Annotated in this window: 46 protein-coding genes (1 of these 46 cut by a window edge); 25 read left to right on the top strand and 21 right to left on the bottom strand. The window is 69.3% G+C overall.

The genetic code is table 11. The features are described 5' to 3' along the window. Positions 1–126: 126 nt before the first annotated feature. On the bottom strand, positions 127–810 hold the full coding sequence (locus ACWGKS_RS04365; protein WP_358513218.1) for a maleylpyruvate isomerase family mycothiol-dependent enzyme: 684 nt from the start codon (positions 808–810) through the stop codon (positions 127–129). Positions 811–1,001: 191 nt separating this feature from the next. Here ACWGKS_RS04365 and ACWGKS_RS04370 point away from each other — a divergent pair, with 191 nt between their 5' ends. From ACWGKS_RS04370 to ACWGKS_RS04385, 4 genes are all read left to right on the top strand, one after another. Then, on the top strand, positions 1,002–1,631 hold the full coding sequence (locus ACWGKS_RS04370; protein WP_358513220.1) for a hypothetical protein: 630 nt from the start codon (positions 1,002–1,004) through the stop codon (positions 1,629–1,631). A gap of 1 nt (position 1,632) precedes the next feature. Beyond that, positions 1,633–2,073, top strand: coding sequence for a phage holin family protein (locus tag ACWGKS_RS04375; RefSeq protein ID WP_358513222.1), 441 nt, complete (start codon positions 1,633–1,635; stop codon positions 2,071–2,073). Beyond that, complete coding sequence (locus tag ACWGKS_RS04380; RefSeq protein ID WP_358513224.1) at positions 2,049–2,636, top strand: DUF3618 domain-containing protein; 588 nt, start codon at positions 2,049–2,051, stop codon at positions 2,634–2,636. Before ACWGKS_RS04375 ends, ACWGKS_RS04380 begins: the two co-directional genes overlap by 25 nt. Before the next feature lie 145 nt (positions 2,637–2,781). Then, positions 2,782–3,780: a YihY/virulence factor BrkB family protein gene (locus ACWGKS_RS04385; RefSeq protein WP_358513226.1), complete on the top strand. Its 999-nt coding sequence runs from the start codon at positions 2,782–2,784 to the stop codon at positions 3,778–3,780. A 70-nt stretch (positions 3,781–3,850) separates the two neighbouring features. On the opposite strand, the gene ACWGKS_RS04390 is transcribed toward ACWGKS_RS04385, so the two are convergent. After that, complete coding sequence (locus tag ACWGKS_RS04390; protein WP_358513228.1) at positions 3,851–4,468, bottom strand: FMN reductase; 618 nt, start codon at positions 4,466–4,468, stop codon at positions 3,851–3,853. Continuing rightward, a complete protein-coding gene (locus ACWGKS_RS04395) occupies positions 4,465–5,568 on the bottom strand; it encodes an LLM class flavin-dependent oxidoreductase (protein ID WP_358513229.1) in 1,104 nt (367 codons plus the stop codon). The genes ACWGKS_RS04390 and ACWGKS_RS04395 overlap by 4 nt, the downstream gene beginning before the upstream one ends. Positions 5,569–5,826: 258 nt before the next feature. Here ACWGKS_RS04395 and ACWGKS_RS04400 point away from each other — a divergent pair, with 258 nt between their 5' ends. The 10 genes from ACWGKS_RS04400 (at position 5,827) to ACWGKS_RS04445 (ending at position 18,564) form a co-directional block, all read left to right on the top strand. Beyond that, positions 5,827–6,033, top strand: coding sequence for a hypothetical protein (locus ACWGKS_RS04400; protein WP_358513231.1), 207 nt, complete (start codon positions 5,827–5,829; stop codon positions 6,031–6,033). A gap of 1,256 nt (positions 6,034–7,289) precedes the next feature. Further along, a complete protein-coding gene (locus tag ACWGKS_RS04405) occupies positions 7,290–8,273 on the top strand; it encodes a LacI family DNA-binding transcriptional regulator (protein ID WP_358513279.1) in 984 nt (327 codons plus the stop codon). Positions 8,274–8,486: 213 nt separating this feature from the next. Continuing rightward, a complete protein-coding gene (locus ACWGKS_RS04410; protein WP_358513233.1) occupies positions 8,487–9,674 on the top strand; it encodes an MFS transporter in 1,188 nt (395 codons plus the stop codon). A gap of 255 nt (positions 9,675–9,929) precedes the next feature. Then, complete coding sequence (gene araB, locus ACWGKS_RS04415; protein WP_358513281.1) at positions 9,930–11,600, top strand: ribulokinase; 1,671 nt, start codon at positions 9,930–9,932, stop codon at positions 11,598–11,600. Next, positions 11,597–12,292, top strand: a complete 696-nt coding sequence (locus ACWGKS_RS04420; RefSeq protein ID WP_358513235.1) for an L-ribulose-5-phosphate 4-epimerase — start codon at positions 11,597–11,599, stop codon at positions 12,290–12,292. The genes araB and ACWGKS_RS04420 overlap by 4 nt, the downstream gene beginning before the upstream one ends. A 9-nt stretch (positions 12,293–12,301) precedes the next feature. After that, positions 12,302–13,738, top strand: a complete 1,437-nt coding sequence (locus ACWGKS_RS04425; protein ID WP_358513237.1) for an L-fucose/L-arabinose isomerase family protein — start codon at positions 12,302–12,304, stop codon at positions 13,736–13,738. Positions 13,739–14,023: 285 nt separating this feature from the next. Continuing rightward, positions 14,024–15,115 carry a multiple monosaccharide ABC transporter substrate-binding protein gene (chvE, locus tag ACWGKS_RS04430; RefSeq protein WP_358513239.1) on the top strand — a complete coding sequence of 364 codons (1,092 nt, stop codon included), beginning with the start codon at positions 14,024–14,026 and terminating at the stop codon, positions 15,113–15,115. After that, positions 15,112–16,689 (top strand): sugar ABC transporter ATP-binding protein, encoded by a 1,578-nt coding sequence (locus ACWGKS_RS04435; protein ID WP_358513241.1) that lies wholly within the window; start codon positions 15,112–15,114, stop codon positions 16,687–16,689. Before chvE ends, ACWGKS_RS04435 begins: the two co-directional genes overlap by 4 nt. A gap of 35 nt (positions 16,690–16,724) precedes the next feature. Beyond that, positions 16,725–17,921 (top strand): multiple monosaccharide ABC transporter permease, encoded by a 1,197-nt coding sequence (gene mmsB, locus ACWGKS_RS04440; RefSeq protein ID WP_358513283.1) that lies wholly within the window; start codon positions 16,725–16,727, stop codon positions 17,919–17,921. Between the two features lie 37 nt (positions 17,922–17,958). Beyond that, positions 17,959–18,564: a response regulator transcription factor gene (locus ACWGKS_RS04445; protein WP_358513243.1), complete on the top strand. Its 606-nt coding sequence runs from the start codon at positions 17,959–17,961 to the stop codon at positions 18,562–18,564. 9 nt (positions 18,565–18,573) lie between these two features. On the opposite strand, the gene ACWGKS_RS04450 is transcribed toward ACWGKS_RS04445, so the two are convergent. Further along, positions 18,574–20,313 carry a sensor histidine kinase gene (locus ACWGKS_RS04450; protein WP_358513245.1) on the bottom strand — a complete coding sequence of 580 codons (1,740 nt, stop codon included), beginning with the start codon at positions 20,311–20,313 and terminating at the stop codon, positions 18,574–18,576. 219 nt (positions 20,314–20,532) lie between these two features. On the opposite strand from ACWGKS_RS04450, the gene ACWGKS_RS04455 reads away from it, so the two are divergent. The 4 genes from ACWGKS_RS04455 (at position 20,533) to ACWGKS_RS04470 (ending at position 26,814) form a co-directional block, all read left to right on the top strand. Beyond that, positions 20,533–21,342, top strand: coding sequence for an ABC transporter ATP-binding protein (locus ACWGKS_RS04455; RefSeq protein WP_452521711.1), 810 nt, complete (start codon positions 20,533–20,535; stop codon positions 21,340–21,342). Next, the gene (locus tag ACWGKS_RS04460; protein ID WP_358513247.1) at positions 21,342–23,609 is read left to right on the top strand and encodes an ABC transporter permease; all 2,268 of its coding nucleotides are present in this window, start codon (positions 21,342–21,344) and stop codon (positions 23,607–23,609) included. The genes ACWGKS_RS04455 and ACWGKS_RS04460 overlap by 1 nt, the downstream gene beginning before the upstream one ends. 154 nt (positions 23,610–23,763) lie before the next feature. After that, positions 23,764–24,717: a CPBP family intramembrane glutamic endopeptidase gene (locus ACWGKS_RS04465; RefSeq protein WP_358513249.1), complete on the top strand. Its 954-nt coding sequence runs from the start codon at positions 23,764–23,766 to the stop codon at positions 24,715–24,717. A 123-nt stretch (positions 24,718–24,840) separates the two neighbouring features. Further along, positions 24,841–26,814: a serine hydrolase domain-containing protein gene (locus ACWGKS_RS04470; RefSeq protein ID WP_358513251.1), complete on the top strand. Its 1,974-nt coding sequence runs from the start codon at positions 24,841–24,843 to the stop codon at positions 26,812–26,814. A gap of 70 nt (positions 26,815–26,884) precedes the next feature. Here ACWGKS_RS04470 and ACWGKS_RS04475 read toward each other — a convergent pair whose 3' ends face one another. From ACWGKS_RS04475 to ACWGKS_RS04525, 11 genes are all read right to left on the bottom strand, one after another. Further along, positions 26,885–28,939: a beta-galactosidase gene (locus ACWGKS_RS04475; protein WP_358513253.1), complete on the bottom strand. Its 2,055-nt coding sequence runs from the start codon at positions 28,937–28,939 to the stop codon at positions 26,885–26,887. A gap of 71 nt (positions 28,940–29,010) precedes the next feature. Next, entirely contained in the window at positions 29,011–30,339 is a 1,329-nt protein-coding gene (locus tag ACWGKS_RS04480; protein WP_358513255.1) for an ABC transporter substrate-binding protein, read from the bottom strand. Positions 30,340–30,369: 30 nt separating this feature from the next. Next, complete coding sequence (locus ACWGKS_RS04485) at positions 30,370–31,296, bottom strand: carbohydrate ABC transporter permease (RefSeq protein WP_358513257.1); 927 nt, start codon at positions 31,294–31,296, stop codon at positions 30,370–30,372. 3 nt (positions 31,297–31,299) lie between these two features. Further along, positions 31,300–32,223: a carbohydrate ABC transporter permease gene (locus ACWGKS_RS04490; protein WP_358513259.1), complete on the bottom strand. Its 924-nt coding sequence runs from the start codon at positions 32,221–32,223 to the stop codon at positions 31,300–31,302. A 163-nt stretch (positions 32,224–32,386) separates the two neighbouring features. Then, on the bottom strand, positions 32,387–33,430 hold the full coding sequence (locus tag ACWGKS_RS04495) for a LacI family DNA-binding transcriptional regulator (protein ID WP_358513261.1): 1,044 nt from the start codon (positions 33,428–33,430) through the stop codon (positions 32,387–32,389). Positions 33,431–33,524: 94 nt separating this feature from the next. Then, positions 33,525–34,559: a LacI family DNA-binding transcriptional regulator gene (locus ACWGKS_RS04500; protein ID WP_358513263.1), complete on the bottom strand. Its 1,035-nt coding sequence runs from the start codon at positions 34,557–34,559 to the stop codon at positions 33,525–33,527. A 167-nt stretch (positions 34,560–34,726) separates the two neighbouring features. Then, a complete protein-coding gene (locus tag ACWGKS_RS04505; RefSeq protein ID WP_358513265.1) occupies positions 34,727–35,044 on the bottom strand; it encodes an L-rhamnose mutarotase in 318 nt (105 codons plus the stop codon). A gap of 16 nt (positions 35,045–35,060) precedes the next feature. Next, on the bottom strand, positions 35,061–36,122 hold the full coding sequence (gene rhaS, locus ACWGKS_RS04510) for a rhamnose ABC transporter substrate-binding protein (RefSeq protein ID WP_358513267.1): 1,062 nt from the start codon (positions 36,120–36,122) through the stop codon (positions 35,061–35,063). Then, on the bottom strand, positions 36,119–37,153 hold the full coding sequence (locus ACWGKS_RS04515) for an ABC transporter permease (protein ID WP_358513269.1): 1,035 nt from the start codon (positions 37,151–37,153) through the stop codon (positions 36,119–36,121). Before ACWGKS_RS04515 ends, rhaS begins: the two co-directional genes overlap by 4 nt. Beyond that, positions 37,143–38,165 (bottom strand): ABC transporter permease, encoded by a 1,023-nt coding sequence (locus tag ACWGKS_RS04520; RefSeq protein ID WP_452457021.1) that lies wholly within the window; start codon positions 38,163–38,165, stop codon positions 37,143–37,145. The genes ACWGKS_RS04515 and ACWGKS_RS04520 overlap by 11 nt, the downstream gene beginning before the upstream one ends. Positions 38,166–38,167: 2 nt before the next feature. After that, positions 38,168–39,694 (bottom strand): sugar ABC transporter ATP-binding protein, encoded by a 1,527-nt coding sequence (locus ACWGKS_RS04525; protein WP_358513271.1) that lies wholly within the window; start codon positions 39,692–39,694, stop codon positions 38,168–38,170. 255 nt (positions 39,695–39,949) lie between these two features. Between ACWGKS_RS04525 and ACWGKS_RS04530 the strand changes: the two genes are divergently transcribed. Beyond that, positions 39,950–41,038: a LacI family DNA-binding transcriptional regulator gene (locus tag ACWGKS_RS04530; protein WP_358513273.1), complete on the top strand. Its 1,089-nt coding sequence runs from the start codon at positions 39,950–39,952 to the stop codon at positions 41,036–41,038. A 726-nt stretch (positions 41,039–41,764) separates the two neighbouring features. Beyond that, entirely contained in the window at positions 41,765–43,132 is a 1,368-nt protein-coding gene (locus ACWGKS_RS04535) for a DUF222 domain-containing protein (RefSeq protein WP_452521718.1), read from the top strand. 874 nt (positions 43,133–44,006) lie between these two features. Here the strand turns inward: ACWGKS_RS04535 and ACWGKS_RS04540 are convergent. Then, the gene (locus ACWGKS_RS04540) at positions 44,007–45,197 is read right to left on the bottom strand and encodes an endonuclease/exonuclease/phosphatase family protein (RefSeq protein ID WP_358510838.1); all 1,191 of its coding nucleotides are present in this window, start codon (positions 45,195–45,197) and stop codon (positions 44,007–44,009) included. Between the two features lie 205 nt (positions 45,198–45,402). Here ACWGKS_RS04540 and ACWGKS_RS04545 point away from each other — a divergent pair, with 205 nt between their 5' ends. Together ACWGKS_RS04545 and dnaE are read left to right on the top strand one after the other, a co-directional pair. After that, on the top strand, positions 45,403–46,278 hold the full coding sequence (locus ACWGKS_RS04545) for a hypothetical protein (RefSeq protein ID WP_358510824.1): 876 nt from the start codon (positions 45,403–45,405) through the stop codon (positions 46,276–46,278). A 261-nt stretch (positions 46,279–46,539) separates the two neighbouring features. Beyond that, the gene (gene dnaE / locus ACWGKS_RS04550) at positions 46,540–50,103 is read left to right on the top strand and encodes a DNA polymerase III subunit alpha (protein WP_358510822.1); all 3,564 of its coding nucleotides are present in this window, start codon (positions 46,540–46,542) and stop codon (positions 50,101–50,103) included. 60 nt (positions 50,104–50,163) lie between these two features. On the opposite strand, the gene ACWGKS_RS04555 is transcribed toward dnaE, so the two are convergent. Continuing rightward, the gene (locus ACWGKS_RS04555) at positions 50,164–50,700 is read right to left on the bottom strand and encodes a DinB family protein (protein ID WP_358510819.1); all 537 of its coding nucleotides are present in this window, start codon (positions 50,698–50,700) and stop codon (positions 50,164–50,166) included. A 77-nt stretch (positions 50,701–50,777) separates the two neighbouring features. Between ACWGKS_RS04555 and ACWGKS_RS04560 the strand changes: the two genes are divergently transcribed. Next, a complete protein-coding gene (locus ACWGKS_RS04560; protein WP_358510816.1) occupies positions 50,778–51,398 on the top strand; it encodes a hypothetical protein in 621 nt (206 codons plus the stop codon). 6 nt (positions 51,399–51,404) lie between these two features. Here ACWGKS_RS04560 and ACWGKS_RS04565 read toward each other — a convergent pair whose 3' ends face one another. The 4 genes from ACWGKS_RS04565 to ACWGKS_RS04580 all read right to left on the bottom strand — a co-directional run bounded on the left by ACWGKS_RS04565 (position 51,405) and on the right by ACWGKS_RS04580 (position 55,374). Continuing rightward, positions 51,405–53,273 carry an AMP-dependent synthetase/ligase gene (locus ACWGKS_RS04565; RefSeq protein ID WP_358510813.1) on the bottom strand — a complete coding sequence of 623 codons (1,869 nt, stop codon included), beginning with the start codon at positions 53,271–53,273 and terminating at the stop codon, positions 51,405–51,407. 110 nt (positions 53,274–53,383) lie between these two features. Continuing rightward, complete coding sequence (gene ybaK, locus ACWGKS_RS04570) at positions 53,384–53,869, bottom strand: Cys-tRNA(Pro) deacylase (protein WP_358510810.1); 486 nt, start codon at positions 53,867–53,869, stop codon at positions 53,384–53,386. A 76-nt stretch (positions 53,870–53,945) separates the two neighbouring features. After that, on the bottom strand, positions 53,946–54,728 hold the full coding sequence (locus ACWGKS_RS04575; RefSeq protein WP_358510807.1) for an LON peptidase substrate-binding domain-containing protein: 783 nt from the start codon (positions 54,726–54,728) through the stop codon (positions 53,946–53,948). 85 nt (positions 54,729–54,813) lie between these two features. After that, positions 54,814–55,374, bottom strand: a complete 561-nt coding sequence (locus ACWGKS_RS04580; RefSeq protein ID WP_358510804.1) for a ferritin — start codon at positions 55,372–55,374, stop codon at positions 54,814–54,816. 260 nt (positions 55,375–55,634) lie between these two features. Here ACWGKS_RS04580 and hisD point away from each other — a divergent pair, with 260 nt between their 5' ends. Next, positions 55,635–56,942, top strand: a complete 1,308-nt coding sequence (gene hisD / locus ACWGKS_RS04585) for a histidinol dehydrogenase (protein ID WP_452521722.1) — start codon at positions 55,635–55,637, stop codon at positions 56,940–56,942. 90 nt (positions 56,943–57,032) lie between these two features. Beyond that, positions 57,033–57,671, top strand: the 5' portion of a protein-coding gene (locus ACWGKS_RS04590) for a histidinol-phosphate transaminase (RefSeq protein WP_452521724.1). The gene runs 444 nt beyond the window's last position; the window shows 639 of its 1,083 coding nt (coding positions 1–639); the start codon lies at positions 57,033–57,035; its stop codon lies beyond the right edge, outside the window.

Raw genomic sequence — 57,671 nt, forward strand, 5'->3', positions numbered from 1 at the left:
CCAGTTGTGGACCCCGCCCATGGGGTGCAACACCAAAAACCCCCACCCCCCCCCCCCCCCGACCCGGCCCGGGGGGGGGGCCCCCCCCCCCCCCCCCCCGCCCCCCCGCCCCCCCCACGACCGTCCTCAGACCCTCAGGTCACCCTCCGGGGCGGGCAGGGTCGGCAGCAGGTGCGCCACCCCGGCGGGGTCGCCGTCCCAGTCCAGGGCGCGGATCTGGGCGAGGCTGCGCCGCCCGGTGATCGCCCTGGCCAGCTCGAAGGCGCTCGCGCTCAGGCCGAGGTCGGCCCCCTTCTCGGCGTCGCCCTCCCCCAGCCGCCACTCCTGGCCGGTGTCGGCGGCCTTCACGTGTACCGAGGGGCGGTCGGCGGGCCAGCCTCGGGCCAGGCCACCCAGTACGAAGGCGGCGAGCTGGTCGGCGCCCTCGGTCTGGGGTTCCATCCCCAGCGCGCCACGGATGTCGTTCTCGTGGTGCCAGGTGTCCAGCGCCGGTAGGGAGTAACGCAGCCGGGTCCGGGTGCGCATGAGTTCGAGCAGGGCGGGCGCGCCCTCGACCCATTCCGCGGTGAGTTCGTCGATGCGTTCGTCGGCACGGTCGGCGACCTGACGGGCGGTGACCTCGTCACTGGCCGGGGGCGTCACCAGGCCCTGCACGACCTCGACGCAGAGGCCGGCCATGTGGGCGTAGGTCTGGCGAACGTCCCAGGCGGGGCAGGCCGGGACGACGGTGGCGAGAGAGGCCTCGTCAAGGCCCGCGGCCAAGGCGACGAGACGGTCTTGGGCCTGCTGGTAGATGAGCGCGGAGTCCATCGTCCAACCCTACCTAACACTGTTAGGGGCAGGTCCGGTCCACCGTCTCCGGCAAGGCTTCCTCCGGGGAAAGGAAATGACAAAAGAAGTCCAGGAATACACATCCGCGGTCTTCTCATGCGTATCGATGCGAGCGCGAGGGTAGGCGCGCTCCCAACCGCATGACCAGCCGATCCGAGGAGGTTGTGGTGATGCACTCGCAGGATGGGTCCGGTGGACCCGACAGCGGCGGCGGCCAGAAGACCGAAGCGGCTCGCGCGGCCGCGGGCGAGGTCGCGTCCACCGCGAAGGAGCAGGCACGGTCCTTCGCCGGTGAGGCCCGCTCGGAGACAGGGCACGTCATGAACGACGTCCAGGGGCGCCTCCGGGAAGAGGCCGAGGATCAGACCAGGAAGGCTTCGGGAAACCTGCGCCAGTGGTCACAGGAACTGGAGTCCATGGCCGAACACGCGGACACGGACTCGCCCGTGGGCGACGTGGTGCGCCAGGTCGCGGAAGGCGGCCGCGGGACCGCGGACTTCCTGGACGAGCGGGGCGTGAACGGTCTGTTGGACGAGGCCCGCGACTTCGCCAGACGCAAGCCGATGGCCTTCCTCGTGGGAGCCGCGGTGGCCGGGTTCGCACTCGGACGCATCCTCAAGGTGTCCCCCGAGGGCTCCGAACAGGGAGGTTCCGAGGGATCGGGGCGGGGCTCCTCCTCGGTCCAAAGCCGGGAGCCCGCTTCGCTGCCCAGGCAGGGCAGCCCGTCCGCGGGCGAGACGATCCCTCCCGGCGTGGCCTCCGAGAGGCTGGGGCGGAATCCGGAAGGAGGGGGGATCTGACATGGCGACGGTTCCCAGGCCCACACCGGGCACACAGGACCGGATCCGGCGCGAGTGGGACCAGGACGACCGGTCCCTGTCCGAACTCGTCGGGGTGGTGACGACCGACCTCCAGACGCTGTTCCGCCAGGAGATCGCCTTGGCCAAGGCCGAGCTCCGTGAGGAGGGCGCCAAGGCGGGCAAGGCCGCGGGGCTGCTCGGTGGAGCCGGGTTCGCGGGCTACATGACGGTGATCCTGCTCAGCTTCGCCGCGGTGTTCGGCCTCGCCGAACTCATCGGGCTGGGCTGGTCCGCCCTGGTGGTGGCGGTGCTGTGGGCGATCGCGGGTGCGGTCATGTTCGTCATCGGACGTAAGCGGATGCGCGAGGTCTCACCCACACCCGAGCGCACCATCGAGACTCTGAAGGAGGACGCCCAATGGGTGAAACATCCGACCGGATAAGGCAGGACATCGAGCGCACGCGCGCGGAGCTGACCCAGGACACCGACCGGCTGGTGGACCGCGCCAACCCGCGTAAGGCGATCGACCGTCGCACCCACCGGATGCGCCGCAAGGCCGGGGAAGTGAAGGATCGCGTCATGGGATCGATTCCGTCTCAGGGGTCGGGTGGGAGCTCCACCGGGAGCTCGATCCGACAGAACGCCGAGCAGATGACCGACGCGGTCAGGTCGGCTCCCCAGCAGGCCGTCCGGCAGACCCGGGGCAACCCGCTCGCCGCAGGACTGATCGCCTTCGGCGCCGGTCTGCTGGCCGCCTCGCTCATCTCCGAGAGCAGGGCGGAGCGGCAGGCCGCCCGCCAGATCCAGGACCGTGCGGGCTCGATGATCGAGCCGGTCGAACAGGCGGTCTCCCAGTCCGTGAACCGGGTGAAGGAACAGGCCACCGATTCGGCCCGCGACGCCGGAGAGCACCTGAAGGAGAGCGCCTCGGAGAGGGCGCGCTCCACCGGTGAGCAGGCCCAACACCAGGCGAAGGGCGCGTCGGAGGAAATGCGCGGTTCCTGATCCGCGCGGAAGGCTCCGACCGCCGGTCGTGCCCGCGTCGTCTCCCCGCCCGGTTCGGCCGCGGTGGGCGAGGCGGCGGAGCGCGACCACGCCCTTCGTCGACGGCACCGGCGAGATGGCGAGGAGCGGAGAAGGGAAGTGACCGATGGTCCGGCAGAGCGATCAGACACGGGGCGGCGAGCGCGCTCCGAGGGGAGAGGCCACGGCTCCGACCCGCATGGCGAAGTCCTCGTGGTGGGGCGCCCTGCGTAGGACGTTCCGGGAATTCAGCGCGGACAACGTGAGCGACCTGGCCGCCGCGCTGACCTACTACGCGATCCTCTCGCTCTTTCCGGCACTGTTGGTACTGGTGTCACTGCTCGGTCTGGCCGGGCCGGACGCCACCCGGACACTGACCGAGAACGCCTCCGCGCTCCTGCCCCCGGATGTGGCCGGGCTGGTGAACACCGCCATCGAGAACCTCCAGGGCAGTCAGGGCGTCGCCGGCCTCGTCGGTATCGTCAGCCTGGCCGTGGCCCTGTGGTCGGCCTCGGGGTACATCGCCGCCTTCATGCGGGCGTCCAACGTCGTCTACGACGTACCGGAGGGGCGTCCCATATGGAAGACGCTGCCCATCCGCGTCGGCGTCACCCTGATGCTGGTCGTCCTGATCACCGTCACCGTGCTCGCTGTCGCGGTCTCGGGCGGGGTCGCCGAGCGCGTCGGACAGTTGGTCGGTCTGGGGCCCACCGCGGTGACGGTGTGGAACATCGCGAAGTGGCCGGTGCTGCTGCTCCTCATGGCCTTCATGATCGCTCTCCTGTACTGGGCCTCGCCCAACGCCAAGCGCGGCTTTCGCTGGGTCAGCCCGGGCAGTCTGCTCGCGGTGCTGATCTGGCTGGTCGCCTCGCTGGCGTTCGCCTTCTACGTCGCCAACTTCGCCTCCTACAGCAAGACCTACGGGAGCATGGCGACCGTGGTGATCTTCCTCGTGTGGCTCTGGATCAGCAACATCGCGATCCTGCTCGGTGAGGAGTTCAACGCCGAGATCGAGCGCGGGCGCGCGGAGGAGGCGGGGCAGCCCCCCGAGGAGGAGCCCTACGTGGAGATGCGCGACCGCCCGAAGGGGAAGAAGGGCGGGAAGCCTCGGCGAGAACACGGCTGAGGCGGACGGAGGGCACGTGTGGGCTCCTTGAGGAGCCCACACGTGTCGTGTTCTCGGGGACCGGCCCCGCTCAGGCGCCCAGACCGGACATCAGGTCCGCGAACGACGTGGGCTCCTCGTAGGGATCGGCCTTGTCCGAGGTGTGCTCGGTGGCCAGGATCGCCAGCTGTCGGGCGGCCCGCTCGACGCGCTCGGACAGCTCGCGTCCACCGCTGTCCCCCGCTCCCCAGTCCTCGGAGGCGGCGTAGACGCCCGTGGGCACCACCACCGAGCGGGTGTAGGAGAACATCGGCCGCAGCGCGTGCTCCAGCACCAGCGAGTGACGCGGGCTGCCGCCGGTGGCGGCGACCAACACCGGGGTGCCGTCCAGCGTGCCGGGTTCGATCACGTCGAAGAACGACTTGAACAGGCCGCTGTAGGAAGCGTTGAAGACCGGGGTCACCGCGATGATCCCGTCCGCGTCGGCGATGTCGGCCAGGACCCCGGGCAGCTCACCGGTGGGCACACGGGTGGTCATGGCGTTCATGATGTCGTGGGCCACCTCGCGCAGCTCCACGACGCGCACCTCGACCTTCTCGCCACGTTCGACCAGGGCCTCCTCGGCCGCGGCGGTCAGACGATCGGCCAGCAGACGGGTCGAGGAGGGGTTGCTCATCCCCGCCGTGACGGTCACCAGCTTCCGGGTCATCGGGTCTCCTCCGTCTTCGTGGCGGTCTGCTCCTTGGCGGCCAGGAGCGAGGCGTGGTCGGGCGCGTCGGGCACGTGGGCGGGCTTCATCGCGGCGAACTCCTTGCGCAGCACCGGGACGACCTCCTCGCCCAGGAGGTCCAGCTGCTCCAGGACCGTCTTGAGCGGCAGTCCGGCGTGGTCCATCAGGAAGAGCTGGCGCTGGTAGTCGCCGAACATCTCCCGGAAGCCCAGAGTACGGTCGATGACCTCCTGCGGGCTGCCCACGGTCAGCGGGGTCTCACGGGTGAAGTCCTCCAGGGAGGGGCCACCGCCGTAGACCGGCGCGTTGTCGAAGTAGGGACGGAACTCCTTGACCGCGTCCTGGGAGTTCTTGCGCATGAACACCTGACCGCCGAGTCCGACGATCGCCTGGTCCGCGCTCCCGTGGCCGTAGTGCTCGAAGCGGCGCCGGTAGAGCGAGATGAGCTTACGGGTGTGGGTGGCGGGCCAGAAGATGTTGTTGTGGAAGAAGCCGTCACCGTAGTAGGCGGCCTGCTCCGCGATCTCCGGGCTGCGGATGGAGCCGTGCCACACGAACGGCGGCACGTCGTCCAGCGGTCGCGGCGTGGAGGTGAAGCCCTGCAGCGGGGTGCGGAACTTGCCCTCCCAGTCGACGACGTCCTCGCGCCACAGGCGGTGCAGGAGGTTGTAGTTCTCCAGCGCCAGCGGGATGCCCTGTCTGATGTCCTTGCCGAACCAGGGGTAGACCGGGCCGGTGTTACCGCGACCCATCATCACGTCCACCCGACCGTCGGCCAGGTGCTGGAGCATGGAGAAGTCCTCGGCGATCTTCACCGGGTCGTTGGTGGTGATCAGCGTGGTGGAGGTGGACAGGATGAGCTTCTCGGTCCGCGCCGCCACGTAGCCGAGCATGGTCGTGGGCGAGGAGGCCACGAAGGGGCGATTGTGGTGCTCGCCGCTGGCGAAGACGTCCAAGCCCACCTCCTCGGCCTTGAGCGCGATGGCCACCATCGCCTTGATCCGCTCGTGCTCGGTCGGAGTGCGTCCCGTGGTGGGGTCGGTGGTGACGTCACTGACCGAGAAGATTCCGAACTGCATGGCGTTCCCCGATCCATCTAGCTTCCAAGGAAATTACTTACTATGAAACTATCATGTCGAACCAGCTCGTGGGGCCGGGTATTCCATCGATCTTCGAGGGCCCGCGTTCATCCACAGGCACGCTCCGTATCCACCAAATGTCACTATCGCGTGATACCCCTGGTGAGACAGGTGAAGACACCGTCACAGCGGGCCACAGACCGGCCCGACGAGTGCGGGAAAGGAGAAGGGCGCCTCCCCGAAGCGCCCGACACCCCCATGGCCACCACCCTCGACCCCCGACGGAAGCCCCATCACCCCACCACCTCACCGACCCCACACCGTGCCGTGCCCCGGCAGCGTCGCCCACTCCACCCCGGCGAGGAGACGACCGAGCGCACTCGCGAGCCGGTGGTGCTCGCCGACGCCCTGGGCGAGGTCCTGATCACCCTCAAGGAACGCGAGTCGACCGCCGAGCCACGCTGAGTTCCGCGCACACGAAGGGCCCGGCATCCGAGCCGGGCCCAGTGTTCGTACCTGACAATCCTCCGAACGCGGGCCGCAAGGCCTCGGGCGGGAAGGATCACACCGGTTCGGTCGTTCCATGGATGTGCGCTTGAACCAGGCCGATTCCGCCGCCGACACCCACAACCCCGGGACCGTGCGTGCGCCCGCCGCACCGGGTGGCGGGACAGGAACGAGGGCTCCACACGAAATCGGGTGACGCGGCCCTCACCAGCGCGTGGCGGGTTCCACTCCCGGGCGATCCGAACGGCGTGGTCCTCGTTCAGGACGGGGTGGAAGATGGGCTGCCCGGGCAGCCTTGGGGCCCACTCGCGCCGACCGGGATCCCTGACCAGAGCGAGTTCCACGGGCCCGGTGGGGCGCCACGGGGTGGTCGGCCCAACAGGTGGGTCGAAGGTCGCCGCGACCATCGTCGACCATCGTCCCCCTCTTCCCCGACCGAAATCTCGAAGAGTATGGACAACCCGTGCCCCACAATGCACACGGTTTTTACCGACGACCCCGTAAATTCGTTCGTACAGGCGGGAACACTCCACCTGTACGAAGCGTTATCACAGGTGAAGCACCCCAGACCGAACCCCGACCCCGAAAATCCCACCAGCGTCTGTGAGAAGCTTCGACATCACCTTCAGACCATGCGCGGATGCACGCGCTCGTGTCGGCAATGGGGGTTTCCGACACGAAACCATCGCTGCATCCGCCTTCCCAGCGGCCAGACCGCACTCCGTGCGTAGGCCGCGCCGGTCGGGTCTCACGTTGGGGGACGTGGGACCCGGCCCAGACCAAGCGAATACGAGTGCTCGTGTCGTAAATGGGGGTTTCCGACACGAAACCATCACCGTATTCGCCTCCCAGCGGCCCCACCGTTCTCGGTGGCGGACCGCGAGGTCGGCCCCCACGTTGGGGGACGTGGGGCCGACCAGACCCGGTGGGGGCGCGCCGCACGGCGCGCCCCCGCTTTTTCGTGTCCGGCCGGGACGTCCCACTCCCGATCGGCCGTACTCACTCGCCCGCCCATCGGTGCGTGAACCGTGACCCGGCCCCTCTCGGAGAAGGCCTCGTAGACGACGCCCGTCCCGCGCCGATCCGCACCGACCCACACCCGGTTCAGGGCATCGGTTCGCCTTGTGCGGCGGGTGTTCGTGGACGGCGGTACGATGCGCCTGCACGGGAGGAGACCGAAGGTGACGGGGAACGATAGCGGCGGTCGGCCGACGATGGCCGACGTGGCCGCGCATCTGGGCGTTTCCCGGCAGCTGGTCTCCCTGGTGCTGGGCGATCGGCCCGGACCCAGCGCCCGGACCCGGGAGCGGGTACTGCGCGCGGCCGAGGAGTTGGGCTACCGCGTCGACACCGCCGCGCAGTTGCTACGCCGGGCCCGCAGCCGCCAACTGGGGGTGCTGTTCACGATGGCGCACCCGATGGAGACCGACCTGGTGGGCGCGCTGTACGCGGCGGCCGCCCTGCAGGAGTACAGCGTGGTGCTGAGCGCCCTGATGGCCACGCGCACCGAACGCCGGGCCATCGACGACCTCGTGGGGTTGCGCTGTGAGGCGCTGGTGCTGATCGGTCTGTCGGCCCAGGCCCCCGAGGATCTGGCTCGGGTGGCGTCCCGGGTACCGGTGGTGGAGATCGGGCAGCGCAGCGGAGCGGTCGACACCGACAGCATCCGAACCGACGACGCGGCCGGGACCCGGCTGGCCGTGGATCACCTGGTCTCGTTGGGACACCGGGACATCGTGCACGTGGACGGCGGCGAATCGCCCGGGGCGCCCGAGCGCCGTGACGGTTACCTGACGGCCATGCGCGACCACGGTCTGGGCGAGTGGGCCGAGGTACTGCCCGGTGTCTATGGTGAGGCCGCCGGGGCCCGGGCCGCGAACACCCTTTTGGCCCGAAACCGGTTGCCCACCGCCGTGGTCGCCTGCAACGACCAGTGCGCGCGCGGGTTGATGGCCACGCTGGTGCGAGCCGGACACTCCGTTCCCGGTGAGGTGTCGGTGGTGGGCTACGACGACAGTCGTGTCGCGGGGTTGCCGTTCCTGGGTCTGACCTCGGTCCGCCAGGACGTGGAACGGATGGCGGAACTGGCGGTGGACGCGGCGGTCGCGCGGTTGGACGAGGGGCGTACCGACAGCGCCCATGTGGTGTTGGCGCCCACGCTGACCATGCGGGAGAGCACCGCTCCCCCATGCCGTTGAGTCCACGCGGTCCCGGCGCGAGACAGATCACGTGCCGCACGGTTGATGTGGGCCCCTCAGACCTGACACCCTGGATTTAGCACGTGCCAAACCCGTGTCGCCCCGACCCTGGCGGCAGGCACGTTCTCTCGGCCGCCACAGGCCTTCGTGCCCCTCGGCGCACACTCCACGACCCGTCGCTCGACCACCTCTGAGCAAGAGGGAGGCACTGTCATGCCTTTGGCCCTGCTCGCCCTGGCCCTCGGGGCCTTCGCCATCGGAACCACCGAGTTCGTCATCATGGGCCTGCTGCCCGAGGTCGCCGCCGACCTCGGTGTGCCCATCCCCACCGCGGGGCACCTCATCTCCGCCTACGCCTTGGGCGTGGTGGTGGGCGCGCCGCTGCTCACCGCGTTGAGCACGCGGCTGCCGCGCAAGACCGCGCTGCTGTTGTTCATGGGCGTGTTCCTGCTGGGCAACCTGCTCACCGTGTTCGCGCCCTCGCACGAGACCGTGTTGGTCTCCCGCTTCCTGGCCGGCGTTCCGCACGGTGCCTACCTGGGTGTGGCCGCGCTGGTGGCGGCTCACCTGGCCGGTCCCGGCCGGCAGGCCACCGCGGTCGCGCGAGTGATGCTCGGACTGACCATCGCCAACATCGTCGGGGTGCCCGCCGGCACCCTGCTGGGACAGCTCACCGGCTGGCGCACCGCCTTCCTCGTGGTGGCGGTCATCGCCGGCCTGACCGTTCTCGGTGTGGCCCGCTGGGTGCCGCACGTGCCGATCGGCCGCAGCGGTGGCCTGCGCGGGGAGTTCTCCGCCCTGGCCCGGCCACAGGTGGTCCTCGGCCTGCTCACCGCGGTGTTCGGGTTCGCCGGGGTCTTCGCGGTCTACAGCTACATCTCCCCGATGATGACCGAGTTGGCGGGCATGCCCACCTCCGGTGTGCCGATCGTGCTGGCCCTGTTCGGGGTGGGCATGACCTTGGGTTCGCTCCTGGTGGGCCCATTGGCCGACCGCTGGCTGCGCCCCACCATCTACGGTTCCCTCGCGAGCCTGGCGGCCGTGTTGGCGTTGTTCACCGTGGCCGTGCACAACCCCTGGACCGCCGCGATCGGCGTGGTCGTCCTGGGGGCCGTCGGCTTCGGGGTGACCGCCCCGTTGCAGGTTCTGGTGATGAGTCGGGCGGGCACCGCGCCCAGTCTGGCCTCGGCCTCCAACCACTCCGCGTTCAACCTGGCCAACGCCGGTGGCGCCTGGGTCGGGGGCGTGGGCATCGCGATGGGTCTGGGCTACGCCTCCCCCGCGGCGATCGGCGCGGTGCTGGCCGTGGCCGGCCTGGGCATCGCGGTGACGGCGGGGTTGTTGGACCGCTCCTCCGAGCCCGAGCAGGAGGCCGTCGGCGAACCCGCCCTCGGCCACTGACACCCCCGGCGCAAGCGCCCGTGTCCCGCTTCGGGGCGCGGGCGCTTCGCTGTCGGTAACCGGTTTCCCCGAGGGGTTGACTTCCTCCTTTGTTAACGCCAACAATGTTGGCCAGGTCACAGCAGCCCCCTCATGGCCTCGTCCCTCACGTGGCGTAAGGGGTTCATTCAGTGAGCGCAGCCGAGAAGGGACCTCTCCTTGGCCACGAATGTTAACGCCAACAATCCGGGTTCCGCCGAACCTCCCCCCGACCCCGTGGTGGTCGGTATCGACTTCGGGACCCTCTCCGGACGCGCAGTCGTGGTCCGGGTCCGCGACGGCGCGGAACTCGGCACCGCCGAACGCGCCTACCTCCACGGGGTCATCTCCGACCGGCTGCCCGGCCACGAGGAGCCCCTCGAACCGGAGACCGCCCTGCAACACCCCGAGGACTACCGAAGGGTCCTGAGCGAAGCCGTTCCCGCCGCTCTGCACGCGTCCGGGATCACCCCGGATCGGGTCATCGGTGTCGGTGTCGACTTCACCTCCTGCACGGTCCTGCCCACCACCGCCGACGGAACCCCCCTGTGCGAGGCCCCCGACCTCGCCGGGCGCCCCCACGCCTGGCCCAAGCTGTGGCGCCACCACTCGGCCCAACCCGAGGCCGACGAGATCAACGCCTTGGCCGCCGAACGCGGCGAACCCTGGCTGGGCCGCTACGGCGGGCGGATCTCCTCCGAATGGCAGTTCGCCAAGGCCCTTCAGGTACTGCGCGACGACCCCGAGGTCTACCGGCGCGCCGACCGCTGGATCGAGGCGACCGACTGGATCGTGTGGCGACTGTGCGGACACGAGACCCGCAACGTGGCCACAGCCGGGTACAAGGGGATCCACCAGGACGGCGCCTGGCCCACCAAGGACTTCCTGGCCGCGTTGGACCCCCGCTTCGCCGACTTCGCCGCCGAAAAGCTCGACCACCCGTTGTCCCAGCTGGGCGAACGGGCCGGTGGCCTCACCGCCGAGGCCGCCGCCTGGACCGGCCTGTTCGAGGGCACCCCCGTGGCCGTCGGCAACATCGACGCCCACGTCACCGCGGCCGCCGCGCAGACCACGGCGCCCGGTCGGATGCTCGCCATCATGGGTACCAGCACCTGCCACGTGATGAACTCCGAGGTCCTGGCCGAGGTGCCGGGGATGTGCGGCATGGCCCTGGGCGGCATCACCCCGGGCATGTGGGGCTACGAAGCCGGGCAGAGCGGCGTGGGCGACATCTTCGGTTGGTTCGTCGACACCCACGTGCCCCCGGCCTACCACCAGGAGGCCGCCGAACGCGGGGTGTCCGTCCACGACCTGTTGTCGGCCAAGGCGGCCGACGCCCCGGTGGGCGCGCACGGTCTGGTGGCCCTGGACTGGCACAGCGGCAACCGGTCGGTCCTGGTCGATCACTCCCTGACCGGCGTGCTGGTGGGCATGACACTGGCCACCCGCCCCGAGGAGGTGTACCGGGCCCTGGTGGAGGCCACCGCCTTCGGCACCCGCACCATCATCGAGGCCTTCACCACCGCGGGGGTGCCGGTCCACGACCTCACCATCGGCGGCGGCATGGTCCGCAACCCCTTCGTCCTTCAGGTCTACGCCGACGTGCTGAACCGGCCCCTGCGGGTGGTGGACACCGAGCACAGCTGCGCCGTGGGGTCGGCCATCCACGCCGCCGTCGCCGCCGGGGCCCACCCCGACGTCCACACCGCCTCCGCCGCCATGGGCCGGGTCCGCCCCGACACCGTCGACCCCGATCCGCGCCGGGCCGCGGCCTACGACGCCCTGTTCGAGGTCTACACCGAACTGCACGACCACTTCGGGCGCGGCGGCACCGACAGCCTGCACCGGTTGCGGGCCCTGCGACAGGACGCGCTCACCTCCGACGACGCCACCCAGGGAGTGCGATGACCTCCATCGACGACATCCAAGGCCTGCTGACGCGCCACCGCGCCGAGGTGGAACACGTGCGTGAACACGTGTGCGGGCTGCACGCCGAACTGACCCGGTGGGACCTGGTCACCTGGACCAGCGGCAACATCTCGGCCCGGGTGCCCCACACCGACCTGATGGTGATCAAACCCAGCGGGGTGTCCTACGACGACCTCACCCCCCAGGACATGGTCGTGTGCGACCTGCACGGCGCCCTGGTCGAGGGCCGGCACAAACCCTCCAGCGACACCGACGCCCACGCCCACGTCTACCGGGCCCGCCCCGACGTCGGCGGGGTCGTGCACACCCACAGCCCCTACGCCACGGCCTGGGCCGCCCGCGGGGAGCCCGTGCCCTGCGCCATCACCGCGATGGCCGACGAGTTCGGCGGCGACATCCCGGTAGGCCCCTTCGCGCGCATCGGTGACGACTCCATCGGACGCGGCGTCGTCCGCACCCTGGAGGGTCACCGTTCCCCCGCCGTCCTCATGCGCGGCCACGGGGTCTTCACCATCGGCGCCACCGCCAACGCCGCCGTCAAGGCCGCGGTGATGTGCGAGGACGTGGCGCGCACCGTCCACCTCGCCCGCCAGGGCGGCCCCGTCGAACGCCTACCCCAAGAGGACGTCGACGCCCTCTACCACCGCTACCAGAACGCCTACGGACAGTGAGGAAGCGACGTGCCCCTACCCACACCCCCCGCGACCGACAACCCGGCGGTGCGCGCCCACCGGCCCCGTGTCGGGTTGCTCGGCATCATGCAGCCGCTCTACGACGACATGATCCCGGGGATCACCGAGCACCAGGCCGCCTACGCCGGCCGGGTCGCCGATCGCCTGTCCGACGTCGCCGAGTGGACGGTCGCTCCACCCGTCCGTGGTCGTGAGGACGCCGAACGCGCCCTGCGTTCCTTCGAGGCCGAGGGGCTCGACGGCGTCCTGGTCGTCATGCTCACCTACGGCCCCTCGCTGCGCGTCACCCGGGCCCTGTCCGGGTTGCGGCTGCCGGTCGCCCTGGCCAACATCCAGCCCGACCCCGCCGTCAGCGCCGCCTGGGACATGGACGACATGACCTACAACCAGGGCATCCACGGGGCACAGGACACCGCCAACGCGATGGTCCGGGCCGGGGTCGACTTCGAGGTCATCACCGGTGAGTGGCAGAGCCCGGACTTCGCGGAGCGGGTGGACCGCTGGGCTCGGGCGGCCCACACCGTCAGCGCGCTGCGCCGGTTGCGGGTGGGCGTGTTCGGCTACCCCATGAACGGCATGGGCGACGCCCGCGTGGACGAGTCCGCGCTGTTGCGCAAGCTCGGACCGGAGGTGCACGTGATCGCGCCCGGCGCCCTGCACCGCGCCATGGCCGACCTGCCCGAACAGGCGGTGCGCGACCTCATCTCCTGGGAGGACGGGGTGTTCGACGTGGACACCCGGTTGTCCAAGGAGGAACGCGAGGACCACGTCCGTATGCAGTTGGGCATCGAACGACTCCTGGAGGAGTCGGAGTGCGGCGCCTACTCCACCCACTTCGACGCCATCGGTGAGGACGGGCGTTTCGCCCGGCTGCCCATGGCCGCCGCCTCCACCCTGATGGCCCAGGGGTACGGCTTCGCCGGAGAGGGGGACGTCCTGGCGGCCTCGATCGTCTACGCCGGGCACCGGCTCGCCGGGGACGGTCACTTCACCGAGATGTACGCGATGGACTTTCCCAGCGACTCCATCCTGATGAGCCACATGGGCGAGGGCAACTGGCGGCTGGCCCGCGAGGACGAACCGGTACGGCTGATCAAACGCCCGCTGGGCATCGGAGGTCTGGACGACCCGCCCACCCTGGTGTTCCGCTACCGCCCGGGGCCGGCGACACTGGCGTCCCTGGTCTCCCTGGGCGGGGAACGGTTCCGTCTGGTGGTGGCCGAGGGCGAGGTCCTGGACTCCCCCGAACTGCCCGCCCTGGAGATGCCCTACGGGCAGTTCCGTCCCGCCTCGGGCGTGCGGAGCTGCATGGACGCCTGGCTGCGCGCCGGTGGCACCCACCACATGGTCATGAACTCCGGTCACATCGCCCAGGACTGGCGTGTCCTGTGCGAGCTGGCCGGTATCGAGTACGTCCCGGTCTGAGCGGCCGGCCAGGCGCCCCCCGGCGCCCGCACCCCCTGGGGAGGGCTCCCACCGGGAGCCCTCCCACCCCCGGCGCGATCACCGACGCCAGAACCCTGGCCGACGAGGACCCCTACGCCGCCAACACCATGCACGCCCCCGACCGGGTCGTCCCTCGACCGGCCGAGGACGTGCACCTGTCCGAGGGCACGCTCACCGCGGTCCTGCCGCCCGTGTCCTGGTCCGTCATCACCCTGCCCCCGGTCAGGGTCGACCCACCCCAACCGAGTACGGAAGAAGGCCCCGATGCCCCGACCATCACTCCTGTCCGTCGCCGCCTCCCTCTCCGGCGTCGCACTGCTACTGACCGCCTGCAACGGTGTGGGCGACGCCGCCCGCCCCGACGGTGAGAACGGCGTCATCGGCATCGCCATGCCCACCCAATCCTCCGAACGCTGGATCGACGACGGCGACAACATGGTCGCCGAGTTCGAGGACCGCGGCTACGGAACCGACCTGCAGTACGCCGAGGACATCGTCGAGGACCAGGTCGCCCAGATCGAGAACATGATCACCCGAGGCGTGGACGCCCTGGTCATCGCCTCCATCGATGGTGAGGCCCTGGGCGACGTCCTCGACATGGCCGCCGACGGCGACATCCCGGTGATCGCCTACGACCGGCTCATCATGGGCAGCGAGCACGTCGACTACTACGCCACCTTCGACAACTTCGAGGTCGGCGTCCTCCAGGGGCAGTACATCGTCGACACCCTGGACCTGGAGAACGAGGACGGCCCGTTCAACATCGAGCTGTTCGGCGGCTCCCCCGACGACAACAACGCCTACTTCTTCAACGACGGCGCGATGTCGGTCCTGCAACCCCACATCGACGACGGCACGCTGGAGGTCCTGAGCGGCCAGACCTCCATGGAGCAGATCGCCACCACCCGCTGGGACGGTTCCATCGCCCAGTCCCGCATGGACAACCTGCTCAGCGCCAACTACTCCGACGAGGAGGTGCACGCGGTCCTGTCGCCCTTCGACGGCATCAGCCTGGGGGTGATCGAGTCCCTGCGCGCGGTGGGCTACGGCACCGAGGAGCAACCGCTTCCCGTCATCACGGGTCAGGACGCCGACCTGTCGTCGGTGCGCTCCATCGTCGCCGGGGAGCAGACCCAGACGGTCTTCAAGGACACCCGCGCCCTGGCCTCCCAGACCGTGGACATGACCGAGGCCCTTCTCAACGACGAGGAGGTGCCGGTCAACGACACCGAGTCCTACGACAACGGGGTCCAGGTCGTTCCGTCCTTCCTGCTGGAACCGGTCTCGGTGGACCTGGACAACTACCACGAGGTCCTGGTCGAGGGCGGCTACTACGAGGAGTCCGAGCTCGAATGAGCACCGCTTACACCATTCCCGACTCCCCGGGGCCCCTGCTGCGGATGAGCGACATCCGCAAGGAGTTCCCCGGGGTACGGGCCCTGGACGGGGTCTCCCTGGAGGTGGCCCCCGGCAGCGTCCACGCGCTGATGGGTGAGAACGGGGCGGGCAAGTCCACGTTGATGAAGGTGCTCAGCGGGGTGCACCCGGCCGGTTCCTACACCGGGTCGGTGGAGATCGACGGCGAGCAGCGGGCGTTCTCCGACGTGGTCGCCGCCGAACGCGCCGGGATCGCCATCATCCATCAGGAACTGGCGCTGATCCCCCAACTCTCCATCAGCGAGAACGTCCTGTTGGGCCATGAGGAGACCCGGTTCGGCGTCATCGACTGGGGCGCCACCCACGCCCGCGCCCGTGAACTGCTGTTGCGCGTGGGCCTGGACGAGAACCCCGCCCTGCCCGTCTCCGCGCTGAGCATCGGTGCCCAACAGTTGGTGGAGATCGCCAAGGCCCTGGCCAAACGGGTGCGGCTGCTGGTGCTGGACGAGCCGACCTCCGCGCTCAACGAGGCCGAGAGCGACCGCCTGCTGGAGCTGCTGTCGGACCTGCGCGAGCAGGGCGTGGCCTGCGTGCTGATCTCGCACAAGCTCGGTGAGGTGATGCGGGTCAGCGACGAGGTCACCATCCTGCGCGATGGCCGCACCGTGGAGACCCTGACGGTGGAACGCGACGCCCAGGGGCGGCCATCGGTCGACGAGGACCGTGTCATCCGCGGCATGGTCGGCCGCGACCTGGACCAGCGCTACCCACCGGCTGAGGGCGCCGTCGGCCCGGTCCGCTTCGAGGTGCGCGACTGGACCGTGGACCACCCCACCCAGGCCGGACGGCGCATCGTGGACGGGGCGGACCTCGACATCGGGACCGGTGAGGTCGTGGGACTGGCCGGACTGATGGGAGCCGGGCGCACCGAGTTCGCCATGAACCTGTTCGGGCGCTCCTATGGCCGCTACGTCCGAGGTTCCCTGCTGCGGGACGGCGAGGAACTGCGCATGGGCGACGTCGCCGACGCGATCGCCGCGGGGGTCGCCTACGTGCCCGAGGACCGCAAGTCCCTGGGTCTGGTCCTGGACGACGACATCCGGCACAACACCACCATGGCCGCGCTCGGGCGGATCTCCCACCGGGGCGTCATCGACCCGGGCCTGGAGACGGTGGAGGCCCAACGGATGAGCGAACGCATGCGGGTGCGCAGCCGCGGGGTCGACCAGACGGTGCGCACCCTCAGCGGCGGCAACCAGCAAAAGGTCGTGCTGGGCAAGTGGATGTTCACCCGACCTGAACTGCTGATCCTCGACGAGCCCACCCGCGGCATCGACGTCGGGGCCAAGTACGAGATCTACCTGATCGTGCGCCGCCTGGCGGCCGAGGGGGCCTGTGTGCTGCTCATCTCCTCGGAGCTGCCGGAGCTCCTCGGCATGTGCGACCGCGTCTACGCCATGTGCGAGGGGCGTATCACCGGCGAGGTGCCCGGGGCCGACGCCGACCAGGAGACCCTGATGAGACTCATGACCCGAACCGGGGAAACGAAGTGAACCGACCGACCTCCTCACTCCCCCGCCTGCGGGAGATGCTGCGGGGACGCACCCGCCAGTACGGGATGGCCATCGCCCTGGTGGCCATCATCATCCTGTTCCAGATCCTCACCGGTGGGCTGCTGCTCACCCCGCTCAACGTCACCAACCTGATCATGCAGAACTCCTACATCCTGATCCTGGCGATCGGGATGATGCTGGTGATCATCACCGGACACATCGACCTGTCGGTCGGCTCGGTGGTGGCCTTCACCGGGGCGATGGCCGCGATCATGCTCAACTCGTGGGGTCTGCCGACCGTCGTGGTGGTACCGGCCGCGCTGCTGCTCGGCGCGCTCATCGGCGCCTGGCAGGGCTTTTGGATCGCCTACGTGGGGGTTCCGGCGTTCATCGTCACCCTGGCAGGGATGCTGGTGTTCCGCGGCGCCACGCTCGCGGTGCTGGGCGGAGAGTCCATCGCCCCGTTGCCGCAATCGCTGCGGGTGATCGCCAGCGGTTTCCTGCCCGGGCGGAGCGACGGACCACACCTTCCCACCCTCCTCCTCGGGTTGGCCGGGGCCGCCGTGATCGTGTGGATCCAGTGGCGCTCGCGGGCCCGTTCACGCGCCCGGGAGCTGCCGGTCGCTCCGGTCGCGGTCACCGCCACCGGGTCGGTGCTGGTGGTCGCCGCCATCATGGCGTTCACCTACGTGGTGGCCGAGCACAACGGGCTTCCGCTGGTGGGCGTACTGCTGATCGCGCTCATCGTGGGCTACGCGTTCGTGATGCGCTCCACCACCATGGGTCGGCGCGTGTACGCCGTGGGCGGCAGCGAGCGGGCCGCCGCGCTCTCCGGGATCCGCACCAAACGGACCACGTTCTGGGTGTTCGTGAACATGGGGGTGCTCTCGGCGCTGGCCGGGCTGGTCTTCACCGGACGTCTGAACGCCGCGACCCCCGGCGCGGGCACCATGTTCGAGCTGGACGCCATCGCGGCGGCCTTCATCGGCGGTGCCTCCGCGGCCGGTGGGGTGGGCAGCGTCGTCGGCGCGGTGATCGGTGCCCTGGTCATGGGCGTGCTCAACAACGGGATGTCGCTGATCGGGCTGGGCGTGGACTGGCAGCAGCTCATCAAGGGCCTGGTGTTGTTGCTGGCCGTGGCCTTCGACATCTACAACAAGCGCCGCGTCGGAGGCGCGGCGCCGATCATGCCGAAGTTGCGGTCGCACCGCAAACCTCCACGGGACCCATAGCATGTCGGGGTTCGTGAGCGAGGTGTGAGGAAGTGGCATGATCAGAGTTCTCCTGGCCGAGGACATGCACATGATCCGGGGGGCGTTGCGGGCGCTGATCGGCATGGAGCCCGACATCGAGGTGGTCGCGGACGTGTGCGCGGGCGGCGACGTGCTGCCCGCGGCGCTCGAACACCGTCCCGACGTCGCCGTCCTGGACGTGCAGATGCCGGGGATCGACGGGGTCGACGCGGCCGCACGCCTCCTGGACCGACTGCCCGGCTGCCGGACCCTGATCCTCACCCAGCTCGCACGCCCCGAGGTCCTACGCCGGGCTCTGGCGGCCGGAGCCTCGGGGTTCATGCTCAAGGACGCGCCTTCGGCCGATCTGGCCCAGGCGATCCGGCGGGTGGCGGCCGGGGAACGGGTCGTGGACCCCGACCTCGCGGTGGCGGCCATCGGGGCCCGGGAAAGTCCCCTGACGGAGCGTGAGGTGGAGGTCCTGCGCCTGGCCGGGGAGGGGGACGAGCTCAAGGAGATCGCCGCCCGGCTCCACCTGGCCCGGGGGACCGTGCGCAACTACCTCGGGGCGATCGTCACCAAGCTCGACGCCCGCAACCGCTTGGACGCGGTGCGCATCGCGACCGAGGCGGGCTGGCTCTGAGCTCTCGGGTCACGACCGGGCCGAGGCCGGCTCGTCCTCGGTGCGCGTCCTCTGACGCAGGGGATGGGTCACGGTGAGTCGGTAGCGGCCGCCCTCGACGGCTCCGACGTCGAGGGCGCCGCCGGCCACGGTCACCCGCGCCGTGAGGTTGGTGACGCCGCTCCCCCCGAACGACGCGACCCGCGGGCCGCCGCGGGCACCGCCGGTGTCGGGTGGGACTCCATCGTTGACCACGCTCAGACACACCTGGTCCTGGGTGGTGGTCGCCCGGATGGAGACCCGGTGGGCCTTGCTGTGCCGCAGCACGTTGGTGATGGCCTCGCGGAGCACGGTGGCCAGCAGGGTGTCGACGTGGTCGTCCAGCAGTTCGGTGTCGATGTCGAGTTCCACGTCGACGTCCGCGGCGATGAGCGTCTCACGGGCCGAGGCGGCCTCGGTGTGCAGTGAGATCTCGGGGTCCTCGTAGGGGATGGCCCGAAGGTCGGTGAGGGCGTTCCGGGCCATCCTCTCGATGTCCCGGAACTCGGTGTCGGCCCGTTCGGGGTCGCGGGCGGCGAGTTCGGCCTTGACCGTGATGGCGGCCAGACCGTAGCCGAGCAGGTCGTGGACGTCGGCCGTGATGCGCCGACGTTCCTTGGTCGCGGCGATCGCCGCGAGCGCCCGCCGTGTCTCGTGCACCTGGGCGACGAGTTTGGTGAGCAACGCCAGGCCGTAGAACATCACCGCGACGGAGACGGTGGCGACCGAGGAGACCGCGATGACGCCGACGGGATCGGGTTTGACCAACACGAGTACGAGGAACTCGGTCAGGACGATGGCGGCGCCCAGGACCCACTGACTCACCCTGTGGACCACGGTGATCAGTGCCGAGGCCACCACAAGGCTGACCAGACTGTGGACCAGGTCGAACTCTTCGTGGATCAGGGGCAGGAGCGCCAGCCCCATCTGTAGGGGCAGGGTCAAGGCCAGGAACCGGGGGCGCCCTCCCCCCTTTCGCGGCAGCAGGTGATGGACGTACAGGCCCACGACGGCCAACGCGATGGCGCAGCCGATGATGGTGTCCGGGGCGGGGTCGACCACCGTGAAGGCCACGGCTCCGGCCATCCAGATGGCCAGTCCGCTGAGGATGATCGGCAGGGCGAGCCTGGGCGTCATGTCGGCGCGGGGCACGTCCCGCGGTGAGGTCGTGGGGATGCGTCGGACCTGTTCGCCCGCCCGACGGGTCACGTCGAGGATCTCCCGGGGGTTTCTCCGCGCGACCAGGCCGACCACCTTCGACAAGGCCGTGCCGAGGACGGTGTCCAGGTCACGGGAGATCCGTTCGCGTTCGGCCGCCACCGACTCCGCGGCCAGTTCCCTGCGAGCCGCGTGCAACTCGACGTACAGGTCGTTGAGTCGGGTCAGGCCGAAGATGATCAACCCCAGGATCAGGGTGTTCCCGGCGGCGCTCACACCCACGTAGAAGTCGGTGTACGAGAGCGCTCCCGCCGCGACGGCCACGGCCCCGAAGAGGAACCAGCGCACGCGCCCCGGGACGAGCAGCAACACGGAGGCGGCCAGGAAGGCCTTCGGCTCGCTCCAGGGGAACAACACCGCCTGGGCCGCGAGGGTCCACAGACCGCGCATCCGTTTGGTCTGCGGCAGGCAGTGCACGAACTGGAGCGCGAGCGTCAGCAGGGTCGCCACGGTCGGCTGGCCGAGGAAGGAGGGCAGGGCCAGGCCCAGGAGCGTGATGCTGAGGATCGCCACGGAGGGTCACTTTATCGCCCTGGGCCAACGTTGCCCCATTTCGCACTATTGCTCCCATTCGTGCAATACGCATGCTCGATCGGTGCGCCTGACACTGGGCACCACTCCGCGAAAACGGAATTCTCTTCACCGCGCCACGGAGACCCGCTTTTCCGGTCGATTCCGGCATACCGAGCGAACCCGTGCGCGCGTCCATGAACGAGAGAGCGGGGTTTTCGGGTGAGTACGGAACAGGTGCCGAACGTCGGCGCTTCGGAGCACGGCCGCATCGGTCCTCCCGGGGCGGAACCGGCCGGAAAGCCCCCATGGGCCGTACGCCTGTCCGGGGTGAGCAAGGTCCACGGCCAGGGCACCGGCGCCGTGCACGCCCTGCGCGACGTCTCGATCGACCTGCCCGTCGGTGGGTTCACCGCCGTGATGGGCCCCTCCGGCTCGGGCAAGAGCACCTTCCTGCACTGCGCGGCCGGGCTCGACACCCCCAGCTCCGGAACCGTCCACCTCGGGGACGTGGAACTGTCCGGCCTGTCCGAGGACAAGCTCGCCGAACTGCGCCGCGAGCGCGCCGGCTTCGTGTTCCAGGCCTTCAACCTCCTGTCCTCCCTGGACGTCCTGGGCAACATCACCCTGCCGCTGCGCCTGGCCGGCAAACGCGCCGACGCCGACTGGCTGCGCGAGGTGGTCGATCGGGTGGGCCTGACCGACCGGGTCGACCACCGCCCCGCCCAGCTGTCCGGCGGCCAACAGCAACGCGTCGCGCTCGCCCGGGCGCTGGTGGCCCGACCCGAGGTCGTGTTCGCCGACGAACCGACCGGGGCACTGGACAGCCGTACCGCCACGGACGTGCTGACCCTGCTGCGCCGCGTGGTCGACCAGACGCACCAGACCGTCGTCATGGTCACCCACGACCCGGTGGCCGCCTCCTACGCCGACGTCGTCCTGTTCCTGGTCGACGGACGAATCGTGGACATCCTTCCCCACCCGACCGTCGACACCATCACCCGACGCATGGCGTCGGCCGAGGAGAGCTGATGTTCGGGCTCGCACTCGCCACGCTGCGCGGCCGCGTCGTCGGCTTCGCCGCCTCCTTCCTCATCCTCTTCGCCGCCTCGGCCCTGGCGACCGCCTGCGGCATCCTGTTGGAGACCGGCGTCCGCGGCGACCAGGAACCCGAGCGCTACGCCGCGGCCCCGGTCGTGGTGGCCGGCGCCGACGCGCTGCGCCCCTCCGGGGCCGAGGACGCCTTCGAACTGTCCGAGCGGGCCCGGGTCGACGACGAGACCGTGGAGCGGGTCCAAGCCCTGCCGGGCGTCTCGGACGTCGAATGGCTGGACTCGGGTATCGCGCTCGGGGTGCACGGCGACGCAGACCCCGAGGAACTGGGCGAGCGGGTCGCCGAGGTTCTGCCCCCGAACACGCTGCGCGCCTACACCGGGGACGACCGCGCCATCGCGGAGTTCCCCGAGCAGGAGCAGGCCCGCAACATGGTCCTGGCCCTGGCCGGCAGCGCCGGCGGCACCGCCCAGCTCATCTCGATCTTCGTGGTGGCGAGCACCTTCGGTCTCCTGATCCAGCAACGGCACCGGGAGTTGGCGCTCCTGCGGGCCGTCGGCGCCACACCCCGGCAGGTACGCTCTCTGCTCCTCGGCGAGATCCTGGTGGCCGCCACCATCGCCGGCGCCCTCGGGGTGGCCCCCGGCGTCGCCCTCGCGCACCGGCTGCACGATCAACTCACCGCGAACGGCTTCCTTCCGCCCGGCTTCTCCCTGACGGTGGGCCCGATCCCGATGGTCGCGGCCGTCCTCCTCGGGGTCGGCGTCGCCCTGCTCGCGAGCTGGACGGCCTCCCGTCGGGCGACCCTCATTCGGCCGGTCGAGGCACTGGGCGAGGCCGCCGTGGAACGTCCCGAGCTCGGACGCGGACGCATCATCGCCGGAACGCTCGTGGCCGGCTTCGGCCTGGTCCCCCTGGTCATGATCGGCCAGATGGGCGGGCAGGCCGCCGCCTCGGCGCCCGCGGCCTCCTCGCTGATCCTGGTGATCGCGGCCGCGCTGTTCGGTCCCCTCATCGTCCGGTGGGCCTACCGGTCGGTCGGCTGGATCCCGGCCCGGATATCCCCCGTATCCGGGTACCTGGCCGCCGCGGCCACCCGAACGAACACCCGACGTCGCGCCGGCGCGGTCGCGCCGCTGATGCTGTTGGTGACCTTCGCCGGCACCACGATCCTCGTGGAGACCACGCAGTCGCACGCGGCGGAGGAACAGGTGAGCGCGGGCACCCTCGCCGAACACGTGCTGCTCCCCCCGGAAGGGGACGCCGGGTTGGACCCCGCCGTCGCCGAGCAGGCTCGGGGCCTTTCGGGCGACCCCGCGGTGACCGAGGTCGTGCGCACCCAGGTGCTGTCCAACGCCTCCTCACCGATGCCCTCGGGGGTCTCGGACTCCCCGATGGTGCCGGCGGAGATGGCCGCGGAGATCCCGGAGTCGCCGATGGTGCTGCTTCCTCTCCCCGCGCAGGGCGTCACCGTCGAAGGGCTGGACCGCAATCTCGATCTCGGTGTGCGCTCCGGGTCCCTGGCGGACCTGAGCGGGGACACCGTGGCGTTGAGCGAACTCACCGCCGACTCCGGAGACCTGGGTGTCGGCGACATGATGCCCCTGTGGATGGGCGACGGCACCGAGGTGGAGCTGGAGGTGGTGGCCACCTACGACCGTGGCCTGGGCTTCGGCGAGGTGATGTTGCCGTTCGACCTGGCCCGTGAGCACACCACGGGGCAGATGGCGCACCAGGTGCTCCTCAGCGGGCCCGAGACGGCGTCGGTGCGGGACCTGGCCGACTCCTCGGCCGGTGCGGTCGTCAGTGACCGGCAGGAGAGTCTGACCGCCCAGCGGTCGGAACGCGAGCTCAACGCCTGGGTCAACTACCTGCTGCTCGGTGTGATCAGCGCCTACATTGCGATCGCGGTGGTCAACACCCTGGTCATGGCGACAGGTGAGCGTCTCCGCGAGTTCGCGCTGCTGCGGGTGGTGGGCACCACCCGACGCCAACTGCTCGCCATGCTGCGGTGGGAAGCGCTCTTCATCGGTGGCCTGGCCCTCGTGGTGGGCGGTATCGGCGTGCTGATCGCGATCGTGCCGTTCAGCGCGATCATGGCCGGAACCCTGATCCCTCACGTACCGCCGCTCGTGGGCCTGGGGATCATGGCGTTCACGCTCCTGGTGACCTTGGCCGCCATGCTCGTTCCGGCGCGCATCGCGCTGCGCACACCGCCGACCGAGGCCCTCACCGGGCCCAGGTGAGCCCGCCGCGCGCGACCTCTCCGTGCTCCCCCTCACCCTCCGGTCCATGACCGGACCCGATACCAGGGGCGCCCCGCCCCACTTTCCGTCCCGGGGCGCCCCGCCCCTCATCCCCCGATGACGGAACCCTTCCATCCATGTCACAGGAGAGACCATGACCGCACCACAACCCCCCGAGCGGTTGCCCGCCTGGCGGGCCTTCATCAAGCGCCGTCCGCTGCTGAGCTTCTTCACCCTGTGCATCACCCTGAGCTGGGTCGCCTGGGTCCCCTACATCGTCGGCAACCACGGGCTGGGGATCGAGGACATCGGGGGCACCGACATGATGACGGGCCAGCTTCTGTTGATGCTGCCCGGCGCCTACCTCGGGCCGATCTTCTCCGCCTTCCTCGTCACAGCCGTGGCCGATGGACGGGAGGGGGTCCGCAAGTGGGTGGGCCGTCTGTTCAGGTGGCGGGTCGGTCTGCGCTGGTACGCGCTGGCCCTGCTCGGCGTCCCGGCCGCACTGATCGTGTGCAGCCTCGTGTTCTCCGGCGGAAGCATCCAGGCGCCGCCGAGCATGCTGTTCGTCATGTTCCTGCCCGGCCTGATCCTGCAGTTCCTGACGACCGGTATCGCCGAGGAGCCGGGCTGGCGTGACTTCGCCCTGCCCCGTATGCAGCCCATGTTCGGTCCACTGCCGGGCACCGTCATCCTCGGTCTGATCTGGGGTGTGTGGCACCTTCCGCTGTTCCTCACCCAGTGGGCCGGCTACCCGGAGGAGGTCACCTGGCTCTCCCCATTGGAGTTCACGGTCTCCTGCGTGGCCATCAGCATCGTGATGACCTGGGTGTTCAACCGCACCGGCGAGAGCCTGCCGGTCGCCATCCTGCTGCACGCCGGCGTCAACAACTTCATGTCGATGGCCTACGGCCCCATGTTCCCCTCGATCGACGCCCGCGACACGGCCGCCCACGTCATGCTCCTGGCCTTCGGTGTGGCCTCCATCGTTCTTCTCATCACCACCAAGGGCAGGCTCGGGTACGTGCCCGCGGTCCAGGACCCGGCTCCGCATGATCCGGCCTCGTCCCAGGGCGACCGGAAGCCCGGGGAGAATGTCCAGGCCTGACGACCTCGATCCCGAAAGAACCCGAGTAGGACCTCTTTGATCTTCAGCGACACGGCCTCCCGCCCCGCCCCCGGATGTTCACGGGCGGGGCGGTCGCCCTTTCTCCTCCCGTCCATCGCCGGCGTGGTCATCGCCCTCACCACCGGTTGCGGCGCCACCATGCCCGCGACCGCCCCCGCTCCCCCGGTCACCGGTCCCGCCGCCGACGGTGAACCGACCGAGGCGGACGTCAACGCCTGGCTCGACGGGCTCGTGCCCGCCGCGTTGGAGACGGAGGGCATCGCCGGCGCCGCCGTGAGCGTGGTGCACGACGGCGAGATCCTCACCAGCCGCGGTTATGGCAACTCCGACACCGGGGTGGGCTACGAGTACGAGGAGACGGCGGCCGGCGACATCGTGACCACGCCGGTCGACCCCGACCTGGACCTCTTCCGGGCGGGATCGGTCACCAAACCCTTCACCGCCACCGCGGTGATGCGGCTGGTCGAGGCCGGTGAGCTCGACCTGGACACCGACGTGAACGAGTACGTCGACTTCACCCTGAACACCTCCTTCGACGAGCCCGTCACCCTGCGCCACCTGCTCACGCACACGGCCGGGTACGAGGAGGTCATCGCGGCCCTGGTCCTGCCCGACGGGACCGAACCGGACCTGCGCGCCGCCGTCGCCGACGCTCCTCCCGAACAGGTCTACGAGCCCGGGACCGTCCCCGCCTACTCCAACTACGGGTACGCCCTGGCCGGATACGTGGTCGAACGGACCAGCGGTGTGTCCTACGAGGAGTACGTCGACGAGAACGTGCTCGCCCCACTGGGAATGGACTCCTCCACCACCAGGCAACCGCTCCCCGACGACCCGTCGTTATCGCTCTCCCACGGCTACGCGACCGACGACGGCAGACCCCAGGACTTCGAGATCGTGGCGGGTGCGCCCGCCGGCTCGCTGTCCACCACGGCCACCGACATGGCCCGCTTCATGCTCGCCCACCTGGACGCGGGCGGCGAGGACGGGCCCTCCGTGCTGTCACCGGAGACCCTCGACCTCATGCACGCCCCGGCCCTGGACGAGGACACGTTGGGAGGCCTGGCCGAGGGTCCCCGGATGACGCTGGGCTTCTTCGAGGAGGATCGAAACGGGCACCGGATCATCGGCCATGGTGGGGACACGTCCTTCTTCCACACCCACATGCAGATCTACCCGGAGGACGACACCGGGATCTTCATCAGCCTCAACAGCGGCGGGCACGAGAAGACCTCCACTCTGCAACTGCGCGAGGCCGTCATGTTCGGCTTCGCCGACCGCTACTTCCCCGAGCAGGAACAGGAGGAGCCTCTACCGGCCGGCGGCGAGGTCTCCGAGGGCCCGGAGAGGCGCGCCCACGCGGTGGCGGGTTCCTACAACGGTTCGCGGTCGACGCCCAGCACCTTCCTGAAGGCCCTCGACGTGTTCCGGGAGACCGAGGTGACGGTTCGCATGGACCTGAGCATCCTCGTCTCCCCCGGCCCCGAGACCGGGCGTCCCACCGCCTACGAGGAGATCGAACCCTGGGTATGGCGCGAGGTCGAAGGACAGCGGATCCTGACCGCCCGGGTGGCACAGGGCGAGGTCGAGGCCCTCGGCCACGGCCCGGCCGGCGCTCTGCTGCCCGTCGAACCGCAGCGGTCGGCGACGATAGCCCTGCCGGTGTTGTTCCTCTCCGTGGGAGTACTGGTCCTGGCCCTGCTGTCCTGGTCGATCGGCGCGCTGACACGGTGGCACCTGTCCCTGCCCGGGCGGGACCGAACCGGACGCCTGGCGCGTGCGGCCACACGGGTCGCGGTGGGTGCGACGATGGCCGCCTGCGCCGGCTGGGTCCTGGCCATCATGACGATCATGGACCTGCGGGACGTCTCCCCGCTGACGTTGAGGGCGATCCAGGTCGCTCAAGCGGTGGGCGTGCTCGGCGTCGTCCCCGCCGCGATGGTGGTCCTGGCCGATGTGCGTCGCCGGGCCGGGTGGCTCCGGTGCGCGGGCGGGGTGCTGGTCCTGGCCGCGCTGGCGGGCTGTGCCTGGTTCGCCGTGTCCTTCAACCTGCTCGTCCCCGACATCTCCTACTGAGTCCGCCACCTTGAAGCGCTGTCCACGGGAGCCTCTCCCGTGGACAGCGCTTTCTCAGGACAGCGCTTTCTCAGGCCGTGGGCAGGCGCCACGCGGTGATGCCGCGCGGTGCCAGGACGTGGGTCCCCGCGCCGGACGTGGTGACCCCCGTCAACGGGGCGCCCGACAGGCCGCGGAGTTCGACGGGTTCGTCGGTGCGATTGGTCAGGAAGCGGTACTCGGCGTCATCGTCGGCACGCACGGTCAGCTCCACCCGGCCGCGCAACCCCTCGGGGAGTTCGCCGTCGATCCCGGCGTCGGCCAACAGGCGGCCGAGCAGGGCGACTCGGTGGGCCTCGTCCAAACGGGTCGAGACGTAGGCGGCGCCACCACCGCCGGGCAGCGCGCGACGGGTCAACGCCGCTCCTCCCGCCAGGGGACCGTCGGCGTAACGGGCCAGGACCTCGGTCTCGGCCGAGGTGACGGTGATCCGGTCCGACCACACCGTTCCCGAGGAACCGTCGTCCAGGCCCACGCTCGCGCCCTCGGGCAGGGGCGCGAACTCCTCGATCCGAAGACCCAGCAGGTCGCGCAACGGCCCCGGATAGCCGCCCAGGTGGACGTGATCGTTCTCGTCGACGATCCCGGAGAAGTAGGTGGTGACCAGGTGCCTACCGCCCAAGGCGTACTCCTTCAGGCGTTCGGCGGTGGCCTCGGGCAGCACGTGCAGCAGGGGCGCGACCACCAGGTCGTAGGCCTCCCAGTCGGCGTCGGTGGGCAGCACGTCCACACGCACGCCCACCTCAAGGAAAGCGGTGTACCAGTCCAGGGCCTCGCGGTGCACGTCCAACAGCGAACTGGGCAGCGAGTCGCGGCTCACCGCCCACCTGGACTCCCAGTCGAAGACGATGGCGGCCCGAGCTGGCAGCCGCCGCGATCCGGCGACCTCGGCCAGGTCCTCGGCCAACACCCGCCCCAGTTCGGTCACGTCCCGAAAGACCCGGCTCTCGGCACCGGTGTGCGGCACCATCGCCGAGTGGTACTTCTCCGCACCGGCCGCCGACTGTCGCCACTGGAAGAAACACACGGCGTCGGCGCCGTGCGCCACGTGCAGCAGGGAGTCGCGTGCCATCTCACCCGGGGCCTTGGGCGGGTTGACCGAGCGCCAGTTGACCGCGCTGGTGGAGTGCTCCATCAAGTACCAGGGGCGCCCACGTGCCAGGCCGCCGGTGAGGTTGGCGCAGAAGGAGAGTTCGTCGGCGCCGCCGGGTTCGGGGCGCACGTAGTGGTCGTTGGAGACGAAGTCGACCTCGTGCGCCCAGTCGGCGTAGTTCATCTCCGAGACGTGGCCCATGACCATGAAGTTGGTGGTGATGGGGATGTCGGGAGTGATACGACGCAGGATAGCGCTTTCCGCCCGTAGGTGATCGAGCAGCGCGTCGGAGGAGAAACGCGCGAAGTCGAGCTGTTGGGTGGGGTTGACGTGCGAGGCGGCCAGCCGGGGCGGTAGGACCTGACCCCAGTCGGTGTAGCGCTGGGACCAGAAGTCGGTGGCCCAGGCGTGGTTGAGCCCGTCGACCGTGGTGTAACGCTCCCGCAGCCAGGCCCGGAAGGCGGTCGCGGCGTCCTCGGAGTAATCGTGGACGTTGTGGCAGCCCAGTTCGTTGGACACGTGCCAGGCGGCCAGGGCGGGGTGGTGACCGTAGCGTTCGGCCAGGGCGGTGGTCACCTCCAGCGCGTGGCGGCGGAACACCGGTGACGTGGGGCGCCAATGCTGGCGGGCACCGGGCCAGACGGTCTCACCGGTGCGGGTGACCGGCAGGATCTCGGGGTGAGCGGTGGCCAACCAGGCGGGCGGCGAGGCGGTGGCGGTGGCCAGATCGACGGCGACGCCGTTCTCGTGCAACCGGTCCATGATCTCGTCCAGCCAGCCGAAGTCCCAGGTGTGGGGGTCCGGTCGCAGCCGCGACCAGGAGAACACCCCGAGGGTGACGATGTTGACCCCGGCGCGGCGCATCAGACGCAGGTCCTCCTCCCACACCCGGCGGGGCCACTGTTCGGGGTTGTAGTCGGCGCCGTAGCCGAATCGGGGGCGGGCGGGCCGGTCGGGCCAACGCGGCCAGTCACGCGAACCGGCGTCGGTCATGGTGTTTCCCTTCGAAGAACATGGGTGTGGTGGGGACGGCCGGGGCCGCCCCCACCGGGGTCGTGCCCCGGTCAGTCACCGGTGTCGACGGTGAATCCCTGGTCCTCGCCGTAACGGGCCGAGACGTCCTGCCAGTCGGCCAGCCCCTCGGCGAGGGTGGTGTCGGAGACGTAGGCCTGGCCCACGGTGTCGTTGAACAGCGAGTTGGCGTGGGCCTGGTAGGGCAGGTAGGCCCAGCCCTCGCGCACATTGGCCGCGGAGTCAGCGTAGACCTGGTTGACCTGCTGGCCACCGAAGTACTCGGACTCGATCGCCAGGAACTCCTCCGATTCCAGGTCGGCGACGGTCGCCGGGAAGGCGCCCTGGTCGATTCGGGCCTGGATCCCCTCACCGGCGTTGGCGTACTCGATGAAGGCGTAGGCGAGCGCCTGGTTCTCCGCGCCCACCGGCACCGCCAGGGCGCTGCCGCCGCTCTCGGCGCTGGAGGTCTCACCCTCTTCCCAGGCGGGCGGCGGGGCCACCCTCCAGGAACCGGCCCCGTCGGGGACCCCGGACTCCAGGTTCAGCCCCATCCACGCGCCGGTGACCAGGGTGGCGACACTGCCGTCGCCCAACGCCTGGTACCACTCGTCGCTCCAGGAGGTCACCGGTAGCAACAGGTCCTCGTCGATGAGCTGCTGCCAGGTGTCCGCGTAGCGGGCGGTGCCCTCGTCGGTGAAGTCGATGGTGACCTCCTCGCCCTCCACCGAGTAGGGCTGTCCACCCGCGTGCCAGATCCCGGTGGTGGTGCTGCCGGCGTCACCGTTGTCGGCGGCGATGCGCACGTCGGGGTCGGCCTCGGTGAGTTCCCGGGCCGCTTCGACGTACTCCTCCCAGGTGGTGGGGACCTCCACGTCGAGTTCGTCGAAGACGTCCTGGTTGTAGAACAGGGCGATCGGCCCGGAGTCCATGGGCAGGGCGTGGATAGCGCCTTCCTCGCCCTGGACCGCGCCCCACGGTCCGGCCGTGTAGGACCCCTCCAGTTCCTCGGCCCCCAACGGGGCCAGGTCCACCAGGTGTCCGGCGATGGTGAACTGGCCCAGCGCGAAGTACTCGATGTGGGCGACGTCGGGCAGCCCCGACCCGGCGGACAACGCGTTCTGCAACGCGGTGTACTGCTCGTCGCCGGTACCGACGTTCTCCACGTTGACGGTGACGCCGGGGTGGGCCTCCTCGAAGTCCTCGGCGACCCGCTCCAGGGTGGGTTCCCAAGCCCAGACGGTGATCTCACCGCCCTCCTCCAAGGCGGTCGCGACGTCCTCGGCGGTGATGTCGGGGGCGGTGTCGTCACCGGAGCCACAGGCGCTCAGCGCCAGGCACAGTGCGCCGACCGCGGCGGCACGGGGTGCTCTGCTGTTCATCGGGGGGTCTCCTCGGTCGTGGTGGTGTGTTCAGCCCTTGAGGCTTCCGGCGGTCAGACCGGAACGCCAGTAGCGCTGCAGCATCAGGAAGGCGGCGATCAGCGGCACGATGGTCAACAGCGATCCGGTGATGACCAGGTGGAAGACGGGTTCGCCCCCGATGGTGGCGGCCTGGTCGTTCCAGGCGTCGAGCCCGAGCGTGAGCGGGAACCAGTCGGGGTCGCGGATCATGATCAGCGGCAGGAAGTAGTTGTTCCAGGTCGTCACCATGGTGAACAGCAGAACCGTGGCGGTTCCGGGAGCCAGCAGCGGCAACGCCACCGTGAAGAAGGTGCGGAGTTCCCCCGAGCCGTCGATGCGCGCCGCCTCCATCAGCTCCGTGGGCACCGCCTGGGCCGCGAAGACCCACATCAGGTACAGGCCGAAGGGCGAGATCAAGGAGGGGACGATGACCGACCAGGGGGTGTTGGTCAGGCCCATCTGGCTGAACATCAAGAACGTGGGCACGGCCAGGGCGGTGCCGGGCACCGCTGCCGCGCCCAGGACCACGGCGAAGACGGCGCGCCGCCCGGGGAAGTCGAACTTGGCCAGGGCGTAGCCGCCGAGCATCGCCAACAGGGTGGCTCCTCCCGCGCCCAGCACCACGTAGAGCACGGTGTTGAGCAGCCAACGCACGAACACCCCGTCGTCGTAGGTGAGCGTGGCGGCGATGTTGTCCAGCAGCGCGAAGTCGGAGCCGAACCACAGTCCGAAGCTGTCCAGCAGTGACTCCTGGCCCTTGGTGGCGTTGATGAGCAACCAGATCAGGGGCACCACGGAGTACAGCAGGGCCAGTCCGGTGATCAGGGTCAGGACGACGCTGGGGCGCCGGCGGGGCGATCCCTGCGGGCCGGGCGCGGAGCGGCGACGGGGCCGGGGCCGGGGCCGGGGTGAGCGGAGCGGGGTGGGGGTGCCCATGGTTCACGCGGCCTTTCGCATGCCGAACAGCTGGACCGCGTAGGCGATGACCATGGTCAACAGCCCCATGATGATCGCCACCGCCGCGGCGTAGTTCTGCTGTTGGCCGGAGAAGGCCAACGAGTAGGTGTAGAGGTTGGGCGTGTAGCCGGAGGTGATGGCGTTGGGCGCCAGACTCTGCAGGATGCTGGGTTCGTTGAACAGTTGGAAGCTGCCGATGATGGAGAAGATCGCCGCGATCACCAGGGCCCCGCGCAGGGCGGGGAGCTTGATCGCGGCGATCACCCGCAGCTGGCCGGCCCCGTCGACCTCGGCCGCCTCGTACAGGTTGTGCGGCACCGTGCGCAGCGCCGAGTACAGGATGAGCATGTTGTATCCGACGAACTGCCAGGTGACGATGTTGCCGATCGAGGCGAGGATAACGCCGGGGGCGAGCGGGTCGGGCAGGGTCACGCCCAGCAGGTCGTTGGCGTTGCCGACGAGCCCGAACCGGGTGCCGTACATGAAGCCCCACATCAGGGTGGCCACCACGGCGGGGACCGCGTAGGGCAGGAAGATCGAGATGCGGAAGAGGTCGCGCCCGTAGAGTCGACCGCTGTCCAGGGCCAGGGCCAGGAGCAGCGCCAGGAACAGCATGATCGGCACCTGGACGGCGAGGAAGAGCGTCACCCTGGACACCGAGTCCCAGAACACCGGATCGGTGAGGGCTCCGCGGTAGTTCTCCAGGCCCACGAACGAGGTGCCGCCGACCAATTGGTCGCGGTACACGCTCAGATAGAGCGAGTACAGGATCGGTGCCACGAAGACCAACGCGAAGACGGTCATGAACGGGGCGAGGAAACCCCACCCGGTCCAGCGTCTTCGGGGTCGGCTCCGCGCCGGTGGCCCGTCCGGTGAGGGTGCGGTGGGTGCGGTCGTCGGCGTCATGGGGGGTCCCTCGTCGTGCACTCCGTGTCGACCACGGCCAGGCCCCGGTGCTGGGGGCGGGAGGTGGGCACCAAGCGATGTTTACGCAAACATTTCGGTGTCGGGAGTGTTGCACCGGGGTCGCCCGGAGGTCAAGGGGTCGGGCGCGGGAAACCTTCGCGGTTCACACCGAGGGCGGCGCGGTGCTGGCGCGTACCACCAGCTCGGTGGGCACCAGCGAGGCCCCGGGGCCGTCCGCCTCCCCGCGCAGCCGACGCAGCGCCCCGGCCACGAGTCGGCGCCCCACCTCATGGAAGTCCTGCCGGACGGTCGTCAGCGGCGGCAGGAACGACGCCGCCTCCGCGATGTCGTCGAACCCCACCACGCTCACGTCCTCGGGAACCGACCGGCCCCGCTCGTGCATCGCCCGCAGCACACCCAACGCCATCTGGTCGTTGGCCACGAACACCGCCGTGCACTCGGGATCGGCTGCCAGATCCAGCCCCGCCCGGTAGCCGCCTTCGGCCGACCAATCGCCGTGGATCGGCTCGGGGATCGGGCACCCGCTCTCCCCCAGTCGCTCCCGCCAGGCGCGGGCCCGGTGTTCCGCGCAGAAGGACTCCCTCGGGCCGGCCAGATGATGCACCGTCCGATGTCCCAGGTCGAGCAGGTGCGAGACCGCCGAACGTGTTCCGCCCCTTTGGTCGGTGTCGACCATGCCGTACCGATCGTCGGCTTCGGAGTCGGCCACGACCACGTGCAACCCCTGCGGCAACCGGACGTCGGCGGCGTCCAACAGGTGGACCTCCATGATGACGATGACGGCGTCCACCGCCAGCTCGCCCAGCCGGGTGAAGGCACCCAGCACCCCGTCCTGGGTGGGCACCGCCACCGGGATGAGCGTGATCGCGTACCCCTCCTGGGCGGCGGAACCCGCGATCGCCTCCAGCGTGCGCAACGTGCCCGTGGTCGACAGGGTGAACACGATGACCCCGAGCGTGCGGAACTCGCCGCGTTTGAGGGCGCGCGCGGCGCTGTTGGGCCGGTAACCGAGCTCCTCCATGGCGGCCAGCACCCGTTCTCGGGTCTCGGGCACCACGCTGGGGCTGCCGTTGGAGACCCGGGAGACGGTCTGCGAGGAGACCCCGGCCAGTCGGGCCACGTCGGCCATGGAGACCCGGGCTCCGCGACGGCGTGCCCCCGCCACGGTCTCAGCGCCCTCTCCCATCCCCACGCCTCCGTGCCCCCTGGCGGCGTCTTCCCCGGCCGCCTCCTGCGTTCGACGGCGCTCAGTTTAGCCGGCACGGGGCGGAGCACCGGCCCTAGGCGGTCGGCGGCGCCGCCACGCTGTCGCGTTCGACCAGGGTGGGGGTGATGACGCTTCGCGTGGAACCGGTCCGTTCACCCGAGACCCGGGACAACAACACGCTCAGCGCCTCGGTGGCCACGGTGTCGAAATCGGGCCGCACCGTGGTCAACGGTGGAATGAAGTAGGCGGCCTCGGGCACGTCGTCGAAGCCCACCACGCTGACGTCGCCGGGCACCGAACGGCCGCGTTCGTGCATCGCCCGCAGGATCCCCAGGGCCAAATGGTCGTTGGCCGCGAACACCGCCGTGACCTCTGGCATTCGGGCCAACATCAGCCCCGCCCGGTAGCCCGATGCGGCGCTCCAGTCGGCCTGGCTGACCGGAGGAACCTCCGCGCCGGCCTCCTCCAAGGTCCGCTGCCAGCCGCGCAGTCGACCGGCGGCGTCGAACCAGTCCGCCGGGCCCGACACGTGCCAGACCGTCTCGTGTCCGGCCTCCAGCAGACACCGCGTGGCCAGTCGCGCCCCGGCCTCCTGGTCCACGGTCACCAGGGTGCCCTCACGTTCGGGGTCGCCGTCCACCGTCACCACGGGAACGTCGGTGGGCACCTCGGCCAGGGCCTCGTCCGCCGCGCCGGTGGGGGCTATCACCACGATCCCGGCGGCCCGCTGTTCGCGGTGGTGTTCCACCGCGGCGGCGATGGAACCGTGGTCCAGGACCCGGACCCGGCGCACGCTGACCACGAACCCCCGCGCGGTGGCGGCCAGTTCGAAGGCGGCCAGCAGCGACGAGGGGCCGAAGAGCGTGGAGTTCTGCGCCACCACGCCCAGGAGCTGGGACTTCCCGGTCGCCAGGGTGCGGGCGGCCCGGTTGGGGCGGTAACCGAGCTGTTCGATGGCGGCGCGCACACGCAACCGGGTCTGCTCACGGACGTTGGGGTGTCCGTTGAGCACACGGGACACCGTCTGGTGGGAGACACCGGCGAGCCGAGCGACGTCCGTCATCGCGGGGTCACGGTTCACCCGGACGGGCGGGGAAGTGTGGTCCACCCAAAAACTCCTTGCCGGGGTTGGTGGGCGTTAACATACTGCACTGCCATTCCCGGGGCAATGGTCGGGAAGGTCGGGAAGTAGGGGTTCTCCACCCGGCTTGTTAGCGCTCACGCCACCGGCACGGGAAAACCCCGGTCGAGTAACCGACCGGGGCGTACGGATTCCTAGGGAAGGTGGAAGACCTCGGTCAGCGGAAGCATCCCCTCATCGGGGCGACCGTCCAGGTCCTCGAAGAGAGGCGCCATCTCCGCCTGCCAGCGGGCGTTGACCTCGGTCTTCGCCATGGCGGCACGGGCCGCGTCGAAGTCCTCGGTCTCCAGGTAGCCGATCACCATGCCCCGCTCGTCGGCGAACAGCGAGTAGTTGTGCCAACCGCTCTCCGACAGGGCCCGACGCATCTCGGGCCATACCTGGGCATGGCGCTCACGGTATTCCGCCAACCGATCCTCGCGCACCTTCAGCACGAAACACACTCGTCGCATGCGTCCCCTTCCCGGGTCAGAAGTCGAAGTCGTCCACGTTGTCGGCGTCGAAGACCAGCGGCGGGCCCAGCACGACCTCGCCGTCGGTCTCGAACGTGAACTCGCCCAGGTCTCCGGCGGTGAAGGTCTCCCCCTGCGCGCCGGTGATCTGTCCTGCCTTGAGCGCGGCGCCGGTGTACCCGGCCAGGTAGCCCAGCTCGTGCGGGTTCCACAGCGCGAACCCATCGACCGTGCCGTCGTGCACGAACTCGCGCATCTGGTTGGGCGTGCCCAGGCCCGTCACCACCAGTTCGCCCTGGTACTCGGAATCGCTGACGTAGCGGGCCGCGGCGGCCAGGCCGACCGTGGTGGGCGAGACGACCGCGTCCAGGTCCGGGTGGGACTGCATCAGCCCCTGCATCTCCTGGAACGACTCCAGGTCGTCGTCGTTGCCGTAGACGGTGTCCACCAACTCCAGGTCGGCGTACTCGTCCTCCTGCAGGATCTGCTCCATCTCCTCGATCCACGCGTTCTGATTGGTGGCGTTGGGAGTGGCCGACAGGACCGCGAAGGTGCCCTCGCCGCCGAGCTGTTCCTCGACCATGTCCACCAGGGTCTGCCCGATGAGCCGGTTACTGGACTGGTTGACGAACACGTCGGTGCAGTTGGCGTTGGAGTCATAACCCACGATGACCGCGCCGTTGTCGCGCGCCTCGTTCAGGGACGGGCACACGGCGTCGGGGTCGTTGGCGGCGATGACGATGACGTCGCTGCCGGCCTGACTGGCGGCGTTGATGTACTCCACCTGGGAGTCGGCGGTGGCCTCGGTACCGCCCCGTTCGGTGGCCACGCCGCCCACTTCCTCCACCGCCTCCTGTCCCCCTGCGTCGACCAGGTCGAAGAACGGGTTGTTGAGCTGCTTGGGCAGGAAGTCGATGGCCAGGCCCTCGGGGATCTCCGCGTCCGGGTCGGCGGTTCCCGTGGGCCCCTGGGCGTCCTCGTCCTGGGCGTCGTCGATGGTGGTGCCGCCACAAGCGGTGGCCAGCAGCATCACCGCCGCGGTCGCGGTGAGGAACGAATAGCGTCGGGGGTCGATCATGGTGTGTCTCCCTCGGGGGTACGGGATGCGAGTGGGCGTGCGCGCCGGGAGCGGACCCGGGCCACGAGGTTGGGTGTGACGACGGAGGCGATGAGGATCGCGCCGGTGACGATGAGCAGGACGTCGCTGCTGACGCCGAACAGCTGCAGGGCGTTGCGCAGGACACCGAGCAACAACACGCCGCTCATCACGCCCAGGATCGAACCGACACCACCGAAGATGGACACCCCGCCGAGCAGGACGGCGGCCACGACCTGCAGTTCCAGGCCGAAGGCGGTGTCGGCGCGAGAGGTGCCGTACTGCAGGGTCCAAAAGAGCCCGGCCGAGGAGGCGACCACTCCGCTGAGCGTGAAAAGCCAGAACTTCGTCCACTTCACCGACACCCCGGAGAAGCGGGCGGCCTCGTCGTTGTTACCGATGTCGAACAGGGAACGTCCGGCGCCGGTGGCGTGCAGGAACACGGCGAAAAGCAGGGCGAGCACGAGGATCGCCACCGCGACCCAGGGCAGGCCCTCCACCCCGGGGAAGGGTGCGCGGGCCCCGCTCACCCAGTTCTGCGGGTAACTGGCCACGGCCCGATCCCCGAGCAGCACGTAGGCCAGGCCCCGGTACAGGGCCATGGTGCCGATGGTGACCGCCAGGGAGGGCAACCCCATCACGGTGACCAGCACCCCGTTGAGGGCGCCGAGCAGGGCACCGATCACCAGGCAGATCACCAGGGCCGTTTCGATCGGGACACCGGATTCCCACAGCACGCCCAGGGTGGCGCTGGTCAGGGCCAGGGTGGAGGCCACCGACAGGTCGATCTCCCCGGTGATGACGATGAGGGTCATCGGCAGGGCCATGAGGGCGATGGCGGCCACGCTCAACAACAGGAAGCTCGTGTTGCGACCGGTGGCGAACACGTCGACGAACATCGACGCGCACAACAACGCCACCACCAACGCGCCGACCACGGGGGCCTCGCGGGCCGACAGCAGGGTTCGGAACCTTCCAGGGGTGGGGGAAGGGGCGATGGTGTCAGGAGCCACGGGGACCTCCTCGGAGCCTGCGCGCCGAGCGCAGCGCCAGCAGCCGGTCCAGGCCGATGGCGGCCAGGATGAGCGCGCCGACGACGGCCTGGTGCCAGAACTGGTCGATCCGCCAGATGGGCAGGGCGGCGGTGATGGTGGTGAGCAGGATGGCACCCAGGGCAGCGCCGTAGACGGTGCCCACTCCCCCGGCGATGGCCACGCCGCCCACGACGGCGGCGGCCACGACCTGCAACTCCATGCCGAAGCCGACGGTGGAGTCGACGGTGCCGTAGCGGGCGGCGAAGAGGACCCCGGCCAGACCGGCCAGCGCGCCGTTGGCGACGAAGGCGGCCAGGACCCGGCGCCCCACGGAGATGCCGGACAGGCGGGCCGCCTCGACGTTGGAGCCGATGGCGTACAGCTCACGGCCCGAGCGGTAGTGGGACAGGAACAGGCCCACACCGACGACCACGACGATGGCGACGGCGGCGGGCAATGGTACGCCCAGGACACTCGACCGACCCAGGTCCAGGAAAGCGGAGGGCATGTCGTGGGCGTTGACCTGGCCACCGTCGGCCCACCAGTGGCCGAGCCCGCGGAAGGCGTAGAGCGTGCCCAGGGTGACGACCAGCGCGGGCACCTGGGCGAAGGTGACCAGGAAACCGTTCACCAAACCGCACAGGGCACCGACCACCACACCGGCGATGAGCACCACGGGGACGGGGAGCCCGGGGAAGGCCACGAAGAGGGTGCCGGTTCCGAAGGCCGACAGTCCCATCACCGAACCGACCGACAGATCGACGTTCTTGGTGATCAGGACCAGTGCCTGGCCCACGGCCAGAACGGACAGTACGGTCGCGCCGAGGAAGAGGTCGCGCACGCCCTGGCTGGAGAGGAACCCGGGATTGTTCAGCCACGTGGCCGCGATGAGCAGGACCACCGCCAGGAGCACACCGAGTTCACGCACCCGACGGGTGCGCCGGACGCGTCCGGTCGTGCTGGACACGACCGGGGTCTGGGTGTCGGTCACCGTCACGTCGCCCCCTTCCCCACGGTCGTTCCGGTGGCCGCGTACATGACGGACTCCTCGGTGGCCTCGGATCGGTCGAGTTCGGCGGTGAGTCGCCCCTCGTGCATCACCAGGACACGGTCGGCCATGCCCAGGACCTCGGGGAGTTCGCTGGAGACCATCACCACGGCCACCCCTTCCCCCGCCAGGGTGGTGAGCAGACGGTGGACCTCGGCCTTGGTGCCCACGTCGATCCCACGGGTGGGTTCGTCGACGAACAGGATCCGCGGTTCGGTGGACAGCCACTTGGCCAGTACGACCTTCTGCTGGTTGCCGCCGGACAGGGTGGAGACCGTGTCGGCCAGATCGCCGAACTTCAGGCGCAGACGCTCCCCCCAGTGGTGGGCCGCCTCGTTCTCCGCGCGCGAGGTCAGCAGGCCCGCGCGGCTGAGCGGACGGCGACGGGTGGCGGTGGCGTTGCGGGCGATGGAGGACTCCATGACCAGCCCCTGCTGGCGGCGGTCCTCTGGGACCAAGGCCATGTGGGCGGCCATCGCGGCCTTGGGCCGACCGGCGGGGAGCGGTCGACCGTGTACCCGAACCGCGCCGAGGTCGTAACGGTCCACCCCGAACACGGCGCGTACGACCTCGCTGCGTCCGGCGCCCACCAGCCCGGCCAGCGCGACGATTTCCCCGGCCCGCACCGTGAAGGAGACATCGGCGAAGACCCCTTGCCTGGTGAGCCCCTCCACCTCCAGGACGGTCTCACCGATGACGGCCTCCTGTTTGGGATAGAGGTCGTCGACGTCGCGGCCGACCATGCGGCGCACCACTGTGTCCACCTCCAGGTCGCCGGTGGGGTCACAGGAGACGAAGGATCCATCGCGCACGACCGTGACCCGGTCGCTGAGGGCGAACACCTCGTCGAAGCGGTGGGAGATGAACAGCAGCGCCGCTCCGGCGTCGCGCAAGGAGCGGGCGACCCGGAACAGGCGTTCGGCCTCCACCCCGGACAGCGCGGCGGTGGGTTCGTCCATGATCAGGACCCGGGCGTCGCGGGTGATGGCCTTGGCGATCTCCACGAGCTGCTGGTCGGCGATGGACAGTCCGCGCGCGGGACGTTCGGGATCGACCTCCACACCCAGACGGGTGAACGCCTCCCTGGTCAGGCGACGCATGCGGGCCTTGTCGATGGTGCCCCAACGGGTGCGGGGCTGGCGACCGACGAAGATGTTCTCGGTGACCGACAGGTCCGGGAAGAGGGTGGGTTCCTGGTAGATGACCGCGACCCCGGCCCGTTGGGCGTCGGCGGGGGCGGTGAACTCCACGCGTGCGCCGTCGACCAGCACACGGCCGTGGTCGGGGCGGTGCACTCCGGCCAGGGTCTTGACCAGGGTGGACTTGCCGGCCCCGTTCTCCCCTACCAGGGCGTGGATCTCGCCCGGGTGGAGTTCCAGGGACATGTTCCGAAGGGCGCGGACGTTGCCGAAGGCCTTGCTCACGTCGGCGAGGGAGAGGACGGGCGGACCCGTGGGGCCTCGAACCGCCATGCTGTCCTCCTTCCGTTGAGGACTCGCGTCGAGGTCGATACGCGGAGGGATCGGTGCGTGGGTCGGATCAGCAGACAAAACGTTTTAATATGAGGGTGATGTTAATTAGGCCACAGGCAGCCGTCAAGACATCCGGGAAACATCCTGATAAAGGGCCAGGACCGCCCACAACACCGCCCGGATCGGCGAGGGACGCCCCTCGCCCCTGAGTCACTTGTACGATTGACATTGACACGTTTCAATCACGGTGTGACCATGAGCGCACCTTCCAGGCTGGGAGTACCGCACGTGCCCGAGAACCCGAACCCCACCGCGGCCCGGCGCTCCGTCGGCATCACCCAGGTCGCGAAGCACGCGGGGGTCTCGCCCGGGACCGTGTCCAACGTCCTCAACCGCCCCGAACGAGTGGCCACGGAGACCAGGGAACGCGTCGAGGCCGCCATCCGCGAACTCGACTACGTGCGCAACTCCTCCGGCAGCAACCTGCGGTCCGGCCGCAGCGACTGCGTGGGACTACTGGTCCTGGACGTGACCAACCCCTACTTCACGGAGGTCGCGCGCGGAGTCGAGGACGAGGCGGTGGAGTCCGGCCTGGCGGTGCTGCTGCTCAACTCCGCCGAGGACCACACCCGACAGGAGCGCAACCTACGCCTGCTCGCCGGACAGCGCGCCGCCGGCGCGGTCGTCATGCCCATCGACGACGACCTGTCCGACCTACGCTGGTTGAGCAAACAAGGGATCCCCTGGGTCGCGCTGGACCGCGGCGACGTGCCCATCGAGGAAGGCTGCAGCGTCAGCGTCGACAACGAGGCCGGCGGACTGGCCGCCGGGCGCCACCTCATCGGGCTCGGCCACGAACGGATCGCTTTCCTGACCGGCCCCTTCTCCATCGACCAGGTCCACCGCCGCCACCAGGGTCTACTCCAAGCCGTCACCGAGGCGGGCCTGGACCCGGAGACCGCCCTCGACCTGGTGCACGTGCCCCAACTCAACCCCGAACAGGGCGAGAAGGCCGTGGACACCATCCTGGCCGGTGGGCCCCGCCAGCGTTCCACCGCGGTGTTCTGCGCCAACGATCAGCTCGCCCTGGGCTTCCTCAAGGGGCTTGGGCGACGTGGCCTACGCGCCCCCGACGACATCTCGGTGATGGGCTACGACGACATCGACGTCGCCGCCCTCGTGCATCCCGGGCTCACCACGGTCGCCCAGCCCAAGTACAAGCTGGGACGCACGGCGATGAGCCTGCTCCGGGAGCACTTCGACGACTCCGGCCACAGACACGAGCGCCGGCTCTTCACCCCGGAGATCGTGCTGCGCGGCTCGACGGCCGCACATCGGGCCTGAGTTGAGTTGACTGAGTTGGTTGAGCTGGCTGAGCTGAGCTGGCTGAGCTGAAGCTCGGGCGCGTCCGAGCGTTCGCGTGCATGCCCATGCTGATCTTGATTCAGTGCGAGTTTAAAACGATTCATCTTGGTGGGTGCGTGGGGCGCCTGGGCTAGATAACCCTGGGGTGGTTGGGCGGGGTGGGGGTGGGTTCTCCCTCCTTCCCCGCCGCGTGATTGTTGCCGCCCGCACCGCACGCGTCAAGGCAATGTCGTGTGCTCTGGCAGCGGGGCTGGTGGCCTTGACCCGTACGGCGCGGGCGGCGGTTTGGCGGCTATCGGGGAAGGGGGGAGAGTGGTTGAGGTCCCAACGGCCCTGCGGGCCTGCGGCCCACTCCGGCCGTGGCCGGCCGGATCCCTTCCCTTCCCTCTGGTGTCCTCGTTGAGCGCGTCGCCACTACGTGACGGGTCAGGCAACGAAGGACCCGCTACAGGTGGGGTTCGGGGCGGGGCGCGTCCCCGCGGTAGCCGGCTCTGGTCTTCACAGCGATGATCTTGCTCCTAGCGCCCATTTGGGCGCCCAACATGGCGCTACGGACAAGATCAAAAACAGGATCCCATTCGATTCCGGATTATGGATAACCCACAACAGGGACCAATTCATGGTAGGCATGTCGGCTCCAGAATTCGGTTAATAAACTGGAGGGTGGGCCTGTCATTTCCTGGGGTGTTCGCATATAATCAGAGTATGAGCTTTCCTCCCCACACACCGCGCCCGACCGGGAACACCCCGGTCGATAAGGCGATGGCGGGTGCGCGGGAGATGGCGGTGGAATTCTCCGGCCGGGATATCCCGTTCGGGTGTGAAACCGAGACGCTCGCCCAGTTTCGCCGGCTCAATGGTGAAGTCGACCGGATCCGCTACGGGATGTTGCCCGCCCTGGCCCGCATGGAGACCACCGGCGCCTTGTTGGAAGAGGGTGGCCAGCGCAGCATCCAGGCGTGGATCACCCACCAGTGGGGGACCTCTCCGGCCGAGGCCAAGAGCCTTGCCACCCTCGCCCGGGCGTTGTGCCAGCAGCAGCTCTCCCTGGTGGAAGAAGCCTTCCAGACCAGCGCCCTGTCCTTGGGTGAAGCCTGCGCCATCGCGACCTCCACCGAAAAGGCCACCACCGAGTGGGCGAAGGTCCTCGAAACAGCGGATGAGGAATTCCGTGCCCAGCGTCCTTCGGTGGAGGGGTTTCGGGCCCGGTTGGAATACGGGCTCATCGCCTATAAGAAGGAATGCCCGCAGGCTTCGGTGCGCCAGTTGCGGGACGCGGCGAAATGGTTCGTCGCCCGCCTGGACCCGGATAAGGCCGACCGGGACTATGACGAAACGTTCGAGAACCGGGGCGCGCAGTTCTCGCCCACGTTCGAGTCCGGGTTTTTGTTGCGGATGTGGGGTCCGGGGGCCGATAACGAGCTCATCCAGGCCGCTCTGGAGGCTTACACCGAGCCGTATGGGCCGGATAACACGGCGATGCCGAAGCATCAGCGCACTTATGACGCGATGATGCGGATCTTCGAGACAGCTCTGACCCACCGGGGTTGCTCCAGCCTGAGCCGCCAACCGTTGGCCACGTTGAACATCACCGTGCCCCTGAAGCGCTTCCTGGGTGATGGGTCGGCTGAGCCGGCCACCACCGAGGATGGGGTGGTGTTGCCCGATCAGATGGTGGCCCGTTTGACCCCCGAGAGTTGGTTGCGCCGGTTCGTGACCGATGCCCAGGGTCGGACTCTGTTGGATGTGGGGCGTAAGCAGCGGTGTGCTCCGGATCCGGTGCGCCAGGCGGCGGGGTTCAAGAAGCCTTACTGCGAGTGGCACGAGGGTTGTGATGTGCCGCGTAGTTGGTCGCAGTACGACCACATCGTTCCGTTCTCCCACGGCGGGGTCACCAGCGCCGAGAACATGCAGGTGTTGTGCTCGACCCATAACCGGCTTAAGCACCGGTTGCAGGCGAAGGTGAATCGGCAGATCTGGGAGCACCACCACGCCCAGAACCGCCAGGAAGCGGGAAAGGAATCCGGGTCGGGGGATGGGGAGGGGGAGCCGGCCCCAGCCACTGTCCTCTAACCACCACCATCCGCTTCCACGACCATGCGTTTCCGCCAGGTGGAACACCACCCCGCCGCGACCACCCCGAGATCACCCCCGGTTGGGTGTCAGAACCCAAGGGCCCTGTGTCCTGTGGGGATATCGGTATGTCCCCGCCGCGAACCCCCTACCCGGAGTCATATCCCGGGGCCGGAGCGGCTCCCGTTGGGGGTCTCGGCGCCACTGCCACCCCTGGTACCGGCCCACCGGCACCATCAACCCCGTGTTGTCTCTCCATCATGATGATCTTGTCCGTAGCGCCATGTTGGGCGCCGAACATGGCGCTACGAGCAAGATCATCGCCAAAGGGGCGCCGGTGCCGGCTACCGCAGGGACGCGTACCGCCCCGAGCCTCACCTGTAGCGGGTACTTCGTGACCGGACCCGTCACGTAGTGGCGACGCGGCCCACGAGGACACCAGAGAGAGGGGAAGGCATCCGGCCGGCCACGGCCGGACCGGGCGAAGCCCGGGGCCGTTGGGACCTCAACCACTCTCCCCCCTTCCCCGATAGCCGCCAAACCGCCGCCCGTGCCGTACGGGTCAAGGCCACCCACCCCATCGCTACAGCACTCGACATCGCCTTGACGCGTGCGGTGCGGGCGGCAACAATCACGCGGCGGGGAAGGAGGGAGAACCCACCCCCACCCCGCCCAACCACCCCAAAGAGCCAGAAAACCGAGGCGCCCCACCAACACACCCCACACCCGCCCCGTGAACCGGAGGACCCACCGCCGGCGCCCCGCGTTTTGTTCCCCGCGCCCCGCGTCTTGCTCCCCGCGCTCCGCTCCGCTCCCGCTTCCCGCGCCCTACCCTCACCTCCCCCCCGCCCACGTACCGACCCGGGCCGGAGAGTCAGCGGACCACGTCCACCCAGACCATGCGGTGGTCCGAGCTCGGGAACGGGTAGTCGCCGGTAAGCCGGAACAGAGGGTCGTCCACGGTCGGCCAGAACACCCCCGACGCGCGGGCCGGCAGCGAACGCGAGGGCAGCACGTAGTCGACCCGCAGGTTGCCCGGACCCGGCTCGTCCACGAAGTCCGCGCTGTCCAGCTCCGGGTCGCCCATCTGGTCGTCGTTCGCGGCGCCCTGCCGCTCGGCCGCGCCGCGTCCGCCCTGGCTGGAGGGGCGCACGTCCACGATGTCCCGGTGCTCCAACAGCTGAGTCATGGCCTCGGGATGCCCGTCGCCGTCGTTGGGGTCGGCGTTGAGGTCTCCGGCGATCACGAACCGGGCCCCCGGCGCCAACCCGCCTCGCACCCCAGCGTCGTCGTAGACGTAGTCGGCGGCGCGGGGACGCACGTAGTCGGCCCAGAATCGGATCTCGTCGTGGTTGCGGGCCACGTTGCGCTTCTCGGGGCCGTCGAAGGTCGGCGGCGTGGGGTGACTGGCCAACAGGTGCACGGGTCGTCCCCGCCCGGTGTCGATGGGGAGATCCCAGTGGCTCTTGGAGGACAGTCGCAGCACTTCCAGGGCCTCCTCCGAGTAGTAGGACTCGCCCGTCTCGGGGTCGGTGGGAAGCAGCGCGTTCGGCATGTCCGCCCAGCGGAAGGTCTGGAAGGTGCGCACCTCCTCGGTGACGATCGGGTACTTGGACAGCACCGCCATGCCGTACTGGCCGGGGAAGACGCCGTACCCGAAGGCGTCCTCGGCGTACTCGGGGGTTCCCGGCTCGGTCACGGCCTCACCGTCGCCGTTGAGGTCCACTCCTGAGGCCACACCGGTGTTCACCGGGGCGTTGTACACGTACGGGTAGTCGATGGGGTCGGCGCCGTTCTGTCCCACGGACAGGTAGTTGTCCTGGAACCGCCGCAGCCCCACGCCCTCCTCGTCGTGGTCGAACTCGTTGACCAACAGCACGTCGGGCCGCGCGTGCTGGATGATCTCGGCGACGTTGCGGGCCTGGTCGCTGTCGGGTGAGGCCAGTTCCTCGGCGAGCATCCCCTCCTCGGGGCGCTCCAGAGCGGTGTTGAAGGTCGCGAAGCGAACCTCGTGCTCACCGGGCGGGGCGGGGATCGACGGCGACTCCGCTCCGGCGGCGGGCATCGCCACCAGGGCGGAGGCCGCCAGAACGAGAGTGGCGGTGGAAGCGATGCGACGGGGCGTCTTGGTCACGGAGATGGTCCTCTCAGCGGGGGTTCGCGCGCCGGAGCGTAACAGGGGATCGTGTCCGAACGGTGTACCACCGTCGTCCGAACGACACCGAAATCCCCTTGGCGAACCCTCCCCACCCTGTTCGAATGGAGTCCCCATGGCACACAAGGAACCCAACCTCCCCTTCCGCTGGAACATCCCCGGGGGAGACCGCATCGGCTCCCTCACCGAAGGCATCGACTACGACCCCACCCACGTCGACGAACTCGCCGAGTGCGCGGCCAAGGTCCTGGCACGCAGCGCGGACGGTGACCTCTACTTCGTCGGACGCTCCCCGGACAGCGTGTACGACCTGCTCACCGGGGTGCTCGCCGATACCTCCCACCACACACGGCTGCACCGCCTGCCGTTGTCCCTCTACGGTCTCGACGGCGAGGACCTGACCCCCGACGAACGCGCCCAGTTGCGCGTCAACCTCGACGCGACCGGGATCAGCCCGCAGACCCTGGCCGCCCGCGACCGCCCCGTGGTCTTCACCGATCTGGTCGCGCGCGGTTCCACCTTCGGCAACCTGCACCAGCATCTACGAGACTGGATCGACGACGAACGGGCCGCCTGGAACGTGATCCGCCACAGGGTCCGCTACCTCGGCATCACCTCCCGCGAGAAGACCAGCCCCAATACCTGGCGCTGGCAGCAGCACGCCGAGTGGACGAACGACCTGCCGCCCAGCTCCGTACGCAACGTGTCCATCGGTGGATTTCTCTGGAGTCACCTGGGCAACTCCCAGCCCAAGACCGAGGACTCCTTCCGGCGCACCCGCTGGTCCGACCCCGCCGTCACCCGACCCCGCCACGACGAGAGGGCCCGGCAAGGGCTGGCCGACGCGCTGAGCTGCCACGAACACGGACGCACCCGCCGGGTCCGCTCCCTCGTCCACCGTGTCCTGACCGGCGAACCGGCCTTCCGCGACCCGTGGCTACGCACCCTCGCCCACGACCTCCGAGCTTCCAAGGGGACCTCACGACCCTGACCCGCGGCGGGACTCGGGAAGCGGTCCGGATCGACCCGGGAGACGTGCGCGGAGACCTCTCCACGGCGACACCCCCGAAGGGCCGTCCCCACGCGCAGATGGAGGCCTCGACCCCCGACGAATCGCGAGCCTCCCCGGGCCGGGCCCGGCGCATTGATACGGGCCCGGTTCGTTGTCCACAGGTGTCCCCGAGAGTCACAGGGAAGTCGTAGTCTCAGGAGTCACCACCCGTCCGTCTACCCGCCTGGGGGCACACGCGTCATGGCCGACTCCTTCGCACATCTGCACGTCCACACCGAGTACTCGATGCTCGACGGGGCGGCGAAGTTGAAGCCGTTGTTCAAGGAGGCGGCGCGGCTGGAGATGCCGGCCGTGGCCATGACCGACCACGGCAACATGTTCGGCGCCTACGAGTTCTACCAACAGTCCAAGGGCACCGGGGTCACCCCCATCATCGGTATCGAGGCCTACGTGGCACCCGAGTCGCGCTTCCACAAGAAGCGGGTGTTCTGGGGGCGCTCCAACAGCTCCGACGACGCCTCGGCCGAAGGCGGCAAGGACATCTCCGGTGGTGGCCGCTACCTGCACATGACGATGCTCGCCGAGAACGAGCAGGGCCTGCGCAACCTGTTCCGGATGTCCTCGCTGGCGTCCATGGAGGGCTACTACATGAAGCCCCGCATGGACCTGGAGCTCATGCAGGAGTACAACGAGGGCGTCATCGTCTCCACCGGCTGCCCGTCGGGTGGTGTGCAGACCCGGTTGCGGCTGGGCCAGGAGAAGGAGGCCATCGCCTACGCGGCGGGGCTGCAGGACATCTTCGGCAAGGACAACGTGTTCCTGGAGCTGATGGATCACGGGGTGCCGATCGAAAAGGAGGTCCGTGACGGTCTGCTCAGGGTCGGCCGGGAACTGAACATCCCGCCGCTGGTGACCAACGACTCCCACTACGTGTACGAGTCCCAGGCCTCGGCGCACGACGCCCTGCTGGCGGTGGGTGTGGGCAAGAACCTGGACGACCCCACCCGGTTCCGGTTCAACGGCTCGGGTTACTACCTCAAGTCCGGCGACGAGATGCGCGGGCTGCTCAACTTCGACGAGTGGGCCCAGGGGTGCAAGAACACCCTGCTCATCGCGGAGCGGGTCGACCCGAGCGCCTACGACAACGTCTTCGCCCACCGTGACCTGATGCCGGTCTACCCCGTCCCCGAAGGCGAGACCCAGGCCTCCTGGCTGGCCAAGGAGGTGGAGCGCCGCATTCCGGTGCGCTACCCGAACGGGGCCACGGACGAGGCGCGTTCCCGCATCCAGTACGAACTGGGCATCATCAACGAGATGGGCTTCCCCGCCTACTTCCTCGTGGTCGCCGACATCTGCGACTACGCCCGGGAGAACGGCATCGCGCTGGGCCCGGGCCGTGGCTCGGCCGCCGGTTCGATGATCGCCTACATGTTGGGCATCACCGACCTGGACCCCTTGGACCACGGTCTGCTGTTCGAGCGGTTCCTCAACCCCGAACGTGTGTCCATGCCCGATGTCGACCTGGACTTCGACGAACGTCGGCGCGGGGAGATGATCGAGTACGTCACCCGCCTGTACGGCGAGGAGCGGGTGGCGCAGATCCTGACCTTCGGCACCATCAAGGCCAAGGCCGCGATCAAGGACTCCACCCGCATCCTGGGCATGCCCTACTCCACGGGCGACCAGATCACCAAGGCGTTCCCGGCCCCGGTGGGCGGCAACGAGATTCCGCTGGACGCGGTGTACAACACCGACCACGAGCGTTACGGCGAGACGACCGAGCTGCGCAACCTGGTCGACAACGACCCGCAGGTCAACAAGGTGATGGAGACCGCTCGGGGTATCGAGGGCCTGACGCGTGGCACGGGTGTGCACGCGGCGGGCGTCATCCTGTCCAAGGAACCGTTGCTGGACGTCATCCCGCTGCACAAGCGTGACGCCGACGGCGCCATCATCACGGGCTTTCCCTACCCTCAGTGCGAGGACATGGGTCTGCTCAAGATGGACTTCCTCGGCCTGCGCAACCTGACGATCATGGACGACGCGGTCAAGAGCATCAAGGAGGCCGACGGCGTCGACGTCGACCTCGGAAAGCTTCCGCTGGACGACCCGAAGACCTACAAGCTCCTGGCCAGGGGGGACACGCTCGGTGTGTTCCAGCTGGACGGCGGCGCGATGCGCAACCTGCTCAAGCGGATGGAGCCGAAGGCGTTCGGTGACATCACCGCCGTGCTCTCGCTGTACCGACCCGGTCCGATGGCGGCCAACGCCCACAACGACTACGCGGACCGTTCCAACGGCCGGCAGGAAGTCACGGCGATCCACCCCGAGCTCAAGGACGCCCTGGAGGGCATCCTCGGTGAGACGTATCACCTGATCGTCTACCAGGAGCAGATCATGGCGATCGCCCAGCAGTTGGCCGGGTACAGCCTGGGCGGCGCCGACCTGATGCGTCGGGCGATGGGAAAGAAGAAGAAGGAGGCCCTGGAGAAGGAGTTCGAGAAGTTCTCCGCGGGCATGATCGAGAAGGGCTTCTCCCGGGAGTCCATGCAGGCGATCTGGGACGTCATGCTCCCGTTCGCCGGTTACGCGTTCAACAAGTCGCACGCCGCCGGATACGCCCTCGTCGCGTACTGGACCGCCTACCTCAAGGCCAACTACCCCGCCGCGTACATGGCCGCGCTGCTGACCTCGGTCAGCGACGACAAGGACAAGATGGCGGTGTACCTGGCCGAGTGTCGGGCCCAGGGAATCAAGGTGCTGCCGCCCGACGTCAACGAGTCGGGTCTGCGCTTCACCCCGGTGGGCTCCGACATCCGCTTCGGTATGGGCGCGGTCCGCAACGTGGGCGCCAACGTGGTCAACTCCGTGGTCAAGACCCGGACCGAGAAGGGCAAGTACACCTCCTTCACGGATTTCCTGTCCAAGATCGAGCTGGCCGCCTGTAACAAGCGGGTGATCGAGTCGCTGGTCAAGGCCGGTGGGTTCGACTCCCTGGGGCAGCCGCGTAGGGAGCTGTACCGCCACCACGAGATGGCGGTGGACGGCATGATCAGCTCCAAGAAGCAGGAGGCGAACGGCCAGTTCGACCTGTTCGGTGGCGGGGACGACGACGGTGACTCCACCCCCATCGGGTTGAACATCCAGTGGGGCGACGAGGAGTGGGACCGCAAGACCAAGCTGGCCTTCGAGCGGGAGATGTTGGGTCTGTACGTGTCCAGCCACCCGTTGGCCGGGGCCGAGCGGGTGCTGGCCCGCTCTCGGGACACCTCCATCGCGCAGATCGTCGCCGGCGACCTGGGACGGGAACGCGGTGAGGTGCGCATCTCCGGGTTGATCTCCAAGGTGGACAAGCGCACCAACAAGGCCGGTAACCAGTGGGCGATCGCCACGGTGGAGGACCTGGACTCCTCGATGGAGGTGTTGTTCTTCCCCAAGACGTATCCGCTGTACGTGGAGGCGTTGCTGGAGGACACCGCGGTCACGGTCAAGGGCCGGCTCAACGACCGTGACGGTACCTGGTCGATGTTCGCCTCGGAGATGTCGATCCTGGACATCTCGCACATCACCGAGGGGGAGCCCCCGGTCCTGCTCACCTTGGACGAGAAGCGGCTCTCCCCGGACCTGGTGGGCGACCTGCGCCAGATCCTGAGCACTCACAAGGGCGAGACCCCGGTGCGGGTCCGCGTGGACAACCCGGTGCGTTCGCGGATCTACGCGCTGGAGAACTACTCGGTGCGGATCTCCCCGGAGTTCAACGGTGAGGTGAAGAGCCTGCTGGGGGCGTACTCGGTCGACTACTGACCAGGCGGAATCCACGCTCCGTGGAGCACCGGCCCTCGTGTGTCACGGCACACGGGGGCCTTATCGGCCGACGGAGCCGTCGGCCAACTCCCGGAGCAGGTCCAGGTGTCCGTTGTGGCGGGCCGTCTCCTCGACCATGTGGTTGAGCACCCAGCGCAGGGTGGTCCGTCCCGGGCCGCCCTGGAGGACGTGGCGGGAGGAGTTGCCCAGCTCCAGATGGGAGGTGATCTCTCGGGAGCGTTCGCACTGGCGTTCGTAGTCGGCCAGTAGTTCGTCCAAGGGAAGCCGGGCGCCGACCCGGAACTCACCGTCGGGGTCCAGGGTCGAGTACGGCGCCACGTCGGGTTGGTCGAGCATCACCACCTCGAACCAGAACGCTTCCATCCAGCGCAGATGCGACACGATCCCACCGATCGTGGTCATCGGCGAGGACGGGATCGGAGCGGCCGAGGACAGGGCCGGGTCCAGGCCCGCGCACTTGAGGTGCACGGTGGAGCGGTGCCACTCCAGCCAGGACGACAGCATCGTCCGCTCGTCCGCCGCCATGGGAGGATCGACACGTTTGGGCAGGGCCACGGGACCGCTCTTGTCGTACATGCGGGTATTGTCCTTCGGGTCGTGACCGGGTATCCACTGGTTTTCGGCAGGTCCGGGACACGAAGGGGGCAGACAGGGTGAAGACGGAGGGCGGCCGTTCCGGCGCGTCGAGGGTGGGGCGCGGATTGGCCGTGGCCGCGGCGGTGTTCGGCGCGACGGCGCTGCTCGGGGCGCTCCTGGGCCCGTTGTGGTGGTGGCTCGCCCCCCGCCCGGAGGTGACCGCGCTGGGCGAGGGCGAGGTCTTCGCCGGCGCCACCGAGGAGGTCTTCGCGGGTGAGGGCTACTTCGTCCTCATCACCGCGCTGGCCGGTATCGTCACCGGTTACGCCTGCTACATGATCCAGTTCGGACTGTCCGAGCGGCGTGAGCAGGACCTTCGGCTCCCGCTGCTGTTGGTGGGCTTCCTGGGCGCCGTCGTGGGCAGTGCCCTGGTCTGGCGGATCGGTGTCGCGTTGGACGCCCCGGCCCGGGAGGTGCTCCTGGCGGCCGAACCCGGTGACACCGTCACCGGCGCGCTCCAGCTCCAGGCCCTGGCCTTCCTCATCGTGTGGCCCTTCGTGCACGTGCTGCAGTACGGGCTGCTGGACGGAATCAGCCTGCTGCGCTCCGATCAACCCGGCGTTCCCGAACCGCTCCGTGAGCCCGAACCCGAACCTGACCGCGAACCCGGGCCCGACCGCGAGGGCCGGCTTCCCTGATCGTGCTCACAGGCGCTGGACGGAGCCCTCGTACATCGCGTCGAGCAGTTCGGCGTACTTCTCCTCCACCGCCCGGCGGCGCATCTTCAGACTCGGCGTGATCTCACCGGCCTCCACCGTCAGCGGGCTCGGCAGGATCGTGAACTCCTTGACGGACTCGTGCCGGGGCAGGTTCTCGTTCAACTCGTCGATGGCCTCCCCGACCATGGCCCGAACCTTGGGCTCCCTGGTCAGACCGTCGTAGTCGAGCGCGCCCAGCCCGTTGGCCTCGGCCCACGCGTCGATCGACTCCGGGTCCAGGGCCACCAGGGCCACGCAGTAGGGTCGCCGGTCGCCGTGCACGACCAGGTTGCTCACGTACGGGCACAGTGACTTGAATCGGCTCTCGATGCCCTGCGGCGCCACGAACTTGCCGCCGGAGGTCTTGATCAGTTCCTTCTTGCGGTCGGTGATCCGCAGACGCCCGTTCTCCAGCGCGCCGATGTCACCGGTGGCGAACCAGCCGTCCTCGGTGAGCACGGCCTCGGTGGAACCGGACAGGTTGTGGTATCCGCGCATGACGCCCTGGCCGCGCAGCAGAACCTCGCCGTCCTCGGCGATCCTGACCTCGGTTCCGGGCAACGGCAGCCCCACCGTTCCGAAGCGCACCTCACCGGGCCGGTTGAGGAAGGCGCCCGCGGAGGTCTCGGTCAGCCCGTAGCCCTCCAGGATGGTGATCCCCGCGCCGTAGAAGAACCGGCCGATCTCCGGGGCCAACGGCGCACTGCCGGAGACGAAGAAACGCAGTCGGCCACCGAAACGGGCCCGCAGCCTGGCGAACACCAGACGGTCGGCCACCTTGTACTGGGCCGCCAGCACCCCGGTGGGTTCCTTGCCCGTTTCACGGAGCCGGGCCACCCGATCGCCCACGCCCACCGCCCACTTGAAGACCCGGTACTTGGCGGCGCCGCCCTCCTTGGCCTGTAGGACGACCTTGTTGTAGACCTTCTCGAAGATGCGGGGGGCCGCCGCCATGAAGGTCGGCCGCACCACGGCGAGGTTGTCGACGATCTTGTCCACGCGCCCGTCCACGGCGGTGCGAAACCCCAGCCGCAACTGGGCGACCTGCATGACCTTGCCGAAGGCGTGGGCCAGGGGCAGCCACAGGTACTGCACGTCGTCGATGGTCAGCATCTGCCGACCCCGGGCGCTCATCTCCTGGTCCAGGGTCTCCAACGCCTGTGCCTCGTACAACCAGTTGGAATGGTCCAGGCGCACGCCCTTGGCGCGGCCGGTCGTGCCCGAGGTGTAGATCAGGGTGGCGAGGTCCTCGGGTTCGACGGCGGCGACGAGTTCGTCGAAGAGTTCGGGCCGCTCCGCGTGGAGTTGGGCGCCGTGCTCGGCCAACTCGGCCAGGCCCATGACCCAGTCGTCGTCGCCTCCCGCGTCACCCTCGAACGCGATCACCTTGGACAGCCCGGGCATGGCGGCGCGCTGCTCCCGGAGCTTGGCGACCTGTTCGTCGTCCTCGGCGAAGGCCACCAGGCTGCCGGAGTCGGAGACGATGTAGGCGCAGTCCGGCGGGGTGGAGCCGGGATAGATGGTGGTGGAGGCGCCGCCGGCGCACAGGATCGCCAGGTCGGCCAGGATCCACTCGATCCGGGTGCTGGAGACGATCGCGCAGCGCGCCTGTGAGGTCAGGCCGAGGGAGTGCAGACCCAGGGCCAGGTCGCGCACACGGTCGCGGGTCTGGTTCCAGGTGAGGCTCTTCCAGGTTTCGGGACCACCACCGGGGGAGGGGACGGGGTGGCTGAACGCCTCCCGGTCGCCGGATCGGGCGACGCGGGAGGCGAACATGTCGGGGACGGACCTGTAGGGGGATGAGAGGTTGCCCATTTCACAAAGCTACCGCCGGGTAGGGGGGTGGGCAACAGCCTGTGGCCGAATGTGCCGGGGTCCATGGACCTCTGTGTCACAGCGGAATCCGCTGTGTGCGGCACCTCACCTCAGTCCGATGAGATGGGTGCGGTGATCGCCTCGGTCAATCGGATCAGATCGGCCGGGGCCAACTCCATCTGCAGGCCACGCCGCCCCGCCGACACGTACACCGCGGCCAGGGCGGTGATCGAGGAGTCGATCACCGTGCGCAGCCGTTTGCGCTGCCCCAGCGGGCTGATGCCGCCTCGCACGTACCCGGTGATCTTCTCGGCTCTGGCCGGTTCGGCCATGGTCGCCCTCTTACCGCCGACCGCCATGGCCAACGCCTTGAGGTCCAGCGAACCGCTCACCGGGACCACCCCGACGGTGAACACCCCGTCCACCTCGGCCACCAGGGTCTTGAACACCTGATGGTGCGGCACCCCGATCGCGTCCGCCGCGTAGGCCCCGTAGGAGTGGCCGTCGCCATCTCCGTCGACCTCGTAGGGGTGCAGGGTGTAGGTGGTCTTGGTCCGTCCCGCCGCCACGGTCGCGGGCGTGGCTTTTCCACTCATCGGCTACCTGGGCTTTCCACTGGTCTATGGCTTGCGGGCAGGCTAGCGCAACACGTGCCCGGATTCGACGGGCACACTAATTGAAGGAGACCCCGTTGTTGAGGAAGGGGCCCGCCGGCAGGTTCGGCAGGGTGGGGGCGGCCACGATCCGGTTCTCCCGACGCAGGAAACGCGCGGCCACGGCCAACCGGGTCGCGCCGTCCTCGGCCTCCAACAGGCGCTGCTTCTCCGCCGGGTCCAGCACGATCGAGGCGGCCACCGCGTGGGACAGCGCGATGGGGTCGCGTGGCAGGTCGCGGGAGGTCTCCGGGGCCATGCCGATCTCGGACAACCGCCCCCGGTAGACCTCGTACAGGTCCAGCACCCGATCGGCGTGTTCCTTGGCGTCCGGCCCCAGGGCCTCGGGGAGCAACGACACCGATGCGGTGGAGTAGTCGTCGGTCCCGAAGGTGTCGACCTCCGACAGGTCGATGACGCGGAACCGGGTGCCGCCCTCGACCACCAGGTCGTAGCGGCCGTCCTCGTAGGTGCGTACGTCGCGCACCACCGCGGTGCATCCCACGGCGCTCACCACCGGAAGCGAGGGCGAACGCGTGTGCTCGACGGTGTGCGGCACCCCGGTGTCGGCACCGCCGGCGCCCTGACCGGACTCGCTCGCCACCTCGTGGCCCAGCTCGATCCACACGACACCGAAACGGGCCGGTCCGCGTTCACGGCCACCGGCCTCACCTCCGGCCATCGTGGGTCCGAGCAGTTCCGAGACCAGCTTCCGGTACCGCTTCTCGAAGACGTGCAGGGGGATCGTCATCCCCGGGAACAGCACGGTGTTCAGTGGGAAGATCGGCAGAGCCTCAGGCATGTCCCCAGTATGCCCCCGACGGGCCACATGGCGACGCCCCGCCCGGGGCCCGGGCGGGGCGTGTGTTCACGCCGGGCGTCGTGGGTCAGGACACCGTGGGGCCGGCGGTACCGGGCGCACCCTGGCTGCCGTTGTCCTCACTGGGCATGTCGCGGGCCACGAAGGTCTCCACGTCGAACAGGTTGCCGTTGGAACGGTCCACGACGTTGAGGAGGGTCGACATCTTGGCGACCTCCTCGACCTGCTCCTGGATGAACCACTGCAGGAACTGTTCGCCCGTGTAGTCCTCTTCGTCACGGGCCACCTTGGCCAGGTATTGGAACTGGTCGCTCACCTCTCGCTCCTGACGCAGGGCCAAGGCGACAAGGTCGCGGGAGACGGCGAAATCCGTCTCGATCGCGTCGACACCCGGTAGGGCGAACGTCACGTCGTTGTCGAGCAGGTACCGCACGAGCATCATCGCGTGGTCGCGTTCCTCAAGGGACTGCTCGTAGAAGACCCGGGCCAACTGGGGCAGGTCCTGGTCGTCGAACCAGGCGGCGATCGCCACGTACTGGTGCGAGGCGGTGAACTCGTGCCGGACCTGGTCGACCAGGAGTCGGTGGAACTTGGAAAGGCCGCTATCGCCGGAAGAGTTGGAAGTCATGGTTCTACGATAACGCATTAGAATGCATTTTGTGAAACACGAGAAACGGTTCGGGTGTTTGTTAGGCAAGCCTTTCAAAAGATTGATCAGGTAAGGTTGTCCAAAGTTAGGTGACGCTTATCAGGGGATTGTTCGGCGGTTTTATGCGGCCTTGGGTCGTGAAGTCCGCCCGGCCGGGTTCATGCCGGTCGGGCGGGTGTGGTGTCCATCATTCGGACACCACCGCCCACCGGTCGGGTCGGGCCCCCTAGACTGGAGTGGTGATCAGTCGAATCGACCTCCGAGGTTCCACAGGCGACCCGCGCGACGCACTTCCGCGCGCCGAAATGGATGTGGCCGACGCCACCGAACGCGTCCGCCCCATCGTCGAAGACGTACGCCATCGTGGAACCGAAGCGCTGATCGAACTCACCGAACGCTTCGACGGCGTCCGGCTCACCGATGTCCGCGTCCCCAAGGACGTCATCGAGAGCGCCCTGGTCGACCTCGACCCCGCCGTGCGCGCCGCGCTGGAGGAGTCCATCCGTCGCGCACGCAAGGTCCACGCCGCCCAGCGCCGCACCGACCACACCACCCAGGTCGTCCCCGGCGGCACCGTCACCGAGAAGTGGGTGCCCGTCGAGCGGGTCGGCCTCTACGTCCCGGGTGGCCGCGCCGTCTACCCCTCCAGCGTCATCATGAACGTGGTCCCCGCCCAGGAGGCGGGGGTGTCCTCCCTCGCGGTCACCTCACCGCCCCAGAAGGACTTCGGCGGGCTGCCCCACCCGACCATCCTCGCCGCCTGCGCCCTGCTCGGCGTCGACGAGGTCTACGCGGTCGGCGGCGCCCAGGCCGTGGCGATGTTCGCCCACGGAACCGAGGACTGCCGCCGCACCGACATGGTCACCGGCCCGGGCAACATCTGGGTCGCCGCCGCCAAACGCCTGCTCAAGGGCGTCATCGGCATCGACGCCGAGGCCGGACCCACCGAGATCGCGATCCTTGCCGACCACACCGCCGACCCCGACTACGTCGCCGCCGACCTCATCAGCCAGGCCGAACACGACGTCGTCGCCGCCTCCGTCCTGGTGACCCCGGACGAGGCCCTGGCCGAGAAGGTCACCGAACGCCTCGCCGAACGCGTGGCCGCCACCCGGCACGGCGAACGCGTCCGGGAGGCCCTCTCGGGTCCGCAGTCCGGCATCGTCCTGGTCGACGACCTCGACCACGGGCTGGCCGTCGTGGACGCCTACGCCGCCGAGCACCTGGAGATCATGACCGTCGACGCCCCGGCCCTGGCCGACCGGGTGCGCAACGCCGGCGCCATCTTCGTGGGCGACCACAGCCCGGTCTCCCTGGGCGACTACGCGGCCGGCTCCAACCACGTGCTGCCCACCGGCGGCTGCGCCTGCCACACCGGTGGCCTGAGCGTGCAGACCTTCCTGCGCGGGGTGCACGTGGTCCACTACGACCGTGACGCGCTGGCCGACGTCGCCCACCACGTCATCACCCTGGCCGAGGCCGAGGACCTGCCCGCGCACGGCGAAGCCGTCGCCGCCCGCATGGACCACGACCCGAACCGGGACTGAGAACACCGACGCACCCGACGGAAGGACGTGCGGAGCCGGTCATACCGGAACCGCCCGCCCCTCCCACGACCCACCACGAGCGTGAAACCAGTGAGCTTCACCCTGAACGACCTGCCGTTGCGCGACGACCTGCGCGGGCGCTCGCCCTACGGTGCCCCGCAGTTGGACGTGCCGGTGGTCCTCAACACCAACGAGAACCCGCACGCGCCCTCATCGGCCCTGGCCAAGGCGCTGGCCGACGCCGTCGCCGGCACCGCCCTGGGTCTGAACCGCTACCCCGACCGGGACGCGGTCCGACTACGCGAGGGCCTGGCCGCCTACCTCGGCCACGGACTGACCTCGGACCATGTCTGGGCGGCCAACGGATCCAATGAGATCCTCCAGCAACTACTCCAGGCCTTCGGCGGCCCCGGCCGCACAGCCATGGGCTTCGAGCCGTCCTACTCGATGCACCCGATCATCTCCCGGGGCACCGGGACCGGATGGGTCTCGGTGCCGCGCGACGCCGACTTCCGGGTCGACGTCGACGCCGCCCTGGCCGCGATCGCCGAACACGCGCCCAGCGTCATCTTCCTGACCTCACCGAACAACCCCACCGGAACCGCTCTGGAAACGGACGCCATCGAGCGCATCGCCCAGGCGGCCCCCGGCGTGGTGGTCGTGGACGAGGCCTACGCCGAGTTCCGCCGCGAGGGCACCCCCAGCGCCCTCTCCCTCCTGGCGGAAAAC

The organism is Nocardiopsis sp. NPDC055879, from assembly GCF_053615935.1.

What these genes read in the sequence shown, in the direction of transcription:
- ACWGKS_RS04365 (WP_358513218.1), bottom strand. Translation starts at nt 810, where the DNA reads ATGGACTCCGCGCTCATCTACCAGCAGGCCCAAGACCGTCTCGTCGCC.
- ACWGKS_RS04370 (WP_358513220.1), top strand. Translation starts at nt 1,002, where the DNA reads ATGCACTCGCAGGATGGGTCCGGTGGACCCGACAGCGGCGGCGGCCAG.
- ACWGKS_RS04375 (WP_358513222.1), top strand. Translation starts at nt 1,633, where the DNA reads ATGGCGACGGTTCCCAGGCCCACACCGGGCACACAGGACCGGATCCGG.
- ACWGKS_RS04380 (WP_358513224.1), top strand. Translation starts at nt 2,049, where the DNA reads ATGGGTGAAACATCCGACCGGATAAGGCAGGACATCGAGCGCACGCGC.
- ACWGKS_RS04385 (WP_358513226.1), top strand. Translation starts at nt 2,782, where the DNA reads ATGGTCCGGCAGAGCGATCAGACACGGGGCGGCGAGCGCGCTCCGAGG.
- ACWGKS_RS04390 (WP_358513228.1), bottom strand. Translation starts at nt 4,468, where the DNA reads ATGACCCGGAAGCTGGTGACCGTCACGGCGGGGATGAGCAACCCCTCC.
- ACWGKS_RS04395 (WP_358513229.1), bottom strand. Translation starts at nt 5,568, where the DNA reads ATGCAGTTCGGAATCTTCTCGGTCAGTGACGTCACCACCGACCCCACC.
- ACWGKS_RS04400 (WP_358513231.1), top strand. Translation starts at nt 5,827, where the DNA reads ATGGCCACCACCCTCGACCCCCGACGGAAGCCCCATCACCCCACCACC.
- ACWGKS_RS04405 (WP_358513279.1), top strand. Translation starts at nt 7,290, where the DNA reads ATGGCCGACGTGGCCGCGCATCTGGGCGTTTCCCGGCAGCTGGTCTCC.
- ACWGKS_RS04410 (WP_358513233.1), top strand. Translation starts at nt 8,487, where the DNA reads ATGCCTTTGGCCCTGCTCGCCCTGGCCCTCGGGGCCTTCGCCATCGGA.
- ACWGKS_RS04420 (WP_358513235.1), top strand. Translation starts at nt 11,597, where the DNA reads ATGACCTCCATCGACGACATCCAAGGCCTGCTGACGCGCCACCGCGCC.
- chvE (WP_358513239.1), top strand. Translation starts at nt 14,024, where the DNA reads ATGCCCCGACCATCACTCCTGTCCGTCGCCGCCTCCCTCTCCGGCGTC.
- ACWGKS_RS04435 (WP_358513241.1), top strand. Translation starts at nt 15,112, where the DNA reads ATGAGCACCGCTTACACCATTCCCGACTCCCCGGGGCCCCTGCTGCGG.
- mmsB (WP_358513283.1), top strand. Translation starts at nt 16,725, where the DNA reads ATGCTGCGGGGACGCACCCGCCAGTACGGGATGGCCATCGCCCTGGTG.
- ACWGKS_RS04445 (WP_358513243.1), top strand. Translation starts at nt 17,959, where the DNA reads ATGATCAGAGTTCTCCTGGCCGAGGACATGCACATGATCCGGGGGGCG.
- ACWGKS_RS04460 (WP_358513247.1), top strand. Translation starts at nt 21,342, where the DNA reads ATGTTCGGGCTCGCACTCGCCACGCTGCGCGGCCGCGTCGTCGGCTTC.
- ACWGKS_RS04465 (WP_358513249.1), top strand. Translation starts at nt 23,764, where the DNA reads ATGACCGCACCACAACCCCCCGAGCGGTTGCCCGCCTGGCGGGCCTTC.
- ACWGKS_RS04475 (WP_358513253.1), bottom strand. Translation starts at nt 28,939, where the DNA reads ATGACCGACGCCGGTTCGCGTGACTGGCCGCGTTGGCCCGACCGGCCC.
- ACWGKS_RS04480 (WP_358513255.1), bottom strand. Translation starts at nt 30,339, where the DNA reads ATGAACAGCAGAGCACCCCGTGCCGCCGCGGTCGGCGCACTGTGCCTG.
- ACWGKS_RS04485 (WP_358513257.1), bottom strand. Translation starts at nt 31,296, where the DNA reads ATGGGCACCCCCACCCCGCTCCGCTCACCCCGGCCCCGGCCCCGGCCC.
- ACWGKS_RS04490 (WP_358513259.1), bottom strand. Translation starts at nt 32,223, where the DNA reads ATGACGCCGACGACCGCACCCACCGCACCCTCACCGGACGGGCCACCG.
- ACWGKS_RS04495 (WP_358513261.1), bottom strand. Translation starts at nt 33,430, where the DNA reads ATGGGAGAGGGCGCTGAGACCGTGGCGGGGGCACGCCGTCGCGGAGCC.
- ACWGKS_RS04505 (WP_358513265.1), bottom strand. Translation starts at nt 35,044, where the DNA reads ATGCGACGAGTGTGTTTCGTGCTGAAGGTGCGCGAGGATCGGTTGGCG.
- rhaS (WP_358513267.1), bottom strand. Translation starts at nt 36,122, where the DNA reads ATGATCGACCCCCGACGCTATTCGTTCCTCACCGCGACCGCGGCGGTG.
- ACWGKS_RS04525 (WP_358513271.1), bottom strand. Translation starts at nt 39,694, where the DNA reads ATGGCGGTTCGAGGCCCCACGGGTCCGCCCGTCCTCTCCCTCGCCGAC.
- ACWGKS_RS04530 (WP_358513273.1), top strand. Translation starts at nt 39,950, where the DNA reads ATGAGCGCACCTTCCAGGCTGGGAGTACCGCACGTGCCCGAGAACCCG.
- ACWGKS_RS04535 (WP_452521718.1), top strand. Translation starts at nt 41,765, where the DNA reads ATGAGCTTTCCTCCCCACACACCGCGCCCGACCGGGAACACCCCGGTC.
- ACWGKS_RS04540 (WP_358510838.1), bottom strand. Translation starts at nt 45,197, where the DNA reads ATGCCCGCCGCCGGAGCGGAGTCGCCGTCGATCCCCGCCCCGCCCGGT.
- ACWGKS_RS04545 (WP_358510824.1), top strand. Translation starts at nt 45,403, where the DNA reads ATGGCACACAAGGAACCCAACCTCCCCTTCCGCTGGAACATCCCCGGG.
- dnaE (WP_358510822.1), top strand. Translation starts at nt 46,540, where the DNA reads ATGGCCGACTCCTTCGCACATCTGCACGTCCACACCGAGTACTCGATG.
- ACWGKS_RS04555 (WP_358510819.1), bottom strand. Translation starts at nt 50,700, where the DNA reads ATGTACGACAAGAGCGGTCCCGTGGCCCTGCCCAAACGTGTCGATCCT.
- ACWGKS_RS04565 (WP_358510813.1), bottom strand. Translation starts at nt 53,273, where the DNA reads ATGGGCAACCTCTCATCCCCCTACAGGTCCGTCCCCGACATGTTCGCC.
- ybaK (WP_358510810.1), bottom strand. Translation starts at nt 53,869, where the DNA reads ATGAGTGGAAAAGCCACGCCCGCGACCGTGGCGGCGGGACGGACCAAG.
- ACWGKS_RS04575 (WP_358510807.1), bottom strand. Translation starts at nt 54,728, where the DNA reads ATGCCTGAGGCTCTGCCGATCTTCCCACTGAACACCGTGCTGTTCCCG.
- ACWGKS_RS04580 (WP_358510804.1), bottom strand. Translation starts at nt 55,374, where the DNA reads ATGACTTCCAACTCTTCCGGCGATAGCGGCCTTTCCAAGTTCCACCGA.